Origin of the sequence: Amycolatopsis australiensis, from assembly GCF_900119165.1 — a bacterium.
GTDB classification, from domain to species: Bacteria; Actinomycetota; Actinomycetes; order Mycobacteriales; family Pseudonocardiaceae; genus Amycolatopsis; species Amycolatopsis australiensis.
Window position 1 is genome coordinate 4,222,482 of record NZ_FPJG01000006.1, and the last position, 56,770, is coordinate 4,279,251.

General features: G+C 72.1%; 50 protein-coding genes and 2 pseudogenes (2 of these 52 only partly in view). 33 read left to right on the plus strand and 19 right to left on the minus strand.

Annotation, left to right across the window (positions count from 1 at the left end):
- Positions 1–641: the end of a gamma-glutamyltransferase gene (ggt, locus tag BT341_RS21090; protein WP_072477927.1), read on the plus strand. 1,159 nt of this gene lie to the left of the window's left edge; 641 of the gene's 1,800 nt are visible here — the last part of the coding sequence; its start codon lies beyond the left edge, outside the window; it ends in the stop codon at positions 639–641.
- 354 nt (positions 642–995) lie between these two features.
- Here ggt and BT341_RS47905 read toward each other — a convergent pair.
- A pseudogene (locus tag BT341_RS47905) lies at positions 996–1,490 on the minus strand (IS110 family transposase); the annotation flags it as partial.
- Here BT341_RS47905 and fmt point away from each other — a divergent pair.
- Genes fmt through BT341_RS21110 form a run of 3 tightly spaced genes read left to right on the plus strand, consistent with a single transcriptional unit; the run spans position 1,416 to position 4,257 of the window.
- Complete coding sequence (gene fmt / locus BT341_RS21100; RefSeq protein WP_072477928.1) at positions 1,416–2,342, plus strand: methionyl-tRNA formyltransferase; 927 nt, start codon at positions 1,416–1,418, stop codon at positions 2,340–2,342. The pseudogene BT341_RS47905 and the gene fmt overlap by 75 nt on opposite strands.
- Positions 2,339–3,763, plus strand: coding sequence for an RsmB/NOP family class I SAM-dependent RNA methyltransferase (locus BT341_RS21105; protein WP_143168609.1), 1,425 nt, complete (start codon positions 2,339–2,341; stop codon positions 3,761–3,763). Before fmt ends, BT341_RS21105 begins: the two co-directional genes overlap by 4 nt.
- Entirely contained in the window at positions 3,760–4,257 is a 498-nt protein-coding gene (locus BT341_RS21110; RefSeq protein ID WP_072477929.1) for a flavoprotein, read from the plus strand. The genes BT341_RS21105 and BT341_RS21110 overlap by 4 nt, the downstream gene beginning before the upstream one ends.
- A 113-nt stretch (positions 4,258–4,370) precedes the next feature.
- On the opposite strand, the gene BT341_RS21115 is transcribed toward BT341_RS21110, so the two are convergent.
- Together BT341_RS21115 and phoA are read right to left on the minus strand one after the other, a co-directional pair.
- Positions 4,371–5,513, minus strand: coding sequence for a serine hydrolase domain-containing protein (locus tag BT341_RS21115; RefSeq protein ID WP_072477930.1), 1,143 nt, complete (start codon positions 5,511–5,513; stop codon positions 4,371–4,373).
- Positions 5,514–5,623: 110 nt separating this feature from the next.
- On the minus strand, positions 5,624–7,015 hold the full coding sequence (gene phoA / locus BT341_RS21120; RefSeq protein WP_072477931.1) for an alkaline phosphatase: 1,392 nt from the start codon (positions 7,013–7,015) through the stop codon (positions 5,624–5,626).
- Positions 7,016–7,336: 321 nt separating this feature from the next.
- On the opposite strand from phoA, the gene rpe reads away from it, so the two are divergent.
- The 5 genes from rpe to BT341_RS21145 all read left to right on the plus strand — a co-directional run bounded on the left by rpe (position 7,337) and on the right by BT341_RS21145 (position 10,998).
- Positions 7,337–8,008: a ribulose-phosphate 3-epimerase gene (gene rpe / locus BT341_RS21125; protein WP_072482095.1), complete on the plus strand. Its 672-nt coding sequence runs from the start codon at positions 7,337–7,339 to the stop codon at positions 8,006–8,008.
- Between the two features lie 92 nt (positions 8,009–8,100).
- Positions 8,101–8,730 carry a riboflavin synthase gene (locus BT341_RS21130; protein WP_072477932.1) on the plus strand — a complete coding sequence of 210 codons (630 nt, stop codon included), beginning with the start codon at positions 8,101–8,103 and terminating at the stop codon, positions 8,728–8,730.
- A complete protein-coding gene (locus BT341_RS21135) occupies positions 8,727–10,055 on the plus strand; it encodes a bifunctional 3,4-dihydroxy-2-butanone-4-phosphate synthase/GTP cyclohydrolase II (protein WP_072477933.1) in 1,329 nt (442 codons plus the stop codon). The genes BT341_RS21130 and BT341_RS21135 overlap by 4 nt, the downstream gene beginning before the upstream one ends.
- A complete protein-coding gene (gene ribH, locus BT341_RS21140; RefSeq protein WP_072477934.1) occupies positions 10,052–10,558 on the plus strand; it encodes a 6,7-dimethyl-8-ribityllumazine synthase in 507 nt (168 codons plus the stop codon). Before BT341_RS21135 ends, ribH begins: the two co-directional genes overlap by 4 nt.
- Before the next feature lie 38 nt (positions 10,559–10,596).
- On the plus strand, positions 10,597–10,998 hold the full coding sequence (locus tag BT341_RS21145; protein WP_425426490.1) for a PH domain-containing protein: 402 nt from the start codon (positions 10,597–10,599) through the stop codon (positions 10,996–10,998).
- 131 nt (positions 10,999–11,129) lie between these two features.
- Here the strand turns inward: BT341_RS21145 and BT341_RS21150 are convergent, their stop codons facing one another.
- Entirely contained in the window at positions 11,130–11,909 is a 780-nt protein-coding gene (locus BT341_RS21150; protein ID WP_072477936.1) for an exodeoxyribonuclease III, read from the minus strand.
- Between the two features lie 66 nt (positions 11,910–11,975).
- The gene (locus BT341_RS21155) at positions 11,976–12,698 is read right to left on the minus strand and encodes a S1 family peptidase (protein WP_072477937.1); all 723 of its coding nucleotides are present in this window, start codon (positions 12,696–12,698) and stop codon (positions 11,976–11,978) included.
- Between the two features lie 188 nt (positions 12,699–12,886).
- Here BT341_RS21155 and uvrC point away from each other — a divergent pair, with 188 nt between their 5' ends.
- The 5 genes from uvrC (at position 12,887) to BT341_RS21180 (ending at position 18,802) form a co-directional block, all read left to right on the plus strand.
- Positions 12,887–14,842: an excinuclease ABC subunit UvrC gene (gene uvrC / locus BT341_RS21160; protein WP_072477938.1), complete on the plus strand. Its 1,956-nt coding sequence runs from the start codon at positions 12,887–12,889 to the stop codon at positions 14,840–14,842.
- A gap of 42 nt (positions 14,843–14,884) precedes the next feature.
- Entirely contained in the window at positions 14,885–15,742 is an 858-nt protein-coding gene (rapZ, locus tag BT341_RS21165; RefSeq protein ID WP_072477939.1) for an RNase adapter RapZ, read from the plus strand.
- A gap of 1 nt (position 15,743) precedes the next feature.
- A complete protein-coding gene (locus BT341_RS21170) occupies positions 15,744–16,736 on the plus strand; it encodes a gluconeogenesis factor YvcK family protein (RefSeq protein ID WP_072477940.1) in 993 nt (330 codons plus the stop codon).
- Positions 16,736–17,728: a DNA-binding protein WhiA gene (whiA, locus tag BT341_RS21175; RefSeq protein WP_072477941.1), complete on the plus strand. Its 993-nt coding sequence runs from the start codon at positions 16,736–16,738 to the stop codon at positions 17,726–17,728. The genes BT341_RS21170 and whiA overlap by 1 nt, the downstream gene beginning before the upstream one ends.
- 114 nt (positions 17,729–17,842) lie before the next feature.
- Positions 17,843–18,802: a glucosyl-3-phosphoglycerate synthase gene (locus BT341_RS21180; RefSeq protein WP_072477942.1), complete on the plus strand. Its 960-nt coding sequence runs from the start codon at positions 17,843–17,845 to the stop codon at positions 18,800–18,802.
- Here the strand turns inward: BT341_RS21180 and BT341_RS21185 are convergent.
- Entirely contained in the window at positions 18,752–19,654 is a 903-nt protein-coding gene (locus BT341_RS21185) for a sterol desaturase family protein (protein WP_072477943.1), read from the minus strand. The genes BT341_RS21180 and BT341_RS21185 overlap by 51 nt on opposite strands.
- A gap of 70 nt (positions 19,655–19,724) precedes the next feature.
- On the opposite strand from BT341_RS21185, the gene BT341_RS21190 reads away from it, so the two are divergent.
- Both BT341_RS21190 and BT341_RS21195 read left to right on the plus strand, forming a co-directional pair.
- A complete protein-coding gene (locus BT341_RS21190) occupies positions 19,725–20,333 on the plus strand; it encodes a TetR/AcrR family transcriptional regulator (protein WP_245805046.1) in 609 nt (202 codons plus the stop codon).
- 136 nt (positions 20,334–20,469) lie between these two features.
- Positions 20,470–20,826: a hypothetical protein gene (locus BT341_RS21195; protein WP_072477945.1), complete on the plus strand. Its 357-nt coding sequence runs from the start codon at positions 20,470–20,472 to the stop codon at positions 20,824–20,826.
- Between the two features lie 47 nt (positions 20,827–20,873).
- Here the strand turns inward: BT341_RS21195 and BT341_RS21200 are convergent, their stop codons facing one another.
- From BT341_RS21200 to BT341_RS21210, 3 genes are all read right to left on the minus strand, one after another.
- Positions 20,874–23,441, minus strand: a complete 2,568-nt coding sequence (locus tag BT341_RS21200) for a PQQ-dependent sugar dehydrogenase (RefSeq protein WP_072477946.1) — start codon at positions 23,439–23,441, stop codon at positions 20,874–20,876.
- A gap of 177 nt (positions 23,442–23,618) precedes the next feature.
- On the minus strand, positions 23,619–24,560 hold the full coding sequence (gene hemF, locus BT341_RS21205) for an oxygen-dependent coproporphyrinogen oxidase (protein WP_072477947.1): 942 nt from the start codon (positions 24,558–24,560) through the stop codon (positions 23,619–23,621).
- A 40-nt stretch (positions 24,561–24,600) separates the two neighbouring features.
- Positions 24,601–25,035 (minus strand): PPOX class F420-dependent oxidoreductase, encoded by a 435-nt coding sequence (locus tag BT341_RS21210; protein WP_072477948.1) that lies wholly within the window; start codon positions 25,033–25,035, stop codon positions 24,601–24,603.
- A 62-nt stretch (positions 25,036–25,097) separates the two neighbouring features.
- On the opposite strand from BT341_RS21210, the gene BT341_RS21215 reads away from it, so the two are divergent.
- From BT341_RS21215 to BT341_RS21230, 4 genes are read left to right on the plus strand one after another with little or no spacing between them, the layout of a single operon-like run.
- A complete protein-coding gene (locus BT341_RS21215) occupies positions 25,098–26,576 on the plus strand; it encodes a hypothetical protein (protein ID WP_072477949.1) in 1,479 nt (492 codons plus the stop codon).
- The gene (locus tag BT341_RS21220; protein WP_072477950.1) at positions 26,576–27,376 is read left to right on the plus strand and encodes a hypothetical protein; all 801 of its coding nucleotides are present in this window, start codon (positions 26,576–26,578) and stop codon (positions 27,374–27,376) included. Before BT341_RS21215 ends, BT341_RS21220 begins: the two co-directional genes overlap by 1 nt.
- Before the next feature lie 11 nt (positions 27,377–27,387).
- Positions 27,388–31,857 (plus strand): coiled-coil domain-containing protein, encoded by a 4,470-nt coding sequence (locus BT341_RS21225; RefSeq protein ID WP_072477951.1) that lies wholly within the window; start codon positions 27,388–27,390, stop codon positions 31,855–31,857.
- 37 nt (positions 31,858–31,894) lie between these two features.
- Complete coding sequence (locus tag BT341_RS21230; protein WP_072477952.1) at positions 31,895–32,680, plus strand: TIGR03620 family F420-dependent LLM class oxidoreductase; 786 nt, start codon at positions 31,895–31,897, stop codon at positions 32,678–32,680.
- On the opposite strand, the gene BT341_RS21235 is transcribed toward BT341_RS21230, so the two are convergent.
- On the minus strand, positions 32,677–33,159 hold the full coding sequence (locus BT341_RS21235; RefSeq protein ID WP_072477953.1) for a YybH family protein: 483 nt from the start codon (positions 33,157–33,159) through the stop codon (positions 32,677–32,679). The genes BT341_RS21230 and BT341_RS21235 overlap by 4 nt on opposite strands.
- A gap of 39 nt (positions 33,160–33,198) precedes the next feature.
- On the opposite strand from BT341_RS21235, the gene BT341_RS21240 reads away from it, so the two are divergent.
- Positions 33,199–33,543: an ArsR/SmtB family transcription factor gene (locus BT341_RS21240; RefSeq protein ID WP_072477954.1), complete on the plus strand. Its 345-nt coding sequence runs from the start codon at positions 33,199–33,201 to the stop codon at positions 33,541–33,543.
- On the opposite strand, the gene BT341_RS21245 is transcribed toward BT341_RS21240, so the two are convergent.
- The gene (locus BT341_RS21245) at positions 33,524–34,168 is read right to left on the minus strand and encodes a LysE family translocator (RefSeq protein WP_072477955.1); all 645 of its coding nucleotides are present in this window, start codon (positions 34,166–34,168) and stop codon (positions 33,524–33,526) included. The two genes, BT341_RS21240 and BT341_RS21245, sit on opposite strands and share 20 nt — an antisense overlap.
- A gap of 72 nt (positions 34,169–34,240) precedes the next feature.
- Between BT341_RS21245 and BT341_RS21250 the strand changes: the two genes are divergently transcribed.
- The 6 genes from BT341_RS21250 (at position 34,241) to BT341_RS21275 (ending at position 39,661) form a co-directional block, all read left to right on the plus strand.
- The gene (locus BT341_RS21250) at positions 34,241–35,422 is read left to right on the plus strand and encodes a winged helix DNA-binding domain-containing protein (RefSeq protein ID WP_072477956.1); all 1,182 of its coding nucleotides are present in this window, start codon (positions 34,241–34,243) and stop codon (positions 35,420–35,422) included.
- A 421-nt stretch (positions 35,423–35,843) separates the two neighbouring features.
- Positions 35,844–36,848, plus strand: coding sequence for a type I glyceraldehyde-3-phosphate dehydrogenase (gene gap / locus BT341_RS21255; RefSeq protein ID WP_072477957.1), 1,005 nt, complete (start codon positions 35,844–35,846; stop codon positions 36,846–36,848).
- A gap of 5 nt (positions 36,849–36,853) precedes the next feature.
- Positions 36,854–38,068 carry a phosphoglycerate kinase gene (locus BT341_RS21260; RefSeq protein ID WP_072477958.1) on the plus strand — a complete coding sequence of 405 codons (1,215 nt, stop codon included), beginning with the start codon at positions 36,854–36,856 and terminating at the stop codon, positions 38,066–38,068.
- Complete coding sequence (gene tpiA / locus BT341_RS21265; protein ID WP_072477959.1) at positions 38,068–38,853, plus strand: triose-phosphate isomerase; 786 nt, start codon at positions 38,068–38,070, stop codon at positions 38,851–38,853. The genes BT341_RS21260 and tpiA overlap by 1 nt, the downstream gene beginning before the upstream one ends.
- Before the next feature lie 127 nt (positions 38,854–38,980).
- Positions 38,981–39,211, plus strand: coding sequence for a preprotein translocase subunit SecG (secG, locus tag BT341_RS21270; RefSeq protein WP_072477960.1), 231 nt, complete (start codon positions 38,981–38,983; stop codon positions 39,209–39,211).
- A gap of 105 nt (positions 39,212–39,316) precedes the next feature.
- Positions 39,317–39,661, plus strand: coding sequence for an RNA polymerase-binding protein RbpA (locus BT341_RS21275; protein ID WP_033262808.1), 345 nt, complete (start codon positions 39,317–39,319; stop codon positions 39,659–39,661).
- A 223-nt stretch (positions 39,662–39,884) separates the two neighbouring features.
- Here the strand turns inward: BT341_RS21275 and BT341_RS21280 are convergent, their stop codons facing one another.
- The 7 genes from BT341_RS21280 to tkt all read right to left on the minus strand — a co-directional run bounded on the left by BT341_RS21280 (position 39,885) and on the right by tkt (position 49,565).
- Entirely contained in the window at positions 39,885–41,084 is a 1,200-nt protein-coding gene (locus BT341_RS21280) for a sensor histidine kinase (protein WP_177328870.1), read from the minus strand.
- 275 nt (positions 41,085–41,359) lie between these two features.
- The gene (pgl, locus tag BT341_RS21285; protein WP_072477962.1) at positions 41,360–42,139 is read right to left on the minus strand and encodes a 6-phosphogluconolactonase; all 780 of its coding nucleotides are present in this window, start codon (positions 42,137–42,139) and stop codon (positions 41,360–41,362) included.
- Positions 42,136–43,188 carry a glucose-6-phosphate dehydrogenase assembly protein OpcA gene (gene opcA / locus BT341_RS21290; protein WP_072482096.1) on the minus strand — a complete coding sequence of 351 codons (1,053 nt, stop codon included), beginning with the start codon at positions 43,186–43,188 and terminating at the stop codon, positions 42,136–42,138. The genes pgl and opcA overlap by 4 nt, the downstream gene beginning before the upstream one ends.
- Complete coding sequence (zwf, locus tag BT341_RS21295; protein WP_072477963.1) at positions 43,185–44,708, minus strand: glucose-6-phosphate dehydrogenase; 1,524 nt, start codon at positions 44,706–44,708, stop codon at positions 43,185–43,187. The genes opcA and zwf overlap by 4 nt, the downstream gene beginning before the upstream one ends.
- Positions 44,705–46,327 carry a glucose-6-phosphate isomerase gene (locus BT341_RS21300; protein ID WP_072477964.1) on the minus strand — a complete coding sequence of 541 codons (1,623 nt, stop codon included), beginning with the start codon at positions 46,325–46,327 and terminating at the stop codon, positions 44,705–44,707. The genes zwf and BT341_RS21300 overlap by 4 nt, the downstream gene beginning before the upstream one ends.
- An 8-nt stretch (positions 46,328–46,335) precedes the next feature.
- Entirely contained in the window at positions 46,336–47,448 is a 1,113-nt protein-coding gene (tal, locus tag BT341_RS21305) for a transaldolase (RefSeq protein WP_072477965.1), read from the minus strand.
- A gap of 14 nt (positions 47,449–47,462) precedes the next feature.
- Positions 47,463–49,565, minus strand: a complete 2,103-nt coding sequence (gene tkt, locus BT341_RS21310; protein ID WP_072477966.1) for a transketolase — start codon at positions 49,563–49,565, stop codon at positions 47,463–47,465.
- A 295-nt stretch (positions 49,566–49,860) separates the two neighbouring features.
- Between tkt and BT341_RS21315 the strand changes: the two genes are divergently transcribed.
- From BT341_RS21315 to BT341_RS21335, 5 genes and pseudogenes are all read left to right on the plus strand, one after another.
- Positions 49,861–50,841 carry a heme o synthase gene (locus BT341_RS21315; protein WP_072477967.1) on the plus strand — a complete coding sequence of 327 codons (981 nt, stop codon included), beginning with the start codon at positions 49,861–49,863 and terminating at the stop codon, positions 50,839–50,841.
- Positions 50,842–51,035: 194 nt separating this feature from the next.
- Positions 51,036–51,434: a hypothetical protein gene (locus BT341_RS21320; protein ID WP_218177753.1), complete on the plus strand. Its 399-nt coding sequence runs from the start codon at positions 51,036–51,038 to the stop codon at positions 51,432–51,434.
- A 60-nt stretch (positions 51,435–51,494) separates the two neighbouring features.
- Positions 51,495–53,731, plus strand: a pseudogene (locus BT341_RS21325) (HelD family protein).
- Positions 53,732–53,741: 10 nt separating this feature from the next.
- A complete protein-coding gene (locus tag BT341_RS21330; RefSeq protein WP_072482098.1) occupies positions 53,742–54,308 on the plus strand; it encodes an FKBP-type peptidyl-prolyl cis-trans isomerase in 567 nt (188 codons plus the stop codon).
- A gap of 55 nt (positions 54,309–54,363) precedes the next feature.
- Positions 54,364–55,395, plus strand: a complete 1,032-nt coding sequence (locus BT341_RS21335) for a hypothetical protein (RefSeq protein ID WP_143168610.1) — start codon at positions 54,364–54,366, stop codon at positions 55,393–55,395.
- Between the two features lie 31 nt (positions 55,396–55,426).
- On the opposite strand, the gene BT341_RS21340 is transcribed toward BT341_RS21335, so the two are convergent.
- Positions 55,427–56,398 carry a quinone oxidoreductase family protein gene (locus BT341_RS21340; protein WP_072477969.1) on the minus strand — a complete coding sequence of 324 codons (972 nt, stop codon included), beginning with the start codon at positions 56,396–56,398 and terminating at the stop codon, positions 55,427–55,429.
- A 92-nt stretch (positions 56,399–56,490) separates the two neighbouring features.
- On the opposite strand from BT341_RS21340, the gene BT341_RS21345 reads away from it, so the two are divergent.
- On the plus strand, positions 56,491–56,770 hold the 5' portion of the coding sequence (locus BT341_RS21345) for a hypothetical protein (protein ID WP_084742951.1). 11 nt of this gene lie beyond the right edge of the window; only the first 280 of its 291 coding nucleotides appear in the window; its start codon is at positions 56,491–56,493; its stop codon lies off the right edge, out of view.

Here is a 56,770-nt window from a genome sequence, read left to right on the forward strand (position 1 = left end):
GCCACCCGGCGCCGTGCCAGGCGGGTGCCACCGCGGCGCCGACGCCGTACGAAGGCGAGAACACCACGCACCTCACGGTCGCCGACAAGTGGGGCAACGTCGTGGCCTACACGCTGACGATCGAGCAGGAGGGCGGCAGCGGCATCGTCGTCCCGGGCCGCGGGTTCCTGCTCAACAACGAGCTGACCGACTTCTCGTTCACGCCGGTGACGCCGGGCGTGCCGGACCCGAACCTGCCCGGCCCGGGCAAGCGGCCGCGCTCGTCAATGGCGCCGACGATCGTGCTGGACCACGGCCGCCCGTTCTTCGCGACGGGCTCCCCGGGCGGCGCGTCGATCATCACGACGGTGCTGCAGGTCCTGCTGGGCCGGCTCGACCGCGGCCTGTCGCTGGAGGACGCGATCGCGGCACCGCGGGCATCGCAGCGCAACTCGGCGCAGGCCCAGGTGGAGCAGGCGTTCCTGGACCAGCCGGAGACGGCGGAGCTGCGGGCGCGCGGCCAGGGCTTCTCGACATCGCCGGCGGAGATCGGCGCGGCGACCGGGGTGGAGCACCTGCGCGACGGCCGCTGGCTGGCGGCAGCGGAACCGGTGCGGCGCGGCCAGGGCGCGGCGCAGGTGGTGTGGCCGGTGCGCTGGTAGCGGGCGGCCCCCGCCCTCCCGGGGTTGTGAAGCCGCGGCGTGGTCGGCGTGCCGCCGGCGGAGCATGGCGTACCGGACGTCGCAGCGGCGGCGGCCCAGGCGGATGAAGGCGGCTGGCGGCTGACCTCGGGAGGGCGATGCCGGCGGGGCGGTGCCCGGGACGGTGACGGCCTGCTCGCCCGGTGCGATCGTGTTCGGCTCGGAAAGTTCTTCGCCTGGGCGCGGTGCGTGCACCTGGGCGATCGCGCTCAGTTGCGTCGCACGGCCTTGGCGGTGCCGCGATGGCGTGCTCGAGGGTGGGTGAATGCCGGTGAGACCTCCAGCTCGGCCAACGCTTCGTCGCCGACGTCGACTGGACGGCAGGGCGTGCGGCAGGGAGTGGGTGGTGTCGGCGATGACGTACGCGTCGCGGGCGTCGGTTTTGGCGCGGCCAGGGTAGAGGTCGGCGATGCGGCGCATGGCTAGACCGAGCAGATACGCCAAAGGGTGTCCGGCGGCGCGGGTGACCGCGACCGGCAGCGCCCCGACGGTGTCATGCGCGACCACAGCTCCTTGATCAGGAACTACAAAGGTAACGGGGCGTGCCCATGTCCAGCCTATCGGAACGCCGGACGAACAGCCGCGAAAACCCGCAGCTCGGGGCGGGTTGTCCACAACGCGGTCGCCCTGTGGACAGCCGGTGCCGAGCTGAGCGCGCCCGGCCGGACGGCGCCTTCTAGACTCGGCCACGATGTTCCAGCCACCTGAAACCCTGCTCCCGCCGGGGGTGGGCCGATGAAGCTCGTCTTCGCCGGCACTCCCGAGCCGGCCGTTCCCGCGCTGCGGGCTCTGCTCGAGTCCGGCCGGCACGAGGTCGTCGCCGTCGTCACCCGGCCCGATGCCCAGGCCGGGCGGGGGCGGCGGGTCCTGCGCTCGCCCGTCGGGGCCCTCGCCGACCAGCACGGCATCGAGGTCCTCACACCCGCGCGCGCCGGTGATCCCGCCTTTCTCGCGCGGCTCGCCGAGCTCGCGCCCGATGCCTGCCCCGTCGTCGCCTACGGGGCGCTGCTGCCGCAGGCCGCCCTCGACGTTCCGCGGCTCGGGTGGGTGAACCTGCACTTCTCGCTGCTGCCCGCCTGGCGCGGCGCCGCTCCCGTGCAGGCCGCCATCCGCGCCGGTGACGAAATCACCGGTGCCTCCACCTTCCGGATCGTCAAGGAGCTGGACGCCGGGCCCGTCTACGGGGTCGTCACCGAGCCCATCGGGCCCGCCGACACCGCCGGTGCCCTGCTCGGACGGCTCGCCGAGTCCGGGGCCAAGCTCCTGCTGTCCACCATGGACGGTCTGGCCGACGGCACCCTCGTCGCCCGCGAGCAGCCCGCCGAAGGCGTCAGCTACGCGCCGAAGGTGACGGTCGAGGACGCGCGGGTGTCCTTCGCCGACCCGGCCGCCGCCGTCGACCGGCAGATCCGCTCGGTCACGCCGGACCCGGGCGCGTGGGCGGAGTTCCGCGGGGAACGGCTCAAGCTCGGCCCGGTCACGGTGCTCGACGAACCCGGCCCGCCGCCGGGCGAGATCGTGGTCGAACGCAAACGGGTGCTGGTCGGCACGGCGACGAAGCCGCTGCGGCTCGGTGACGTCCAGGCACCCGGCAAGAAACGGATGGCGGCCACCGACTGGGCGCGCGGTACGAGGATCGATCAGGGAGAGCGCCTCCGGTGAACGACCACAGGGAACGACGCCCGTCACGACCGCAGCGGGGCCGCCCGGCGCCGCGCAAGGAGGGCCCGCGCCGCCCGCCGGAGATCGATCCGGCCCGCCAGGCCGCGTTCGACGTCCTCGCCGCCGTGCGGACCAAGGACGCCTACGCCAACCTCGTCCTGCCGGACCTGCTGCGCGAGCGGCGGATCACCGGCCGGGACGCCGCGCTGGCCACCGAACTCGCGTACGGTGCGTCGCGGGCACAGGGCCTCCTCGACGCGGTCATCGAGGCCTGCGCCGAGCGCCCGCTCTCGCAGACCGACCCCGCGGTGCTCGACGCGCTGCGCCTCGGCGTCTACCAGCTGCTGCGCACCCGCATCCCCGAGCACGCCGCCGTGACGTCCACTGTGGACCTCGTCCGCGCCGAAACCGGTTCGTGGGCCACGGGTTTCGCCAACGCCATCATGCGCAAAGTGTCCGAAAAGGACGAAGCGGCCTGGCTCGACGAGCTGGCGCCGGACGAGTCGGCCGACCCGATCGGCGCCTACGCGCTGCGCACCGCGCACCCGCGCTGGATCGCCCGGTCGTTCGCCGAAGCGCTGGGCGACAAGGGCGCGGGCCTCAAGGCCGCGCTGGAGGCCGACGACGCGCGCCCCGAGGTGCACCTGGTCGCGCGTCCCGGCGAGATCAGCGCCGACGAGCTGGCCGCGATCACCGGCGGCGACCCGGCGCCGTACTCGCCCTACGGCGTGCGCCTGCCCGCCGGTGCCGGTGACCCGGCCGACGCCGAACCGGTCCGTGAGCGGCTGGCCGCGGTCCAGGACGAGGGCAGCCAGCTCTGCGCGATCGCCGCGACGAAGGTGCCCCTGGCGGGTTCCGACGAGCGCTGGCTCGACCTGTGCGCCGGCCCCGGCGGCAAGGCCGCGCTGCTCGGCGCGCTCGCCGCGTTGAGCGGGGCCACTGTGGACGCCGTCGAGAAGGCGCCGCACCGCGCGAAGCTCGTCGAGAAGGCCACCGGCGGCCTGCCCGTGCGGGTCCACGTCGGCGACGGGCGCGAAAGCGGTCTCGAGCCGGGTTACGACCGGATCCTCGTCGACGCGCCGTGCAGCGGGCTCGGTGCCTTGCGGCGGCGGCCGGAGGCGCGCTGGCGCCGTCAGCCTTCGGACGTCGCGGACCTGACCAAGCTGCAGGGCGAGCTGCTCACCGCGGCCTACGCCCTGCTGCGGCCGGGCGGCGCGCTCACCTACGTCGTCTGCTCGCCGCACCTGGCCGAGACCGAAGGCGTCTTCGGCGAGACGGCGCGGCGGCTGAAGGGCGAGGTGCTGGACGCGCGCGAGTTCTTCCCGGGCGTGCCTGAGCTGGGCGACGGGCCGTACGTGCAGCTCTGGCCGCACCGCCACGGCACCGACGCGATGTTCTGCGCCGTGCTGCGCAAGCCGTGAGGGACCTCGGGCTGGTCGCCTCGTCGTGCGGCGGGCTGGACGTCCGGTTCGCCGCCGAGCTGGCGAAACCGGCCGCGGCCCGCGGCTGGCGGCCGGCGATCACGCTGACGCCGACGGCGTACCGCTGGCTCGAGCACACCGGCGGGCTCGCCGACGTCGCCGCGTGCACGGACCTGCCGGTCCGCAGCGTCTCGCGGCTGCCCGGCGAGCCGCGGCCGCACCCGGACCCGGACGTGTTCCTCTTCGCCCCGGCGTCGGCCAATTCGGTGGCGAAGCTGGCGCTGGGCATCGCGGACAACCAGGCCCTGACGGTGCTGGGCGACGTGCTCGGCGCGCCCGGCATCACGATGGTGGTGGCCTACCAGATCCAGGACACCCGGGCGCACCACCCGGCGTGGCAGCGCCACCTCGGCACCCTCGCGGACGCCGGGGTGACGCTGCACCGGCTCGATCCGGACCGCCCGTGGACCGAGGTCCTGGACCTGCTGCCCTGAGCCGGGGTCGCGGGGCGCCATTCCGGCGAGGCCCGGTGACGCACCTGCCCGGGTCAGGCGAGCGACCGGGGCGAATACCGAGCAGCCCGCGGGGGCGCCTCCCGTTTTCCACGTTACCGGCCGGTCCCGACAGTTCCGGCCGGCTTGCGGCTCAGCGCGACCGCGAACGCCGCCTCGGTGTCGTCGCGGACGGCGTCGGGCGCGGGGTCCTCGTTGACCGACACCGTCGCGCTGCGGCCGGTGTCGAGGACGCCCGCCAGGGTGGCGAAGCCGAAGATGTCGCCGCCGTGGCCCCAGTACCGCGTGCCGTCCGGCAGGGTCCGGTGGAACAGGCCCAGGCCGTAGTCCGTGCCCGGCTCGCCCGGCACCGGGACCGTCCGCTTCATCTCCGCGAGCTGCGCCGCGGGCAGCAGGCGGCCGCCCAGCAGCGCGGTGTAGAACGCGTCCAGGTCGCGGCCCGTCGACACGAGCGCGCCCGCCGTGCCGGCGATGGACGGGTCGAACTCCGTGAAGTCGGCCGGACCCGGCACGTATCCGCGCGCGTGCGGGGCGGGCAGGCGTTCGTCGCCGCGGCCCGGCAGTGACGTGCCGCGGAGGCCGAGCGGCCGGGTGATCCGGCGCGTGATCTCCGTGGCGGCGCTGTGCCCGGTCAGCTTTTCGACGAGCATCCCGGCGACGATGTAGTTCGTGTTGGAGTAGGACCATCCGCTGCCGGGCGCGAACAGCGGCGGGTGCCGCAGGGCCATCGCGACCAGCTCGCCGGGCTCGGCGCCGCGGTGGCGCACCGCCTCCGGGTCCGTGCCCAGCAGGTCTTCGGTGTAGCTGTAGAGCCCGCTGGTGTGCTGCAGGACGTGGCGCACGGTGATCTTCCGGCCGTCGTTGCCGTTGCCGGTGAGCAACCCGGGCAGGTACCGCTCGATCGGCGCGTCGAGGTCGATCTTCTCCTCGGCGGCGAGCTGCAGCACCACCGTCGCGACGAACGTCTTGGTGATGCTGCCGGCCCGGAACTTCGCGTCCCGCGGGTACGGCGTCCGGGTGGTCACGTCGCCGACGCCGCTGCGCGCCTCGGTGACACGCCCGTGGTCGGCCACGACGGCCTCGGCGCCGGGCGCCCCGCCCTGGGTGGTGACGCGGTCGAGCGCCCGCTGCAACGGGCTCGCCGTGGCCGCGAGCGCCGGTGCCGCGGTGGTCGCCGCGAGCAGCGTGACGAGCGTGCCGGCCGCGACGATCCGCTTGCCGGGCAAGGATTTCCGCATGAACAACCCCCTGGTGTCTCGGTGCTCCCACGCTAGGGAACCCGGACGCCGGTGGGCATGGGGCAGGCCGCCGGATCGCTGCGGGGGCCTGCCCCACCCGACGTTGCGGGTCAGCGCAGCTTCAGCGCCCGCTTCAGGGTGCCGAACAGGTCGGTCTGGTTGGTCAGGCCGACGACGTTGGCCGCCTGCGGGCCCATGCCCGCGATGCGGACCTGGGTACCGGTGTGCGACTGCGAGCCGCCCGGTTCCGCCGTGCCGTAGGCCAGGGTCATGTTCGCGCCCTCGTTGGTGATCAGGGTCGCGGTCAGGCCCGGGGTCGCCGTCGGCTCGACGATCTGGCTGCTGTGCCCGTGGTCGGCGGTCACCAGCACCAGCGTGTCGGGGTGGCTGCGGGCGAACGCCTCGCCCGCCGCGATGGCCGCGTCGAAGTCGACCGTCTCGCCGATCTGGCCGCACGGGTCGGCCGCGTGGTCCTGCTTGTCGATGCTCGCGCCCTCCACCTGCAGGAAGAAGCCCTTGTCGCTGTGGCGGTCGTCGAGCAGCTCCAGCGCCTTGCGGGTCTGGTCGGCCAGTTTCGGCTGCGTCGCCGGGACCTTCGGGTTCGGGGCGCAGCGGGCCGGCGCGGTGCCGCCGTGCACGGCCGCCGGGCCGGTCCAGTTGACCGGCATGTTGCCGTCGGCGAACAGGCCGAGGACCGGCTTGCCCCGCTTCGCCGCGGCCAGGTCCGCCGCCGAGCCGACGACCGCGTAGCCGGCCGCCTTCGCCTGATCCAGCACGGTCTGGCCGGCGAACTTGCCCGCCTTCACCTTCTGGTTGAAGTACTTCGCGCCGCCGCCCAGCAGGACGTCGGGGCGGGTCTGCACCAGCTGCTCGGCGATCGACCCGGCGCCGCCGTTCTCCTTGGCGTTCTTCGCGCACTTCGCGGTCGTCTCGTCCGGGCCCTTGCAGTCGCGGTTGACGACGTGGGCGCCGAGCACGGCCGGCGTGGCGTCCTGGACCTCGGCGGTCGTGACGTCGCCGGTGCGCAGGCCGTTGCGCTTCGCCAGCTCGAGGATCGTCGGCACCGGGTTGCCGTACGCGTCGACGGAGATGGCGCCGTTGTAGGTCTTGGTGCCGGTGGCCCAGCCGGTGCCGGACGCGGCCGAGTCGGTCACGTAGTCCGGCTTGGCCGGGTTGTTCTGCTCCACGGCGTACGTCGTGTAGTCGCCTGTCAGCGGCAGCTCGTCCATGGCGAGCCGCCCCGCGGCGCCGCGCTCGTAGTTGCGGGCGGCGGTGATCTCCGACTGGCCCATGCCGTCGCCGATGAACAGGATGACGTTGCGGGCGTGGCCGCCCTGGATCACGGCGCGGACGTCGGCGGTGCGGTCACCCGTACCTGCCGAGCGCGCGTCGGCGTTGCCGGAGCCGTTGGTGGCCAGTGCGACCGGAGCGGCGGCGACCAGCGCGGCGCCCAGCGCGCCCGCGACCAGCCACCGGCGGCGGCCGGCGAAGAGCGAAGCCATGTTTCTCCTCATTGGGGGATTTCGGGAGGTAAGGCCCGGATTTCGGACACGGGTCATTAGTCCTCTTGCATGTGTGCCGGGGACGGCCGCCGGATGACCGGCGGGTGGCGGCTGATCGAACTCCTGCCTTCCGGCGGGTGACCGGCACCACGTCGGTGATTGACCGGCGAGACGCCCCGGGCGTCGGCTCCGCGGGCGATGACCACGGCTTGGCTGCGGTTCGCGCTCGTCGAAGCTCGCGGGATGAGCCGGATCCTGGTCACAACCGGTTAGCGAGCGTTAGCAGCCGCCTCCTACACTCGGGACGTGGCAGACCGACCCCTGATAGCCCCCAGCATCCTGTCCGCGGACTTCGCCCGGCTCGGCGAGGAGATCGCCGCCGTGGCCGGCACCGGCGAGGCCCGCGCCGACTGGGTGCACGTCGACGTCATGGACGCGCACTTCGTGCCCAACCTGACCCTCGGCCTGCCCGTGGTCAAGGCGCTGCTCAAGAGCACCGACGTGCCGATCGACTGCCATCTGATGATCGACGACCCGGACCGCTGGGCGGTCGGCTACGCCGAGGCCGGCGCCTACAACGTCACCGTGCACGCCGAGGCCGCGAAGGACCCCGTCGCGCTGGCCAAGGACCTGCGAGCCGCGGGCGCGAAGGCCGGCCTGTCGATCAAGCCCGGCACCGCGCTCGAACCGTGGCTCGAGGCGCTCAAGCACTACGACACGCTGCTGGTCATGTCGGTCGAGCCGGGCTTCGGCGGCCAGTCGTTCATCCCGGACGTCCTGGAGAAGGTCCGCACGGCCCGGCGGCTGGTCGACACCGGCCACCTGAAGCTGGTCGTCGAGATCGACGGCGGGATCAACGCCGAGACCATCGAGCAGGCCGCCGAGGCGGGGGTCGACTGCTTCGTCGCCGGATCCGCCGTCTACGGCGCCGGCGACCCGGGCAAGGCGGTCGCCGCGCTGCGCGAGCAGGCGGCCCGCGGCCGGGCCGGCTGAACCCGGCGGCGGCACCGGAGAAGCCACCGGGCCGCGGCGGGTGTTGGATGGAAGGACCGGCTCACCGACCGGCTCACGAGGAGGCAGCGGACGTGTTCACCGGCATAGTCGAGGAGATCGGCGAGGTCACCGCGGTCGAGCAGCTGACCAATGCGGCACGGCTGCGCGTACGCGGCCCGCTGGTCACCAGCGACGCGGGACACGGCGACTCGATCGCGGTCAGCGGGGTGTGCCTCACGGTCGTCGAGGTGGCGGGCGGCGAGTTCACCGTCGACGTCGTGCACGAGACGCTGCAGCGCTCGAGCCTGGCCAAGGTCGCGGTCGGCGACCGGGTCAACCTGGAGCGCGCCACCCCGGCGGGCGGCCGGCTCGGCGGGCACATCATGCAGGGCCACGTCGACGGGACCGGCGTGTTCCTCGGCCGCGACGAAAACGGCGTCACGACGTTCGCGCTGCCGAAGCACCTGTCCCGGTACGTGGTCGAGAAGGGGTCGATCGCGGTCGACGGCGTGTCGCTGACGGTCGCGGCGATCGGCGACGAGCAGTTCTCGGTCGCCCTGATCCCGACCACCCTGGAAGCGACGACGCTGGGCCGCCGCGAGGCGGGCGACCTGGTCAACCTCGAGGTCGACGTGGTCGCGAAGTACGTGGAAAAGCTGGCCGAGGCACACATCCGCGACCAGGTGCACAATCGGGACGGCGGCACGGAGGAGCGGTCATGAGTGAGACGAGCGCGGCAGAGCCCGAGGCGGGCTGGACCCCGTGCGGCACCGGGGCGGCGTTCGACGCCGACGCCATCGAGCGGGCGATCGCGGACATCGCGGCCGGGCGACCGGTCGTCGTGGTCGACGACGAGGACCGCGAGAACGAGGGCGACCTCATCTTCGCCGCGGAGAAGGCGACGCCGGAGCTGCTGGCGTTCATGGTCCGCTACACCTCGGGCTACGTGTGCGTGGCGCTGACCGAGGCCGAGGCGGACCGGCTGGACCTGCCGCCGATGTACCACACGAACCAGGACGCGCGGGGCACCGCCTACAGCGTCACGGTCGACGCCGCGGAGGGCATCAGCACCGGCATCTCCGCCGCGGACCGCGCGCACACGATCCGGCTGCTGGCCGACCCGTCGTCGACGGCGAAGGACTTCCGGCGTCCCGGGCACGTCGTGCCGTTGCGGGCCAAGGAAGGCGGCGTGCTGCGGCGGCCGGGGCACACCGAGGCGTCGGTCGACCTGGCCCGGATGGCGGGGCTCGCCCCGGCGGGCGTGCTGTGCGAGATCGTGTCGCAGAAGGACGAAGGCGACATGGCCCGCCGCGACGAGCTCGAGGTCTTCGCGGCCGACCACGACCTCGCGATCATCACCATCGCGGACCTGATCGCCTACCGCCGCCGCACCGAGAAGCAGGTCGAGCGGGTCGCCGAAGCGCGGATCCCCCTGGCTGCGGGCACGTTCCGCGCGGTGGGATATGACTCGCTGCTGGACGGCATCGAGCACGTCGCGTTCGTCTACGGCGAAATCGGCGACGGCCAGGACATCCTGGTGCGCGTCCACTCGGAGTGCCTGACCGGCGACGTCTTCGGCTCGCTGCGCTGCGACTGCGGCCCCCAGCTGGAAGCGGCGCTGGAGGCGGTCGCGGCCGAGGGCCGTGGCGTCGTGCTCTACATCCGCGGCCACGAGGGCCGCGGCATCGGGCTGCTGCACAAGCTGCAGGCCTACCAGCTGCAGGACGACGGCGCCGACACGGTGGACGCGAACCTCGCGCTGGGCGTCCCGGCCGACGCCCGCGACTACGGCACGGGCGCGCAGATCCTCTGCGACCTCGGCGTCCGCACCATGCGGCTGCTGTCGAACAACCCGGCCAAGCGGATCGGGCTGGAGGGCTACGGCCTGCGCGTCACCGGGCGCGTGCCGCTGCCGATCTCGCCGAACCCGGAGAACCTGCGCTACCTGCGGACCAAGCGCGACCGGATGGGCCACGACCTGGCGCAGCTGGAGCACTACGACCAGGTCGGCGCCGGCCCCGAGCACGCCGATGGAGGAGCACAGTGAGCGGCGAAGGCCGTCCCGACGTTTCGCTGGACCTGTCCGACTGCAAGGCCCTCAAGCTCGGCATCGTGGCGACCCGCTGGAACGCGGACATCACCGACGTCCTGCTGGAGCGTGCGCTGGCCGCGGCCCGCGAAGCCGGGCTGGAAGAGGAGCCGACCGTCGTGCACGTCGCGGGCGCGATCGAGCTTCCGGTGGTGGCGCAGGCGCTGGCCCGCAGCCACGACGCGGTGGTCGCGCTGGGCGTGGTCATCCGCGGCGGCACCCCGCACTTCGAGTACGTGTGCGACGCGGTGACGGCGGGGCTGACCAGGGTGGCGCTGGACGAGAGCACCCCGGTCGGCAACGGCGTCCTGACGTGCGACACGCACGAGCAGGCGGTGGACCGGTCGGGCCGCCCGGGCGCCAAGGAGGACAAGGGCTACGAGGCGACGGTGGCGGCACTGGACACGGCCCACGTGCTGCGGAGCCTGCGCCAGCCGTGGACCGAGCGGGGTTTCGTGTGAGCGTGGCTACGACGGTGGTGATCCGCCCGCGCCGGGCGATGATCATGTGCAGCGTGCTGGCGGTGGCGCTGCTGGCGGTGTTCGTGGTGGTGGCGGTGCTGCTGCGCAACGGCAACACGGGCGTCCACTTCCAGCGGTCCGACCAGGCGGCGATGGTCGGCATCGGGATCCTGCTGGCGGCGGGCGTGATGCTGTTCGCGATCGCCCGCGTGCGGGCCGACGCGGAGGGCATCGAGGTCCGGAACGTGCTGGTGACCCGCCGCTTCGCGTGGCACGAGGTGCTGTCGGTGAGCTTCCCGGACGGCGCGTCGTGGGCCCGGCTGGAACTGCCGGACGACGAGTACCACGCGGTGATGGCGATCCAGGCGGTGGACCGCGGCCGCGCGGTGGAAGCGGTGCGGGCACTGCGAAAACTGCACCGCGCGGCAACGGGCGGCTGACCCGGTTCTCAAGCGCCCCAAGGGGCCCTTGGGTGCGTGAGACGCACCCAAGGGGCCCTTGGATGCGTCTCACGCAACCAAGGCCGCATTGGGGCGCTGTCCCTGCCCCGCCGCCGCCGTGACCGGCGTTGTCAGAGGTCCAGGTCCACCACGATCGGCGCGTGGTCCGACGGTCCCTTGCCCTTCCGGGCCTCGCGGTCCACATAGGAATCCTTGACCGCGCCGGTGAACGCCGCGTTCCCGTACACCAGATCGATCCGCATGCCCTTGTTGTTCGGGAAGTTCCCGGCCCGGTAGTCCCAGTACGTGAACGGGTGGTCGTACTTCAGCGGCCGCGGGAACACGTCCGACAACCCGAGATCGCGCAGCCGGGCCAGCGCCTCCCGCTCCGGCTTCGTCACGTGCGTCGACTCCGCGAACAGCGTGATGTCCCAGACGTCCGCGTCCGTCGGCGCCACGTTGAAGTCGCCCAGCACCGCGAACGGCCGATCGGCCGCGACCTCCGAAGCGACCAGCGACCGCAACGCCTCCAGCCACTCCAGCTTGTACTGGTAGTGCGGGTTGGCCGGCTCACGTCCGTTGGGCACGTACACCGACCACACCCGGACCCCGCCGCAGGTCGCCCCGATCGCGCGGGCTTCGGCGGCGCCGTCGAACTGCGGCTCGCCCGGCAGCCCGCGCACGACCTCGGACAGCCCCACCCGCGACACGATGCCCACGCCGTTCCAGCGCCCCAGCCCGTACGCCGCGACCTCGTAGCCCAGCGCCTCGATCTCCGCCGCCGGGAACGCCTCGGTCGTGTTCTTCAGCTCCTGCAGGCACAGCACGTCCGGCGCCGTCTTCTCCAGCCAGTCGAGCACGCGGGGCAGGCGGGGGACGATGGAGTTCACGTTCCAGGTGGCGATCCGCATGCCGCGAGCATCCCACACCGCACCGACAAAACCGGGGCGGCGCCGAAGCGCCGCCCCGGGATCGCCTCAGACGCCCGCGGTCGTCCGGATCCACGACCGGCTGGCGGCCACGCTCGCGTAGTTGTTCGTGCCGCGCGTGTTCGTCCCGCTCTGGTTCTGGACCGTCGACGCGACGCCCACCTGCACCCCGCCGGACACCTGCGGCCCGCCCGAGTCGCCCTTCCACGCCGAGCCGTCGATGCCGACGCTCTGGATCGCGCGGCCGCCGTAGGCGTCCGTCGACCGGCCGGTGACCTGGACGTTCGCCGTCTTCAGCGACGTCGCCGGCGGGCCGGTCGGGGTGGTGCGGCCCCAGCCGTAGATCTGGTTGGTGCTGCCGGTGGCCGGGTCGGAGCTGCCGAGCGCGATCGGCGCCGCGCTGGTCGCGGACGCCAGGTGCAGCAGCGCGATGTCGCCGTTCGGGGACTCGTGCTCGCCGTCGACGGCGATCTTCGTGCCCGACAGCAGCGTGTTGCTGCCGACCCGGACGTACATGCCCGAGCCGTCCTGGTCGAGGCAGTGCACCGCCGTCATGACCCAGCGCGCGGCGACGACCGTGCCCGAGCAGTTGAAGCCCTGGTAGTCGCGCCCGGGCGTGTTCACGTACACCTGCGCGCCCCACGAGACGGCGGGGGCGGTGCCGCCGCCGACGATGTCCGGCTGGACGCCGGCGGAAGCGACGGCGCCGCCCGCGAGGGTCAGCGCGACGGCGGCCGCGGACGCGGCGCCGAGGAGACGGAGAGAGCTCACGGTGGTGATCCTTTCGGAGGGGGACCGGACCGGCCGGTCGGAAAGTAACCACCGCGTCACGCAGGGGGACACCCACCAAAGTCGGATCCGGACCAAAGCCCTACTTCCGGCGGGGACGCGGGTCACGACCGGCCGCGGCAGACCGGGGGGCGGCGGGGACTGTCGGTGGTGGCCCATAAGCTGGGGGCGTGGCTGACCCGACCACCTACCGACCCGCTCCGGGAAGCATCCCGGAGGCCCCTGGCGTGTACAAGTTCCGCGACGCGTCGAAGCGGGTCATCTACGTCGGCAAGGCGAAAAGCCTGCGCAGCAGGCTGAACTCCTACTTCGCCGACCTCTCCGGCCTGCACCCGCGCACCCGCCAGATGGTGACGACGGCGGCGAGCGTCGAATGGACCGTCGTCACCACCGAGGTCGAGGCGCTCCAGCTCGAGTACAACTGGATCAAGGAGTTCGACCCGCGGTTCAACGTCCGCTACCGCGACGACAAGAGCTACCCGGTGCTCGCGGTGACGCTGAACGAGGAGTTCCCGCGCCTGCACGTCTACCGCGGCGCCCGCAAGAAGGGCGTCCGCTACTTCGGGCCGTACTCGCACGCGTGGGCCATCCGCGAGACGCTCGACCTGCTGCTGCGCGTGTTCCCGGCCCGCACCTGCTCGGCCGGGGTGTTCCGGCGGCACGGCCAGATCGGCCGTCCCTGCCTGCTCGGCTACATCGACAAGTGCTCGGCGCCGTGCGTGGGCCGCGTTTCGGCCGAGGAGCACCGGGACATCGTCGAGGACTTCTGCGACTTCCTCGCGGGCAAGACCGACGTCATGATCAAGCGCCTGGAAGCGGAGATGGCGGCCGCTTCCGAGGACCTCGAGTTCGAGCGCGCCGCCCGGCTGCGTGACGACCTCGGCGCGCTGCGGCGGGCCATGGAGAAGCAGGCCGTGGTGTTCGGCGACGGCACCGACGCCGACGTCGTGGCGTTCGCGCACGACGAACTGGAGGCGGCCGTCCAGGTCTTCCACGTGCGCGGCGGCCGGGTCCGCGGCCAGCGCGGCTGGGTGATCGACAAGGCCGAGGAGATGGACGTCAAGGCGCTGGTCGACCACTTCATCACCCAGTTCTACGGCGAGCAGGCCGAGCTGGACGCCCGTGACGACGTCGACTCCGGTCCGGTCGTGCCGCGTGAGGTGCTGGTGCCCGAGCTGCCCGCGGACGCGGACGCGCTCGCCGAGTGGCTGTCCGGGCTGCGTGGCTCGAAGGTCCAGCTGCGGGTGCCGCAGCGCGGCGACAAGAAGGCGCTGGCCGAGACCGTCGAGCGCAACGCGGGGGAGGCGTTCACCCAGCACAAGCTGCGCCGCGCCGGCGACCTGACGGCCCGCTCGGCGGCGCTGACCGAGCTGCAGGAGTTCCTGGCCCTCGACACCGCGCCGCTGCGCATCGAGTGCATCGACATCAGCCACATCCAGGGCAGCGACGTCGTGGCGTCGCTCGTGGTGTTCGAGGACGGGCTCGCGCGCAAGTCCGAGTACCGCCGGTTCGCGTTGCGCGAGGCGGCCACCGAGGGCGACGTCGCCTCGATCGCCGAGGTCGTGCGGCGCCGGTTCTACCGCTACCTCAAGGAAACCGCGGAGGACACGGACAAGCCCGGCCTCGACCCGGAGACCGGACGGCCGAAGAAGTTCGCCTACCCGCCGAACCTGCTGGTCGTCGACGGCGCGGGCCCGCAGGCCACCGCGGCCGCGGACGTGCTGGCCGAGCTGGGGATCACCGACATCGCCGTCGTCGGGCTGGCGAAGCGGCTGGAAGAGGTGTGGCTGCCCGCCGACCCCGATCCGGTGATCCTGCCCCGGACGTCGGAGGCGCTGTACCTGCTGCAGCGCCTGCGTGACGAGGCCCACCGCTTCGCCATCACCTACCACCGCGAGAAGCGCTCCAAGCGGATGCAGACGTCCGAATTGGACAGTGTGCCCGGGCTGGGGCAGGCTCGCCGCACCGCGCTGATCAAGCACTTCGGCTCGGTGAAGAAGCTCAAGCAGGCCAGGATCGAGGAGATCGAGGCGGTGCCCGGCTTCGGCAGGCGCACCGCGGAGGCCGTGGTCGCCGCGCTGGCCGGGGAGTCCGGCGCCGGCAGCGGCACAGAAGCAGGGGAGTAGGGAAACACAGTGAGTGCGCAAGAGGAGATCCGCGGCTCCGGTATGGAGGTCGCGGTCGTGTCCGGGCTGTCCGGGGCGGGCCGCAGCACGGCGGCCAAATGCCTGGAGGACCTGGGCTGGTTCGTCGTCGACAACCTGCCCCCGGAGCTGATCGCCACCATGGTCGAGCTGGGCGCGCAGGCGCGCGGCGCGATCACGAAGGTCGCGGTGGTGATGGACGTGCGCTCGCGCGCGTTCACCGACGACCTGGCCTCGGTGATCAAGGACCTCGACGCCCGCGGCTACAAGCCGCGCGTGCTGTTCCTGGAGGCGACCGACGCCGTGCTGGTCCGGCGCTTCGAGGCCGTCCGCCGCGGCCACCCGATGCAGGGCGACGGCCGCCTCGCCGACGGCATCACCGCCGAGCGGGCGCTGCTGGAGCCGCTGCGCGAAGAGGCCGACCTGGTGCTCGACACGTCTTCGCTGTCGGTGCACGACCTGCGCGCCAAGATCGAGGACGCCTTCGGCTCGGAGGCGAGCACCCAGACCCGGGTCACCGTGCTGTCGTTCGGTTACAAGTACGGCCTGCCGATGGACGCCGACCTGGTCATGGACGTCCGGTTCCTGCCCAACCCGTTCTGGATCCCGGAGCTGCGCGAACACACGGGCCTCGACGGCGAGGTCCGCAACTACGTCCTCTCGCAGGAGGGCGCCGAGGAGTTCCTCGACCGCTACCACCAGCTGCTGCGCCTGATCGGCGCCGGCTACAAGCGCGAGGGCAAGCGGTACCTGACGCTCGCCGTCGGCTGCACCGGCGGCAAGCACCGCAGCGTGGCGCTGTCCGAGGAGCTCGCCCAGCGCCTGTCCAATGAGGACGGTATGGCCGTGAAGGTGGTGCACCGCGACCTTGGTCGTGAATAACGTGCGCGCGGTCGCCCTCGGGGGCGGCCACGGGCTGCACGCCACGTTGTCCGCGGTGCGGCGGGTGACCCCCGACGTCACCGCGGTCGTCACCGTGGCCGACGACGGCGGCTCGTCCGGGCGGCTGCGGCGCGAGCTCGGGCTGCTGCCGCCGGGCGACCTCCGGCAGGCCTTCGCCGCCTTCGCGGCCGAGGACGGCGGCACGCTGTGGGCGGAAGTCTTCCAGCACCGCTTCGGCGGCGACGGCGCGCTGGCCGGGCACGCGGTGGGGAACCTGCTGCTGGCCGGGCTCTTCGAGGTGCTCGGCGACCCGGTCGCCGCGCTCGACGAGGCCTGCCGCCTGATGGGCGTCTCGGGCCGCGTGCTGCCGATGTCGCCGGAGCCGCTGGAGATCGAGGGCCTGGTCAGCGGCCTCGACAGCGAGGATCCGGCGGCCCTGCGCACGATCCGCGGCCAGGTCGCGGTGGCGACGACGCCCGGGCAGGTGCGGCGCGTCAGCCTGCGCTCGAGCGGCCGCCCCGGCCGTCCGCCGCTGGCGTGCGACGAAGCGGTCGAGGCCGTGCTGAACGCCGACGTGGTGTTCCTCGGGCCCGGCTCGTGGTTCACCAGCGTCCTGCCGCACCTGCTCGTGCCGGGCCTCCGCGACGCGCTCGTGCGCACGACCGCGACGAAGGTCCTCGTGCTCAACCTTGTCCCCCAGCCGGGGGAAACCGCGGGATTCTCCCCGGAGCGGCATCTGGACGTACTCTTCGAGCACGCGCCCGATCTGCGGGTCGACGCGGTGATCGCGGACCGCGATTCCGTGCCCGACCCGGCGAATCTCCGGCGCGCGGCGGAACGGCTCGGCGGGCGCGCGCACCTGGGGGCGGTCGCCGACCCGGTAGTGGCGGGACGGCATGATCCTGATGCGCTCGCGCGGACGATGCGGGAGGCTCTCGGTCTCGGCAGGGACGGGGAGCACGGGGGAGGAGCGGAAGGCAGGGAGGGGCAGTAATGGCGATGACCGCCGCGGTGAAGGACGAGCTGAGCCGGCTGGAGATCACGAAGATCGGGCCGCGCCGGGCGGAGGTCGCGTCGCTGCTTCGCTTCGCCGGCGGGCTGCACATCGTGGCCGGCCGGGTGGTCGTGGAGGCGGAGCTGGACACGGGCTCGGTCGCGCGACGGCTGCGCAAGGAGATCCACGAGCTGTACGGCCACCATTCGGACGTCCACGTCATCACCGCCAGCGGCGGGCTGCGCAAGGGCACCCGGTACGTCGTGCGCGTGGTCAAGGACGGTGAGGGCCTGGCCCGGCAGACCGGGCTGATCGACCAGCGCGGCCGCCCGGTGCGCGGGCTGCCCGCGGCCGTGGTGTCCGGCGGAGTGGCCGACGCGGAAGCGGCGTGGCGGGGCGCGTTCCTCGCGCACGGGTCGCTGACCGAGCCGGGCCGCTCGTCGTCGCTCGAGGTGACCTGCCCGGGCCCGGAAGCGGCGCTGGCCCTGGTGGGCGCGGCCCGCCGGATGGGCATCCAGGCGAAGTCCCGCGAAGTCCGCGGCGCCGACCGCGTGGTGGTCCGCGACGGCGACGCGATCGGCGCGCTGCTGACGCGGCTGGGCGCGCACGCGAGCGTCCTGCAGTGGGAAGAGCGGCGGATGCGCCGCGAGGTCCGCGCGACGGCGAACCGGCTGGCGAACTTCGACGACGCGAACCTGCGCCGCTCGGCCCGCGCCGCGGTGGCGGCGGCGGCCCGCGTGGAGCGCGCGCTGGAGATCCTGGGCGACACGGCCCCGGACCACCTCCTGGCGGCGGGCAAGCTGCGGCTGTCGAACCGCCAGGCGTCGCTGGAGGAGCTGGGCCAGCTGTCGGACCCCCAGATGACGAAGGACGCGGTGGCGGGCCGCATCCGCCGCCTGCTGGCGATGGCGGACAAGCGGGCGAAGGACCTGGGGATCCCGGACACGGAGTCCGCGGTCACGCCGGAGATGCTCGAGGAAGAAGACGCCTGAGCGCGCCCGCCGTTAACGGGAGCCGTCATCTCGTAACACCGCGGTAGCGCCCGGGACCGGCCGCCGAAACGCGGGACCCCGAACCTCGGAAGCGAACGAGGGAAGGGGAAGCGCATGCTGCAGGTTTCGCCGGAGATCGGCACCTGGCTCACCCGGCGCAGTGGCAAGGCCGGTGACTGGACCACCCGGGAGCTGGTCGCGGCCAAGCGCGGCACCACGGTGTCCGTCGTCATCCCGGCCCGGAACGAGGAGGCCACCGTCGGCGCGATCGTCGCCGCCATCCGCGACGATCTCCTGGGCACGCTGGTCGACGAGATCCTCGTCGTCGACAGCCACTCGACCGACGCCACCGCCGAGGTCGCCGCGGCGGCGGGAGCGGCCGTCGTCGCCCAGGACTCGGTCTTCCCCATGCTGGAGGGCCTGCCGGGCAAGGGCGAAGCGCTGTGGAAGGGCGTGGCCGCGACCAGCGGTGATCTCGTCGTCTTCGTCGACGGCGACCTGTACGACTTCACCACCGACTACGTCACGGGGCTGCTCGGCCCGCTGCTGACCGACCCATCGGTCGCCTACGTCAAGGGCTTCTACCACCGCCCGCTCGGCACCGAGGCGGACGGCGGCGGCCGGGTCACCGAACTCGTCGCGCGGCCGCTGCTCAACATGTTCTGGCCGGAGCTGGCCGGCTTCGTGCAACCGCTCGCCGGCGAGTACGCCGGCCGCCGGGACGTGCTGGAGAGCATCCCGTTCGTCGCCAACTACGGCGTCGAGATCGGGCACCTCATCGACTTGCTGGAGCTGCGCGGCCTGGACGCGCTCGCCCAGGTCGACCTCGGCCACCGCGCGCACCGCCACCAGAGCACGCAGGCGCTGGGCCGGATGTCCGGCCAGATCATGCAGACGCTCTTCGACCGCCTGGAACGCTACGGCAGGCTGGTCACCGCGGTCCCGCCGTCGACGCTGCTCGCGCAGTTCCGGCGCGGGACGTCGCCGGGCGTCGACCGCGAGATCGTGCTCACCGACCTGACCTCACCGCAGCGCCCGCCCCTGAACAGCCTCGCCCTGCGGGACATCGCGTAGGCCGGGACCGGGCTGCCAGCCGGGCGGCCCGAACACGTATCCCGCGCGCTCGCGCCAGGTGCGCGCCCGCCGCAGGTCGCGCAGGATCGAGCCGTACTCGTGGAAGCCCACCGCGAGCAGGTTGTACGTGCCGATGTTCTTCGTCAGCCCGTAGGTCGGCCGCTTGCCTTCGGGCACGAAGCTGCCGAACAGGCGGTCCCAGATGATCAGGATGCCGCCGTAGTTGGCGTCCAGGTATTCGGCGTCGCTGCCGTGGTGGACGCGGTGGTGGGACGGGGTGTTGAAGACGTACTCGAACCAGCGCGGCAGCTTGCCGACTTTCTCGGTGTGCACGAAGAACTGGTAGACGAGGCCGATCGACAGCCCGGTCAGGATCATCCACGGCGGGATGCCGCACAGCGCCAGCACCGACCAGAACGGCAGCTGGAAGTAGGGCGTCCACTTCTGGCGCAACGCCGTCGAGAAGTTGTAGTGCTCGCTGGAGTGGTGCACCTGGTGACCGGCCCACAGCAGCCGCACGCGGTGGCTCGCGCGGTGGTAGGCGTAGAACACCAGCTCCTGGCCGAGCAGCATGAGCGCCCACGTCCACCAGTCGTGCGGGTCGAGGCGCACCGGCGCCAGCTCGAAGAGCGCGGCGAACACGACCAGCATCACCAGCCGGAACAGCGCGTTGACCCCGACCGCGACGGTGCCCATCAGCAGGCTCGTCCGCGTGTCGGCGACGCTGTAGCCGACGACGTTGTCGTCGTGGCCGAGGACATGCACGGCCACGATTTCGATCGCCACGAACAGCAGGAACACCGGAATCGCGAACAGCACGGGGTCGCGCAGGTGCGCCAGGAACTCGGCCACGCCGCCTCCTCTGATCTGACCTGACGGTAACTTACCCTAGAGTCACTTTACGCACGGTAGGCTCTGCGGCGTGACGGAGTCAAGGGCGGTCGGGACCAAGGGGATGCCGCGCGAAGAGCGCGAGGCCCAGCTCATCGTGGCCGGCACCGAGGAGTTCGGCCGGGCGGGCTATGCGGGCGCGTCGATGGTCGAGATCGCGCGCCGGGTCGGGGTCACGAAACCGTTGCTGTACCAGTACTTCGGCTCGAAGGACGGGCTCTACCTGGCGTGCCTGCACCGCGCGGGCGACCGGCTCACCGAGGGCGTCGCGACGACCATGGCGGCCGGCGGCGAACCCGACCAGATGCCGCTGAAGGTGCTCTCGGCGATCTTCACGACGTTCGACCACGACCGCTACGCGTGGCGCCTGCTGCGCGACCCGACGGTCCCGGCCACGGGCGACATCGCCGCCGCGGCGGCCGACTACCGGCGCCGGCTGGACGCGTTCGCCCTGCTGGGCGCGACCCAGCTGATGACTTCGCGCGGCCTGGCCGACCCGGTCGACATCGAGGCGATCGCGCAGGTCTGGACGGGCGTGGTCGACTCGCTGATCAGCTGGTGGATCGACCGGCCGGACGAGGACGCGGCCGCGATGACGGCACGCTGCGGGCGGATCATGGCGGGCCTGTTCGGCTGGTGACGGCCGGTCCACTGTGGACCGCGCGGCGCCGCCACCCGGAGTTCGCCGCCGCCCGGCGATCGGTCCCGCGAACGGCGTAGCGAAACCGCCGTCGTTCGCGATTAATCAGGGAAGCCGTCCCGTCGAGAGGTGCCGAATGCCCGAAACACCTGAAACCGCCCTGCTGGCGCAGCGGTTCACGGAGGACCTGCTCGACGGCTGCCGGGTGCTGGCCAGGGACTACGGCTACCGGCCCGCCCAGTTCGAGCGCATGGTCCGGGAGCACGGCGGCGTCGAAGCGGCCCGCCTGCTGCTGCGGGGCGCCGGGACCGCGGGCGGGTTCACGGTGCTGTGGGAGAAGAACCAGCTCGGCCGCAGCTCCGAGGCGACGATGCTGCGCGAGGAGTACGCCGAGCTGTTCACCCCGGACGAGCTGCTGCTCGCCCGGCGGCGGCTGGAGGAGCACGGCTTCGACGTCGACGCGCACCTGCGCCGGACGAACGAGCCGGGCTAGGGCGGCAGGGGTGACCGGCGCCGCTCCGGTCACCCCTGCCGCGGCTTCTAGCCGGCCGCCGCGCTGGACTTGCCGTGCAGCACGACGTTCGCCGTCGCGGCGCCCTTGATCGCCGTCTCGATCTGGGCCATCGTCGAAGACGAGGTCAGGCCCGGAACCGTCGAGGTGCCGAGGGCGTAGAGGGTGAACGTGTACGGGTGGCTCGACCCGCCGGGGCAGGGGCCGAAGAACTTCTGCGCGTTCGCCCCGCTGCCCATGGCTTTCTGCTTCGCGCCACCCTGGCCCGGCACGGTGTAGCCCGCGCCGAGGCCCTCCGGCAGCGACTTCGTGGCCGCCGGGACGTCCCAGATCGCCCAGTGCAGCTTGTTGCCGCCGTTGGCCACGTCGGCGAACACGATCGCGTACGCCTTCGCGCCGGCAGCGGCACCCCACGCGAGCGGCGGCGACGGGTCCTGGCCCGCCGTGCCGTCACCGGCGCAGGTGTACTTGTCCGGGATCGTCGCGTTGTCGGCGAACGCGGAGCTGGTCAGCTTGAAGCCGCCCGGCGCGGAGCCGCCCGGGAACTTCAGCCGCACGATCACGTTGTCCAGGACCGTCGGCGTGCCGCCGTTCTTGTCGTTGTTCGTCGAGGTCAGCCACAGCCCGCCGTCCGGGGTCTTCGTCACCGAGCGCAGGCGGCCCCAGCGGCCGGAGAACACCGTCGACACCGTGCCGACCCCGGTCCCCGCCGCGTTGATCTGCGTGGCGAACAGCTGCTCGCCGGTGACGCCGGCGATGTAGATCCAGTCGTTGACGATCTCGACCCCGGACGGGCCCGCCTGCGACGTCGGCCAGGTCTTCTTCGGGGCGATGAAGCCGCTGCAGCTGCCGATCGTGCCTTCGCAGCTCGGCCAGCCGTAGTTGCCGCCCTTCTGGATGAGGTTGAGCTCGTCCTGGCTGCTCTCGCCGAACTCCGCCGCCCACAGCTGCCCGCGGGAGTCCCAGGCCAGGCCCTGCGGGTTGCGGTGGCCGTAGCTCCAGACGTACCGCGCGTTGCCGCCGGTGGCGTAGAACGGGTTGTCGGACGGCGCCGAGCCGTCGGGGTTGAGCCGCAGGATCTTCCCGTTGAGCGAGCTCTTGTTCTGCGCGTTGTCGCTGTTCTTCGCGTCGCCCACGGTGGCGTACAGCTTGCCGTCCGGGCCGAACTTGATGCGGCCGCCGTTGTGGTAGCGGTTCTTCGCGATCCCCGTCAGCACCGGCGTCGACGTCGACGACAGCGTCGTGCCGTCGTAGGTCATCTTCACGATCCGGTTGTCGCCGGAAGCGGTGTGGTACAGGTAGATCGCGTGGTCGGACGTCCAGTTCGGCGAGATCGCGAGGCCGAGCAGGCCGCCTTCGCCGTTCGTCGTCACCGCGCCCGGCACCTTGCCCAGCGTGGTCTTCTGGCCCGACGGCGTCACCAGCAGGATCTCGAACCGGTCCCGCTCGGTCACCAGCGCGTTGCCGTTCGGCAGGAAGTCCACCGCCCAGGCGAGGTCGACCTTCGCGATGTCCCGGTCGTACTCCGGGATGCCCCCTGCGCCGCCCGGAGCGCTCGTCTTGACGGTGACCGCGTTGCTCGCCGCGGAGCTGTTGCCGTCGGGGTCGCGGGCCTTGACCGTGAACGTGTACGAGGTGCTCGGGTTCAGGTCGGTGACCGTCGTCCCGAGCGACGTCGTGGTCGCCACCTTGGCCGAGCCCTGGTAGACGTCGTAGCCCGCGATCGTGCCGCTGTTGTCCGTGGACGCGTTCCACGCCAGGGAGACGCTGTTGGCGGTCACGCCGGTGGAGCGCAGGTTGCCCGGCACGGTCGGCGGGGTGGTGTCGTCACTCGGCGGGGTGGTGAAGGTGACGACGTTGCTCTGCTGCGACGGGTTGCCCGCGGCGTCGAACGCGCCGACCGAGATGTCGTAGGCGGTGTTCGGCGTCAGGTTGTCGACGGTCGCCGTGGTGGTGTTCCCGTCGACGGTCTTGAGGATGTTGCCGCCGCGGTTGATCTCGTAGCGCACGACGCCGACGTTGTCGGTGGCGGCGGTCCAGGTGAAGGTGGCCGCGGTCGGCAGGATGTTGCTCGCCTTGAGGTTCGACGGCGGGGTCGGCGGCTCGGTGTCGGTGGGCGCGGTGAACGTGTCGGTGAGCTTGTCCGCGTTCGGCCCGCCGTCGGCGGTGGTCGCCGTGGTGCGGATCTTGTTGACCCCCGCGGTCAGCGACACCTTCGCGGTGACGGTCTTCCACGTCGTCCACGAGCCGGTGCCGGGGAAGTCGACGGTGCCCTTGTCGCCGCCGTCCACGGTGAGCTTCACCGGCCGGTTGGCGGTGGTCCCGTTGGCGTAGCGGAAGGTCAGCGTGTGCGTGCCCGCTTGGGCGGCGTTCACGGAGTATTCGACGTAGCTGCCGGCGACGTTGTCGAAGTTGACGAACCCGGTGCCGGAGTAGCCGGCGTGGTTCGATTCGACGGCGCCCTGGGAGATCACGGCGTTCTCGGACTCGTAGTCGGTATCCGCCGCGAAAGCGCTTACCGGAGTGAGCGCGGTGAGGCCGAGCGCCGCGACGGCGGTACCGGCCAGTACCACACGCCACGGTGGACGGGGTGCCACTGGGAGCCTCCTGCGTGGGTCGGGGGACAGGGGGTGACCGGGGCGGACGGGTCGGCGGACCACCGGACGCAATAGTTAGGAAAGTTTCCTATCTATGGGACAGATCTCACACCCTCCGAGCGGGCCGTGTCAATACTGGACAGGTGCGCTCACCCTTGGTGAAGAAGGGTTTCCCGCTCAGCGGGCCACCCGCGGGTCCGGCACGGCGGCGGGTTCGCCCGCCCAGTCACGGGGGACGAGGAACGACGCCAGTTCGGCTTCCGGGCTTCCTGGCTCCGGCGTGAACTCGAACTCCCACCGGGCCAGCGGCGGCAGCGCCATGAGGATCGCCTCGGTGTAGCCGCCGGTCTGCAGCCCGAACCGCGTGCCGCGGTCGTGGACGAGGTTGAATTCGACGTACCTGCCGCGCCGGTACAGCTGCCACTGCCGTTCGCGCTCGCCGTACGCCAGTTCACGGCGGCGCCGGACGATCGGCAGGTACGCCGGGGCGATCGTCGCGATGCCCGCCGCCGCGAAGCCCGCCGCGCGGCGCCAGCCGTCCGGGCCCGGAGGGCACAGGTGGTCGAAGAAGATGCCACCGATCCCGCGGTTTTCGCCGCGGTGCGGCAGCCGGAAGTACTCGTCGCAGGCCCGCTTCGCCTGCGCGTGGAACGCGGGGTCGAAGGTGCCGCAGTAGTCGCGGAGCACCCGGTGGAAGCCGACCGCGTCCTCGGCGAAGCCGTAGCACGGCGTCAGGTCCGCGCCGCCGCCGAACCACCACGTGCTGCCCGACTCGAAGTACCGGAAGTTCGCGTGGAACGCCGGCACGTACGGGTTGCGCGGGTGGATCACCACCGACAGCCCGGTCGCGAAGAAGCCGCTCTCCGGGTCCAGGCCGTGCTGCGCGGCGACCGTCGCCGGGACGCGCTCGCCGTGCACGGCCGAGTGGTTCACACCGGCGCGCTCGAAGACGTCCCCGTTCTCCAGCAGCCTCGCCTGCCCGCCGCCACCGCCGGGCCGGTGCCACTCCGACCGGCCGAAGCGGGCCCCGCCGTCGAGCCGTTCCAGTTCCGCGACCAGCTCGCGCTGGCCGGAGCTCATGATCGCCCGGACGGCGTCGCGTCTCTCGCCTGAAGGCATGTCCCCCACCCCCACCGGGCAGGGTACCGCGAAACCGGGGTCAGCCGGCGATGTCGGCCCGCGCGACGACCTTGGTGATCTTCGCCCGGACGAGGGACTCCTCGGGCACGGCGTTGCGCTTGCCGTACTCCTCGGCGCGGTCGGCGCCCATGTACCGGCCGCCGATCCGGGTGGCCCAGTCGAGCAGGTCGTCGTCGTGGGTGAGGCGGGCTTCGGCGGTGAACTGGACGTACGAGTACGGCGGCCGCTGGTCGTCGACGGCCAGGCAGACGCGTCCGTCGCGGGCGATCGTGCGGCCCTTGAGCGAGTCGGTGACCGTGGTGAAGATCAGCTCGTCGCCGTCCGGGCCCTCGTTGAGCAGGAACCAGACCGGCGTGACCACCGGGGCGCCGTTCTTGCGGACCAGGGCCAGCATGCCGGTCCGGGTGCCTTCCGAGGCGAACTTCCACCACTCGTCGCGGCTCATCTCACGCATGTGAGCGACGTTAGCCCCTCACCCGGGCGTGCGCAGAGGGTGGCCGACTAGCCTGGCCTGCTGTGCGAGACGACGAGACCGGGACGACGGGCCTGGCCGACGAGGGGCTGACCCGCCGCCTCAAGGCGCTGGCCTGCACCGCGCCGCTGCACGACCTGGACGCGCGCAAGGCGAAGCTCGACTGGGCCGACTGCACGGTCTACCAGATGGCCGAGATCGCGCTGCACACGATCGACCAGGTCACCATCGCCATGGACTTCGACACCGGCGCCGGCCACGACGAGGTCATCGACCGGCTGCTGCCGTTCATCGCCCAGCAGGCGCCGTCGCGGATGCCCGAGGAACACGTGCGCGTGGCCAAGTGGGTGCTCGACAACCTGATCAACGTCGGCACCACCGACCGCGGCTTCCGGCGCGTCTACGGCTCGCTCGGGCCGGGCGGCTACCAGCGGCGTCAGTTCGACTTCAAGCTGCTCGTCGAGCTGGCCGCGCCGGACGGCGAGGTCTACCTGCGGGCCACCGACGAGGCCATCAACGTCCTCGTCGGCGCCCTCGACACCGACGTCGAGTCCGCGCAGATCGCCGCCGAGGTCAAGCTCGAGAACCTGATCAACCGCGGCCGGCTGGCCGACGCCAAGCTCGCCGCCGAGCAGGCCCGCTACCGGACTGTCCAGTACGGCGAGACGCTGCGCGCGAAGCTCGACGCGACCCGCCGCGATGTCCGCTCGGTCGACTGGGAACGCGAGGTCCCGGAACTGCTGGACAGCGCGCTCAGCCACATCGAAGCCCGGTTCCGCGCCGAGAACGCCATCCTCAAGAACATCACGACCGCCCGCGACGAGACCGAGGACCTCGACCGCAAGCGCCGCGCCGCCGAGCTGGTCGACATCGTCGGCGACTGCATCCGCCGGCACACCCGGCTGCAGTCGCGGCTCGCCGACGCGGGTGCGATCTTCCGCGCCGAGCAGGACCGCCAGCAGTTCTCGGGCCCGCCGCAGCGCGCGACCCTGGACCTCTTCGGCCAGCTCCTGGTGCCGACGCTCGGGCTGCCGCTGGCCGACGCGGTCGCGCCCGCCGAGCGCTTCTTCCACGCCGCCGCGGGCATCGCCGCGCCCGTCGTGCCGTCGCTGTCTTCGCTGGTCTCGCTGCTCCTGCGGCCCGCGCCCGAACGCGACCAGCTGGTGGGGGAGGTCCCCGAGCCGGAGCTGATGCCGGCCGAGGTCACCGACCGCTTCGGCGACGACGTCTGGCGCGCCGCCGACGAGCTGCTCGACCTGCCCGAGGTGCCGCGGCGGCTGTCCGGGTTGCTCGAGGAAGCGCGCCGTAGCCGCCAGCCCGGTCTCGCCGCCCTGGTCGCGCTGCGCGCCGTCCACGCCTACAGTCCCGGGGTCGGCGCGGCCCGCCGCCAGGGTGACCGGCAGGTCCTGCTCGCCGTCGACGACGGCACGCTCCTGGACGACCCGGAGTTCGGCGGCGCCGACCTGCTCCTGTCCACCGCCGCCGTAGAGCGTGCCGACGAAGAAGAAGAGGAAGTCGCGTAATGGCGCTGTCCCACAGCAGCGTGGACGCCGAGGCCGCGGCCCGGCTGGTGGCCTTCGGCATGCGGCCGAAGCAGCTCCCGGCCCGCGACGTCGTGTACGGCGACCTCGTGCGCCGCTACGGCGAGGACAACGCGTTCAAGGCGCTCACCCACGCCGTCGCCGCCGGGCTCGGGCTGATGGTCCTCGAGGTCAACCAGCAGGCCGGGGCGGTCCTCGCGGCCACGGACGAGTCCGTGTTCGAGATCAAGATGGACTCCTACGCGCGCCAGGCCAAGATCCGCGAGCGCCGCGAGACCGAGAAGGTCCTGCACGGGCTCATCCACCTCGCGACCGCCGCGCTCGGCTACCCGCGCCCCGACGACCTGGCCAACGACACCTACATCGGCCGCGTCAGCGTCGAGCAGGTCGACGCGATGGTCCGCGAAGCCGCCCGGATGCTCGACGAGCGCGCCGCGCAGGCCGAGGCCAACAACGACCCGCTGGCCGACGCGCCCGAGCTGGAACAGGCCTGGCGCGCCTACGCCCGCCGTCCCGCGGCCGCGGCCACCAAGGACGGCCGCCTGGCCGCCGACACCACCCGCGGGATGGTCTCCCGCGCCCTGCGCTTCCTCGCCGACCAGGGCTTCCTGGTCCCGGTGAGCGACGAGCAGGGCGGCACCTACCGGACCACGCCGCGCTACCAGATCCAGGTCCGCGAGCTGGCCGCGGACGCCGCCTTCGACGACCTGCTCGCGCTCGACGTCGTCGCGGTCGCGAACGCCGGGGGCACGCTGCGCGCGGCGGCGTCCGACACGCTGTAAGAGGGGAACCGATGTACGAGCTTTCGCGGGTCCGCCTGCACTCGGTGGGCCCGGCCGGTGCCCGCTACCAGGACGTCGTGCTGGACTTCAGCGGCGTCGGCGCCAAGATCACCGCGCCGAAGCAGGACGCGCTGTTCAGCGCGGGCATCCACGCGACCGGACCGGCCGAGCTGCGCCGCCCGTCGCCGGCGAGCGTGCTGTTCCTCGAGAACGGCGGCGGCAAGTCCGTGCTCATCAAGCTGATCTTCTCGGTCATGCTGCCCGGCCGGCGCCAGGTCGTCGGCACCACCAGCACGAAGGTCCTCGAGAAGTTCGTCGCCGCGAAGGACGTCTCGCACGTCGTGCTGGAGTGGCTGCACGTCGAGAGCGGGCACCGGATCATCACCGGCAAGGTCTCCGAGTGGCGCGGGCACGTCGTGTCCGCCGACTCCGAGAACCTCGTCGACTCCTGGTACTGCTTCCGCCCGACCGCCGCGCTGGGCCTCGACTCGCTGCCGATGACGCAGGACGGCCGGCTGCTCACCATGTCCGGCTTCCACGACAAGCTCACCGCGGCCCAGCTGGCCGAGCCCGAGCTGGAGCTGTTCTGGACCCGCCGCCACCACGAGTGGACCGGCCGCCTGGACGGGCTGGGCCTCGACACCGAGCTGTTCCGGTACCAGCGGGCGATGAACGCGGGCGAAGGGGAGGCGGCGGACGCGTTCGCGTTCGGCACCGACGACGCGTTCGTCGAGTTCCTGCTGCGCGCGGTCATCTCCGAAGACGAGCCGAAGGACCTCGCCGAGGTCGTCGCGACCTACGCGCACAACCTGGCTCAGCGCGGGGATCTCCTCTCCGAACGCGACTTCGTCGCGGGTGCCCTGGAGCTGCTGGGCCCGCTGGCCGCCGAAGAGGGCGTCGCCGCGGAGTCGCGGAAGATCGCCGAAGCCGCGAAGGCCGACATGGCCGCCCTAGCGGCGCGGGTCGTCGCGCGCAACGAACTGGAGAACGCGCGGCTGTCCGGGCTCGAGGAGCACGTCGCCGAGGTCAAGACCGCGGAGAAGCTCGCGGAAGGCGACCACCGGCGGCTCGCCGCGGCCGTCACGGAACTGCGCCGCCTGGTCGCGGTCCTGCGCCTCGACGAAGCCCAGGAGGCCCGCAAGCGTGTCGACGCCGAACTGGCCGCGGCGAAGACCGAGGCCGAGGCGTGGCGCGAGACGGCGACGGTCCTCAACCAGCTGAACGCGGCCCGCAAGGCGAAGGACCTGCGCGAACTCGTCGGCAGCCGCGAGGAGAAAGCCCGTCCCGCCCTGACAGCCCGCAACGACGCTGCTTCGGCGCTCGCTCGCGGGTTGCACGCCCTGGCGCAGGACGCCCAGCGTCAGGCCGACAAGGCCGAAGCGCACGCGGGCGCGTTGCGCGCCGAAGCCGAGAAGGCGCAGACGGAACGCGACGAAGCCGCCAACCTCGCGGCCGCCCGGCGCGCCGAAGCGCGTGGCCTGACCGCGCGGATCACAGAACTGCGCGAAGAGGTCCAGGCCGCCGTGCGCGCGGGGTTGCTGCCGTCGGGCGCCGACGTCGCCGAAGCGTCGCGGGCCGCACGCGCCGCGGCGGAGCAGGCCGTGGCCGAGCTGGCCCGGCGCGAGCAGGAACTCGACCGCGTCGCGGCGGATCTGCAAGCGGCGCAACGGGCCGTGAACGAGGCCCACCAGCTCGCGGGCACCACCCAGGACCGGTTCGAGCGCGCGACCGAGGACCTCGACCGCGCCCACCGCCGGACCGACGCGCTCGCCGCCGAGGGACGCCTGGTCGAGCTGCTCGGCGCCGACGACGTCAACCTCGAAAGCGACCTCCCGGTGCTGCTGGAACGGCTGCGCGAAGCGAGCGCGGCCGTCGAGAAGGAGCAGACCGCGCTGCGGATGGAGGAGTCCGCGGACGAGCGGGCACTGGCCGCGCTGGGGTCCGGCGGGCTGCTGCCGCCGCCGGAGGACGTCCAGGCCGCCCTCGACGCGCTCGAAGAGGCCGGGATCACCGCGTGGTCCGGCTGGCGGTACCTGTCCAAACTGGACGCTTCGCGCCGGGCCGAGGTGCTGGACAGCCTGCCGCAGCTGGTGTCGGGCGTCCTGCTGAACGACGCCGCGCACGCCGGCCGCGCCCGCGAGGTGCTGACGAAGCGGCGGCTGCTGCCGAGCGCGATCATCGCCGTCGGCACCACCGACGCGCTGCAGGCCGACGTGCCCGCCGCGCCGGGTGTCGAGTTCCTCGTGCCGCCGAACCCCGCGATGTACGACGAAGAAGCGGCCGACGCCGAGCGAGAAGCCGTGGCGCGGCGGCACACCGAGCGGCAGCGGCGGCTGGAAGCGTTGTCCGCCAAGCTTTCGGCCGACGGCGCGCTGACCTGGAAGCTCACCACCTGGCGCGAGGACTACCCGCCCGGCGCCATCGCGACGCTGGCCGAACAGGCCCAGGCGGCCCGCACCGCGCGCGAGACCGCGCGCACCGCGCTGGAGCAGGCCGAGGCGGAATTCACGCGATTGAGCGAAAAAGCCGCGTCCCTGCGTGAGCGCGTCCCCGAGCTGCGGGCGGCGGCGGCCGAAGCCGAGGAGAAGGCCCGGCGGCTCGGTGAGCTGGGTGCGCGCAGCGCGCGGATCGCCGAGTGGACCGAAGAGGTCGAACGCGCCACCGAAATCGCCGAGCGGGCCGATCTCCAGGCGGCCGACGCGGCCGGCAAGGCCGCGCGCCTGCGCGAACAAGCGGGGGAGGAGCAGCGCACCGCCGACGGCCACCGCCGCACCGCGACCACCGCGCGCGCCGAGCTGGCCGAAGTGCCCGGCGCGGCCGACGCCGGCGACGGACCGGCGCCCGCCGAGCCGGTCGACGCGCTGCGCCGGACCTACGCCTCGGCGTCCGAGGCGTACGCGAAGGTCGAGGTCGGCAGCGACCTGCGGGCCGAGCTGGAACAGGCCGAAGCCGCCGAAGCGTCGGCGGGGTCGGCGCTCGAAGCCCTCGACGAAGCCGTCCGGGTCCGGGCGGCCGAACTCCTGGAGACCCCCGACGGCTCCGACGCCTCGGCCAGGGCGGCCGCCCTGGCTCGGGCCCGCCGCGTCGTCGACGGCCTGGAGGACGAGCGCACCGAGGCGATCGGGCTCGTCTCGACGCGGCGCGCCGAGCTGGACGCGCTGCCGCTGCAGAACGGCGTGACGGGCGAGAAGCCCCGCGACATCGAGCACGGCCTGGAGCTGATCGACGCGGCCGGGCTGGAAGCGTCCGCGGCCGCGCGCAAGTGGGAAGAGCTGCAGGAACGCCGGGCGGCGGCGGAGGCGACGCTGGAGTCGGCGCGTGCGTCGGCTTCGGGTTTCGCGCTGCTCGCCGAGTCGATGGCGCACCTGGTCACCGACTCCGGGAAGGACACAGCGGCCGCCTACGACGGCGACGTCGAGACCGCGCGCGCCCAGCACACCCGCCTGAACGCGACGCTGAGCGAAGCGCAGGAAGCCGCCGACGCGGGCGACCGGCGGGTGCGCGCGGCCGCCGACCAGCTCGCGCAGTACGCGACAGAGAAGCGGTTCGAGAAGCTGAGCACGCCGGTGCGGCAGCAGATCATCTCGGTCAAGCGCGACCAGCTGCCCGCGCACGCCGCCGAGTGGGCGGAGGCCCTGCGGCCGCGGCTGCGCTCGCTCACCGACGACCTCGCCCAGATCGACCGGCACCGCGGCGGCATCATCACGCGGCTGCAGGGCATGGTCGACGGCGCGCTGCGGACGTTGCGCTCGGCCCAGCGCGTCTCGCGGCTGCCGGACGGCCTCGGCGACTGGTCCGGGCAGGAGTTCCTCCGCATCCGCTTCACCGAGCTGGAGGACATCGCGCTCGCCGAGAAGCTGGGCGAGGTCGTCGACGAGGCCGCGGCCGGCAAGACCGCCGACGGCCGCGACGTCAAGCGGGACGGGCTTTCGCTGGTGCTGCGCGGGGTCCGGGCCGCGGCGCCCAAGGGGTTCCGCGTCGACATGCTCAAGCCGGACTCGGTGCTGCGGACCGAACGCCAGCGCGTCTCCGAGATCCGCGACGTCTTTTCGGGCGGCCAGCAGCTGACCGCGGCGATCATCCTGTACTGCACGCTGGCGGCGCTGCGGGCCAACAACCGCGGCAAGGCCCGCAACCGGCACTCGGGCGTGCTGTTCCTGGACAACCCGATCGGCCGCGCGTCGGCGGGCTACCTGCTGGAGCTGCAGCGGGCGGTGGCCGAGGCGCTGGGCGTGCAGCTGATCTACACGACGGGCCTGTTCGACGCGGGCGCGCTGGCGGAGTTCCCGCTGATCGTCCGGCTGCGCAACGACGCCGACCTGCGGGCGGGCCGCAAGTACCTGTCCGTCGACTCGACCATCCGCAACTCGCTGGAGGACCTGGGCGAACCCGACGGCGTCGCGCGGCTGTCGGCGACGCGGATGTTCACGCGGCCGGCCGACGACTCCGCGGATTCCGCCGTGGACGAACAACCGGCGTGACGGGAACAACCCGGCGGGCTGCGCGGTTGCCGGGCGCATGACGAAACTGGGGCCACTCGGGGCCACCCACACCGCATTGGACACCGATCCGGCCGTGGCCGCCGAGCTGGAAGAGCTGGGCTACGCCACGCTGTGGCTGGCCGGTGGCCAGGGCAACAACCTGCCGCAGATCGCCGACGTCGTCCGGGCGACCTCGCGGATCCAGGTGGCGAGCGGAATCCTCTCGGTCGACCGGGTTCCGGCGGCTTCGGTGATCGAGGCGTATGCGGACCTGCCCGCGGGCCGGTTCGTCGTCGGGCTCGGCGGGGCGCACGGCCCGCGTCCGCTGGCGGCGCTCGGCGACTACCTCGACGAGATCGAGGAGGCCGTGCCGCGGTCCGCGCGGATCCTGTCGGCGCTGGGACCGCGGATGCTGGAACTGGCGCGCGACCGCGCGTCGGGCGCGTACCCGTACCTGGTGACGACCGACTACGTCGCGTCCGCGCGCGAGATCCTCGGCGCCGACCGGCAGCTCGCGGTGCTGCTGAGCGTGGTGCCGGAGACCGACGTGGCCCGCGTGCGCGAGCACGTGCGGGGCGGCTCGCTGCCGTTCCTGGCCGGGATGCCGGGCTACGCGGCCAACTTCCGGCGCATGGGCTTCACCGACGCGGACCTCGCGGACCTGTCGGACCGGCTGGTCGACGCCCTGACGGTGTGGGGCGACTTCGACACGGTCGCCGCACGGCTGCGCGAATACCGGGCCGCGGGCGCCGACCAGGTGGTGGTGCCGCTCGACGGCGTGCCGCGCGAGTGGTGGCCGGAACTGGTGAAGGCGCTGGCCTAGCCGCGGATCGCCGCCTGGTACGCGGCGAGGGCTTCGGCGTCGTCGATGCTGCCGTGGTGGTGGACCTGCACCCAGCGGCCGTCTTCGTAGGCGAAGAACCGCGTCGTGCGGATGGCCAGCGGAACGGTCTCGGTCACGCGGTACTCGCCGGTCTCGCGGCCGGCGAACACCGCGTGACCGTCACCGGAGTACTCGACGATGTCGCCGAAGGTCACCGTGACGCGGGCCGGGCCGTGGAAGACGCGCTCGTACAGCGCCGTGATCGCCTCGCCGCCGCGGAGGATGCCGCCGAGCGGGTTGTTCAGCTGGGCCAGCGGATCGCCCGACCAGACCCGGCGGAACGCGTCGAGGTCGCGCTGGTTGAAGGCGTAGTAGAAGGACTCGAGCGCGGCCAGGGCGCCTTCGCAGCCGGGCTGTCCGGCCTGGTCCAGCCGGTTGCGCGCGTCGGGGCCGAAGCGGTCGTCGAGGTGTCGGGGCACGGCTGCTCCTCGGTAGAGTGTTCGACGGAGGTCGACCAGATGAGTGTACGACAGTCATCGAACACCGCGCGAGCGCGCGGGCTCACGCACGTGCTCCCCGCCGACGTTTCGCTCCAGGACGCCCTCGCCGCGGTCGCCGACCCGGTGCGCCGCAGCATCCTGCGCGAGCTGGCGGCGGTCCCGGAGTGGACGAAGGCGTGCGGCACGTTCGACCTGCCGGTGAGCAAGGCGACCCGCAGCCACCACTTCGCCGTGCTGCGCGCGGCCGGGCTCATCGAACAGCGCGACGAGGGCCCGCGGCGGCTGAACCGCTTGCGCCGTCCCGAATTCGACGCGGCCTTCCCGGGGTTGCTCGACCTGGTGCTCAGTCACTCCGGCCGGTGAACGCCAGCGTCGTGCCGAGGCCGATCATGACGAGGCCGCCGGTGCCGCCGACCAGTTCCAGGCGCCGCGGCGAGCGGGCGAACCACGCGCGGGCGGTGCCCGCCACGAGCGCCCACGCGCTGTCGGTGGCCAGTGCGATCGCCGGCAGGCACAGGCCGAGCAGCAGCATCTGCGCCGGCACCGGCCCGGCGGCCGGATCGGCGAACTGCGGCAGCAGCGCCGCCAGGAACACGATCGACTTGGGGTTCGCGAAGCCGACGACGAACCCGTCCCGCAGCACGGTCAGCACGCGGCCCGGCGTCGCCGGCACCTTCGCGGCCATGGCGTCGGTCAGCTTCCGGCGGTGCCGGACCGCCTGGACACCCAGGTACACCAGGTAGAGCGCGCCGGCGATCTTGACGGCGGTGAACACGGCGGCGGAGGTCGTCACGAGCGCGCCGAGCCCGAACGCCACCGCGACGACCTGCGTGTACACGCCCGCGGAGTTGCCGGCGACGGTGAGGAGCGCGTCGCGCCGCCCGACCGTGAGCGCGCGGCTGATGGTGAACAGCACGCTCGGCCCGGGGACGACGACCATGAGGAACGTCAGCGCGGCGAAGGCCGCGAAGTGGGCACCGGAGACCATCCGGCGAGACTATCGCCTGGTCACGCCGGCCGGCCAGGCGTTTTTGTCGGTGCCGGGTGGTAGGAAAAGCGGGTGCCTCCGAAGATCAGCACCGAGCAGCGCCGGGCCCGCCTCGCCGTCCGGCACCACCTGGCCGCGCCGGCGGCCACGGTGACCGGCGCCGTGGCCGGGGTCGTCGCCCTGCACGCGACCGACCCGGCGACGGTCCACCTGTCGGCGTCCGCGCGGCTGGCGTCCCCAGCCGTTTCGCTGGTGGAGCGGGCGTTGTACGAAGACCGCACGCTGCTGCGGCTGCTCGGCATGCGCCGCACGGTGTTCGTCACGGACGTGGCGACGGCGGCACTCGTGCAGGCGGGGTGCTCGGCGGACATCGCCGTCAAGCAGCGGAAGCTCCTGGAACAGCACCTGGGCACCCAGGGGCACCCGGAGAACGTGCCGGAGCCGGCGAAGTGGCTGGCGGAAGTGGAAGCGTCCGCCGAAGCGGCACTGCGGGCCCGCGGCTCGGCGACGGCGCAGCAGCTGAGCGAGGACGAGCCACGGCTGCGTCAGCAGCTGCTGATGGCGGCGGGCAAGCCGTACGAGGCGATCGGCAACGTGACGAGCCGGGTGCTGTTCCTCCTGGCGGCGGACGGCCGGATCGTGCGCGGGCGGCCGCGGGGCAGCTGGCTGAGCACCCAGTACGTGTGGCACCCGCTGGACGAGTGGGTCCCGGGCGGCCTGCGCGGCTGGGACGCGGAGCAGGCGCGGGTGGAGCTGGCCAGGCGCTGGCTGCGCGCGTACGGCCCGGCGCCGGTCGCGGACCTGCGCTGGTGGACGGGCTGGACGGCGGGCCAGACGAAGAAAGCGCTGGCCGCGCTGGCCCCGGCGGAAGTGGACCTCGACGGCGTGCCGGGCGTGGCACTGGCGGAAGACCTCGAGCCGGTACCGCCGCCACCGCCGTGGGTGGCGTTCCTCCCGGCGCTGGACCCGACACCGATGGGCTGGCAGGACCGCGACTGGTTCCTCGGGCCGCATCGCGCGCCGTTGTTCGACCGCAGCGGCAACATCGGGCCGACCGTGTGGCTTTCGGGGCGGGTCGTCGGGGGATGGGCTCAGCGCGCGTCGGGAGAGATCGTGTTCCGGCTGCTGGAGGACGTGGGTGCCGAGGCGCGGGCGATGGTCGAGGCCGAGGCGCAGCGGTGTGCCGGGTGGTTCGGTGCTGCGCGCGTGACGCCTCGGTTCCGGACGCCGCTGGAGCGGGAGCTGGCTGGGTGACGGGTTCCCGGGGCCGGGGGGCCTCGACTGGCTGATCTCGGCCGCTGGATCGGTCGAGTCATCGACCTCACGCCCGTCCTTCGAACCCGCGCCCCGGCTGCCGCGACCCGGGCACGTCCGCCGTCTCCGCTGAATCGATCGAGCCGTCCCGTCGTACCGCTGTTGCCCCCGCAGCCGCCCCCGGCGCCAGCTGCCGGAACCGGCCCCGAAAGGCCCGTCGCCCGCCCGCGCCGGTCCGCCGTGGGGTGCCCCGGAATCCCGGGCGGGCACGCGCCGCTTCTTAATCGATTCTTGACCCGTTCGCCAAGTGGTGGAAGTCTCGTCAGGGCAGTCAGGGTCGCGCGTGCCCGCACGCTAGGGTGGCCGCGAGCCCGCAAGTCACGGCCGGGGGTCCCGGCCGATCCTCAGAGGAGTGGCAGCAGTGACCGTTCGCGTAGGTGTCAACGGCTTCGGCCGCATCGGCCGCAACTTCTTCCGCGCCGTGCAGGCCAGCGGCCACGACATCGAGGTCGTCGCGTTCAACGACCTCGGCGACGTCGCGACCATGGCCCACCTGCTGAAGTACGACTCCATCCTGGGCCGGTTCCCGGGTGAGGTCAGCGTCAGCGACGAGGGCATCGTCGTCGACGGCAAGACCATCAAGGCCCTCGCCGAGCGCGACCCGGCCAACCTGCCCTGGGGCGACCTGGGCGTCGACGTCGTGCTCGAGTCGACCGGCTTCTTCACCAACGCCGACGCCGCCAAGGCGCACATCGCCGGCGGGGCCAAGAAGGTCATCATCTCCGCGCCCGCCAAGGGCGAGGACCTGACCGTCGTCCTCGGCGTCAACGACGACAAGTACGACGGCTCGCAGGTCATCATCTCCAACGCCTCCTGCACCACCAACTGCCTCGGCCCGCTGGCCAAGGTCCTCAACGACGCCTTCGGCATCGAGCAGGGCCTGATGACCACGGTCCACGCCTACACGCAGGACCAGAACCTGCAGGACGCCCCGCACAAGGACCTGCGCCGCGCCCGCGCCGCCGCCCTGAGCGTCGTCCCGACCTCCACCGGTGCCGCCAAGGCCATCGGCCTCGTCCTGCCGGAGCTGCAGGGCAAGCTGGACGGCTACGCGCTGCGCGTCCCGGTCCCGACCGGCTCGGCCACCGACCTCACCGTGACGCTGTCCAAGAGCGCCACCGTCGAGGAGATCAACGCCGCCTACAAGGCCGCCGCCGAGGGTCCCCTCGCGGGCATCCTGCGCTACAACGAGGACCCGATCGTCTCGGCCGACATCGTCACCGACCCGGCGTCCTGCATCTACGACGCGCCGCTGACCAAGGTCATCGGCAACCAGGTCAAGGTCGTCGGCTGGTACGACAACGAGTGGGGCTACTCCAACCGCCTCGCCGACCTGGTCAAGCTCGTCGGTTCGAAGCTCGCCTGAACCCGATGAGCGTCAAGAACCTCGACGACCTGCTGGGCGAGGGCGTTCAGGGCCGGTACGTGCTGGTGCGTTCCGACCTGAACGTCCCGCTCGACGGGGACCGCATCACCGACGACGGCCGGGTCCGCGCGGCGCTGCCGACGATCAAGAAGCTCGCCGACGCGGGCGCGAAGGTCGTCGTCACCGCGCACCTCGGCCGCCCGAAGGGCGAGCCGGACCCGAAGTACACCCTCGCGCCGGTCGCGAAGCGGCTGTCCGAGCTGCTCGGCGCCGAGGTCGCGCTGGCCGGTGACCTGGTCGGCGAGTCCGCGAAGGCGCTCACCGCCGGCCTGGCCGACGGCAGCGTCGTCCTGCTGGAGAACGTGCGCTTCGACGCGCGCGAGACCAGCAAGGACGCCGTGGACCGCTCCGAGCTGGCCGCCGAGCTGGGCGCCCTCGTCCCGGGCGGCGCGTTCGTCTCCGACGGCTTCGGCGTCGTGCACCGCAAGCAGGCCTCGGTCTACGAGGTCGCCTCGGTGCTCCCGGCGTACGCGGGCGGCCTGGTGCTGGCCGAGCTGGACGTGCTGAAGAAGCTGACCGACGACGTCCAGCGGCCCTACGTGGTCGTGCTCGGCGGCGCGAAGGTGTCCGACAAGCTCGGCGTCATCGCGAACCTGCTGACGAAGGTCGACCGGCTGCTGATCGGCGGCGGCATGGCGTACACGTTCCTCAAGGCCCAGGGCCACGAGGTCGGCCAGTCGCTGCTGCAGGAGGACCAGCTCGACCAGGTCAAGGGCTTCCTCGCCGAGGCCGAGAAGCGCGGTGTCGAGCTGGTGCTGCCGGTCGACGTGCTGGCCGCGACGGAGTTCTCGGCCGACGCCGAGCACGAGGTCGTCGACGCCACCGCCATCCCGGCCGACCGCCAGGGCCTCGACATCGGCCCGCGCAGCCGCGAGCTGTTCGCGGGCAAGCTGGCCGACGCGCGGACGGTGTTCTGGAACGGCCCGATGGGCGTGTTCGAGTTCGAGGCGTTCTCCGGCGGCACCCGTGCCGTGGCCGAGGCGCTGGTGAAGAGCGACGCGTTCACCGTGGTCGGCGGCGGCGACTCGGCCGCCGCGGTGCGGCAGCTGGGCCTGCCCGAGGACGGCTTCTCGCACATCTCCACCGGCGGCGGCGCCTCCCTGGAGTACCTCGAGGGCAAGGAACTGCCGGGCGTGGCGGCACTGGAGGGGTCGAACTAGTGGCACGCAAGCCGTTCATCGCCGGCAACTGGAAGATGAACCAGAACCACCTCGAGGCGATCGCGCTCGTCCAGAAGATCGCCTTCGCGCTGCCGGAGAAGTACTACGCGAAGGTGGACGTGGCGGTGCTGCCGCCGTTCACCGACATCCGCAGCGTGCAGACCCTGGTCGACGGCGACAAGCTGTCGCTCACCTACGGCGCGCAGGACCTCTCGCCGCACGACTCCGGTGCCTACACCGGGGACATCTCGGGCGCGATGCTGGCGAAGCTGGGCTGCAGCTACGTCACCGTCGGGCACTCGGAGCGGCGCGAGTACCACGCCGAGACCGACGAGCTGGTCAACAAGAAGGTCAAGGCCGCGCTCAAGCACGGCATCACGCCGATCCTCTGCATCGGGGAGAAGCTCGAGGTCCGCGAGGCCGGCGAGCACATCCACCACACCACGACGCAGCTGATCGAGGGCCTGAAGGGCCTCAAGGCCGACCAGGTCAAGAGCGTGGTCGTCGCGTACGAGCCGGTCTGGGCGATCGGCACCGGCAAGGTCGCGTCGTCCTCCGACGCCGAAGAGGTCTGCAAGGCCATCCGGGCCACGCTCCAGGAGAAGTACGGCGACGAGGTCGCTTCGTCCGTCCGGGTGCTCTACGGCGGGTCGGTGAAGTCGGGCAACATCAGCGAGCTGGTCGCCTGCGAGAACATCGACGGTGCCCTGGTCGGCGGAGCCAGCCTCGACGGCGAGGAGTTCACGAAACTCTGCGCACTCGCTGCGGGCGGGCCGCTGCCCTGATCGAGGCCACGACCGGGTAGCCTGTGTATCCGGTCCGTCACACAGCAGTGGACGAGTCCAGGGGTACGGTGGTGGTCGGAAACGACCATGCCGTACCCCTGCATTCTCCTAGAGCCCAGAGGATGACATGAAGCTGTTCCTGCAAATCCTGTTGATCGTCTCCAGCGTCCTGCTGGTGGTCGCCGTGCTGCTGCACCGCGGCCGGGGCGGTGGCCTGTCGTCGCTGTTCGGCGGCGGGATGCAGTCGAGCCTGGCCGGGTCGAGCGTGGCCGAGAAGAACCTCGACCGGATCACCCTGGGGCTCGGCGCCGTCTGGCTGATCAGCATCGTGGGCCTGGGTCTGCTGCTCAAGGTGTGACGTCCGGCGTGCCGTCGATGGCCGCGACCGGGTCACGGCGGCAGGGCATAGCGATTCGGCGTGCCTATTGGGGGGCGCGCCGCCGATTCCTAGGTGTGAGGATTCATGGTTGGCGGTAACGCGATTCGGGGCACCCGGGTGGGTGCCGGTCCTACGGGCGAATCGGAACGGGGGGAATCGGCGCCGCGGCGCCGCATCTCCTACTGGTGTGCCAACGGGCACGAGGCCCGGCCGTCGTTCGCGCTCGACGCGGAGATCCCGGACGAGTGGGACTGCCCCCGCTGCGGGCTCCCGGGCGGCCAGGACGAGAAGAACCCGCCGGCCGCGCCGCGGACCGAGCCGTACAAGACGCACCTCGCGTACGTGAAGGAGCGTCGCAGCGACGCCGACGGCGAGGCCATCCTGGCCGAAGCCCTCGACCGGCTGCGCAAGCGCCGCGAGATCATCTGAGTTTCGCCGCCGAGAGCCACCCCGGGACCCCTCGGGGTGGCCTTCGTGCGCTCGGGCGTTTGGGGCCCCCGTCTTTCACATTACCGGCTGAGACCGACAGTTTCGGTGCCGGCGAACCCGTGAACGGCGGATTCCGGACGCACGGGACCGATATCCGCCGTTCACGGCTTTCCCCGCCCGAATCGTCGGTCCCCGCCGCTAGGCCGGGCTCAGGGGCCGGAGGTCAGCGGTCCAGCGGATACCGGGCCCGCACCCGGAAGCCGCCGTCCTCGGTTCCCGACGTCTCGAAACTTCCGCCCAGCAGACGCGCCCGCTCGGCCAGGCCCGTCAGGCCGTGGCCGCCCGACGGCAGGGACTCCGCCGGGCGGCGGGCTCGCTCGTTGCGGACCTCGATCTTCAACGCTCCGTGCTCGCCCTGGATGCGGATCGTCGCCGTCGCGCCCGGGGCGTGCTTGTGGACGTTCGTCAAGCACTCCTGCACCGTCCGGTACGCCGCCGCCGACACCTGGTTCGGCAGGGCCTCCGGCAGGTGCTCCACCGACAGGTGCACCGGGACCTCCGACGTCCGGATCAGCCGGTCGAGGTCGTTGATGCCCGGGCGGGGACCGTCGTCGTCCGGGCCCGCGCGCAGCACGCTCAACAGCGACCGCAGCTCCTCCAGGGTCCGCTTCGACAGCGTCCGGATGACCTGCGCCGTCTCCTGCGCCCGGTCGTCGGCCGTCTGGGCCTGCAGCGCGCCTGCCTGCATCGCGATCAGCGTGATCTGGTGCGAGACGACGTCGTGCATCTCGCGGGCCAGCCGGGCACGCTCCTCCGCGCGCACGGCGTCGGCGTGGAAGCGGCGCTCGCGGTCGCGGCTCGTGGCCAGCTCGGCGAGCTTGTTCGCCACCTCGGCCCGCGCTCCGATGAGCAGGCCGATCGCGATCGGCATGCCGGCGACGAGGACGCCGTAGATGCCGTCGAGGATGTGCTCGCGCCAGCTGAGCTGGGCGAAGTCCTCCAGCGGCCACTGGACGAACCGGCAGGTCCACACCAGCGCCGCGCCGACCCACGTCTGCCAGTGCAGCTGACGCCGCGTGGCGAGCATGCCCAGGGTGATCATCGACGCCAGCTGCGCCCAGCCGGCCAGGAAGCCGGGAACCGCAACCAGCACGGCGAGGAACGGGAACTTCCGCCGGAACACGACCGCGAGGCAGGCGGCGGCGGACAGGTAGATGGAGTACGGCTGGGCCTTCTCCGGAATCACCAGCCAGACGTCGAGCACGGCCAGGATGACCGCCGCCGCCTCGATGGCGAACGTGACCACAGCCGGGCGGGGCACCGAGCCGAACAAGCTCAGCCCGCGCTTTCGGACCCGCTCGGCGGCCGACGGCCCCGAGCCGGCGATCGAGATGCCTGGAATCGAGAGTCCCTCTGTACTCATCGCTGGCGACCCCATTCGTCTTGTGGACTTGTAGGTGAGAGGCGCCAAAGGGCCGATCGGGACGCGCGGCCGCCGACAAATGTGCGGATGCTAACGAGGTCGGGTGGGAAGACGGTAAGTTTCACCCGCCGTCCGGGTGCCGACGTCCGGATTCCGCACGAAGTTGCTCCGTTCGGGCGTACCGGAGGAGGGTCGCGCTACCGAAAGGAGCGTCTCGGTCCCGGAAAACAGTGAAGGCCACCTTGCCCGCAAGGTGGCCTTCACGAAAAGGGAAACTACGCCGTGGGCGGCTGGTACACCTTCGTCAGCTTGCCCGCCGCCGCGCGGTCGAGCAGCCACAGCGTCCGGCGGTGCCCGCGGGCCCCCGCCACCGGGAGCTGGACTTCGCCCGCCCCGGCCAGTGCCAGCGCCACCGCGTCGGCCTTGCCTTCGCCCGCCGTCATCAGCCAGACGTCACGGGCCCGGCGGATCGCCGGCAGCGTCAGCGAGATCCGCGTCGGTGGCGGCTTCGGGCAGTTGCGCACCGCCACCACCGTCCGCTCGGTCTCGTAGACCGCCGGCGACTCCGGGAACACCGACGCCGTGTGCCCCTCGCCGCCCAGGCCGAGCAGCATGATGTCGAACGACGGGACGTCGCCGTGGTCCTCCGGGGTCGCGTTGTCCGCCAGCACGCGCGCGTAGGCCGCGGCCGCCGCGTCGACGTCGTCGCCGAACTCGCCGTCCGACGGCGCCATCGCGTGCACCCGCTTCGGGTCGAGCGGCACGTGGTCGAGCAGCGCCTCGCGGGCCTGCTTCTCGTTCCGCTCGTCCGAATCGGCCGGGACGAACCGCTCGTCACCCCAGTAGACGTCCAGGCGCGACCAGTCGATCGCGTCCCGGGCCGCCGACGCCCGCAGCTGCGACAGCACCGCGATGCCGGTGCCGCCGCCGGTGAGCACCAGCGACGCCGAGCCCTTGGCCGCCTGGACGTCGACCAGCCGGGTGACCAGCCGGGCGGCCGCGGCGGCCGCCAGCAGGTCCTGGTTCGCGTAGACGACGACTTCCGTCTTGCTCATTTCTTGCCCTTGCCCGAACGCGAACCCGAACCCGAACCCGAGCCCGCGGCCGGAGCCGGTGCCGCGGCGGCCGCCGCGGCGGCGGGTGAGGTGACGTCGGCCTTCGGCGGCGCCCCGGTCTTGCCGTTGGTGCCGGACGTGATCTTCGAGAGGCCGTGCAGCGACGTCTCGTACACCTCGTCGGGGTCCAGCCGCCGCAGCTCCTCGATCAGGCAGTCCTGGTTGTCGCGCCGCTGCAGGGCGATCCGCCGGGTCGGCTGGCCCGGCTGGGTCAGCGTGCCGACGCGCCCGTCCGGCCGGTGCAGCTCCACCGGGCCCGAGCGGCGGTCCAGCCGCACCGAGATGATCCCGGCCGCGCCGGTGCTCTTGACCCGCTTCACCGGCACCTTGAGGTACTCGGCCAGCCAGCCGGCCAGCAGCTCGGTGGACGGCGAGTCGGCCTCGCCGGTCACCGTCGCGCCGGTGACCTTCTCGTACGGCGGCAGGTCCAGCGCCGACACCAGCTGTGCCCGCCAGCGGGTGAGCCGGGTCCACGCCAGGTCCGTGTCGCCCGCGGTGTAGGCCTTCGCGCGGGTCGTCAGGGCCCGCACGGGGTTCTTCTCCGCGGCCGAGTCGGTGATCCGGCGCTGGGCGAGCTCGCCGAGCGGGTCCTTCGCCGGGTCCTTCGGGCCGGCACCCGGCCACCAGGTGACGATCGGCGCGTCCGGCAGCAGCAGCGGCACCACCGCGCTCTGGCCCTGGGACACCAGCGGGCCGTAGAGCCGCAGCACGATGACCTCGCTCGCGCCGGCGTCGCCGCCGACCCGGATCTGGCCGTCGATGCGGGGCGCGGCGGTGCGCGCGCCCTTGGCCACCACGATCACCCGCGACGGGTGCTCGCGGCTCGCGCCGTTGGCGGCCTCGATGGCGTCTTCGAGCTTGGCGTCGTCGTCGGCCACGATCACCAGCGTCAGGACCCGCCCGAGCGCGACTTGGCCGCCCTGTTCGCGGATCTCCACCAGCTTCTTGTTGAGCGCCGAAGTCGTGGTGGACGGCAGGTCGATGATCACGGGCGCCTCCATTTCCGGCCGGTGCGCTCCAGCATTTCGTCGGCGGACGGCGGGCCCCACGTGCCCGGCGCGTACTGCTCCGGCGCGCCTTCCTTGGCCCAGTGCTCGAGGATCGGGTCGAGGATCTTCCAGGACAGCTCGACCTCTTCGTTGACCGGGAACAGCGACGGCTCGCCGAGCAGGACGTCGAGGATCAGGCGCTCGTAGGCTTCCGGCGAGGACTCGGTGAACGCGTGCCCGTAGCCGAAGTCCATCGTGACGTCGCGGACCTCCATCGTGGTCCCCGGCACCTTCGAGCCGAACCGCAGCGTGATGCCCTCGTCCGGCTGCACCCGGATGACCAGGGCGTTCTGCCCCAGCTCTTCGGTCGACGTCGAGTCGAACGGCAGGTGCGGCGCCCGTTTGAACACGACGGCGATCTCGGTGACGCGGCGGCCGAGCCGCTTGCCGGTGCGCAGGTAGAACGGCACCCCGGCCCAGCGGCGGTTCTGCACCTCCAGCGTCACCGCGGCGTAGGTCTCGGTCTTCGAGTCCTTCGCGAAGCCCTCTTCCTGCAGCAGGCCCGGCACCTTCGTGCCGCCCTGCCAGCCGCCCGCGTACTGGCCGCGGGCGGTGGTCGCGCTCAGCGGGCCGAGCGGCTTGGTGCCCGAAAGCACCTTGATCTTCTCCGCGCGCAGGGCCCGCGGCTCGAACGACAGCGGCTCCTCCATCGCGGTGAAGGCCAGCAGCTGCAGCAGGTGGTTCTGGATGACGTCGCGGGCCGCGCCGATGCCGTCGTAGTAGCCCGCGCGGCCGCCGAGGCCGATGTCCTCGGCCATGGTGATCTGCACGTGGTCGACGAAGTTGGCGTTCCAGATCGGCTCGAACAGCTGGTTCGCGAAGCGCAGCGCCAGGATGTTCTGCACCGTCTCCTTGCCGAGGTAGTGGTCGATGCGGAACACCGACTCCTCGGGGAAGACGTCGTTGACGATCGCGTTCAGCTCTTCGGCGCTCTTGAGGTCGTGGCCGAAGGGCTTCTCGATGACGACGCGCCGCCACGTGTTCTCGTCGGCGTTCGCCAGCCCCGAGCGGGCCAGCTGCTTGGTCACCACCGGGAACGCGCTGGGCGGGATCGACAGGTAGAACGCCGTGTTGCCGCCGGTGCCGCGTTCCTGGTCGAGGTCCTTGACGACCTGGGCGAGCCGGTCGAAGGCGTTGTCGTCGTCGAAGGTGCCCTGGACGAACCGGATGCCTTCGGCGAGCCGGTTCCAGACCGACTCCTTGAACGGCGTCCGCGCGTGCTCCTTGACCGAGTCGTGCACGAGCTCGCCGAAGTCCTGGTGCTCCCAGTCGCGGCGGGCGAACCCGACGAGCGAGAAGCCGGCGGGCAGCAGCCCGCGGTTGGCCAGGTCGTAGATGGCGGGCATCAGCTTCTTGCGGGCCAGGTCGCCGGTGACGCCGAAGATCACCAGGCTGGACGGCCCGGCGATCCGCGGGAGCCGCTTGTCCCGCGGATCGCGCAGCGGGTTCTTCCACGTCATGCGCCGACCTCCTGTACCGCGCGGACGACCGCCGCGAGGCCGGCGGCCCGGTCGGTCAGGTGCAGGCGCAGCACCGGGCGGCCGTGCTCGGCGAGCACCTGCCCGTCGCCGAGGGCCTGCGCGTGCTGCAGCTGCCCCAGCGTGTACGGCCGGTCCGGCACGTCGAGGTCCTGCTCGACCGCACCGGTCAGCTGCAGGAACACGCCGTTCTGGTGCCCGCCCTTGTGGTACTGGCCGGTGGAGTGCAGGAACCGCGGGCCCCAGCCGAACGTCGTCTGCTTCCCGGTGCGCTTGGCGATCTCGCCCCGCAGCAGCGCCGTCGAGGCGTCGTCGAGCCGGTCGAGGTAGGCCTGCACGGCGATGTAGCCCGCGTCCGGCGCCGAAGCGAAGAACGCGCGCAGCACGTCGGTCAGGCTGCCGCCGGTCGCAACGCCGTCGCTGCCGAAGATCTCGACCGCGCCGTCCACGTTGGACGCCGTCTCGCCGCCCTTGAGCTTCTCCGGGTCGTCCAGCAGCGCGCGGGCCGCCTTCTTCGCCGCTTCGACGTCGGGCTGGTCGAACGGGTTGATCCCGATCAGCCTGCCGGCCAGCGCCGTGGCGAACTCCCAGAGCAGGAACTGCGCGCCGAGCGAGCCGGTGACGGCGATCTTCGCCGCGCCCTGCGGGCTGCCGACCGCGGTCGGCGTGGCGTCGTCCTTCGCGTCGGCGAAACCGGCCGCCTCCGGGCCCTCGACCGCGACCGGCAGCAGGCCGGTGCCCTGCTTGCCGGTGGACTCCGCGATCAGCTGCTCCGCCCAGTCGGGGAAGCCCTTGATCCCCGAGCCGGTGTCGGCCAGCACGACCTTCTCGGCACCGGCCTCGTGCGCGGCGGCCCACGCGGCGGCCAGCTTGACCGCCGGGTTGGCCGCGTCGTCCGCGGCGAGCTCGTCGGCCACCGAGGCGGCCTGGTCGAGCAGCCGGGCGACGTCCGCGCCGGCGAGACCGGCCGGGACGAGCCCGAACGCGGTCAGCGCCGAGTAGCGGCCGCCGACGTGCGGGTCGGCGAGGAAGGTCTTGCGGTAACCCTCCTTTTCGGACAGTTCCTGCAGCGGCGAGCCCGGGTCGGTGACGACCACGATCCGCCGCGCCGCGTCGATCCCGGCGTCGGCGAACGCCTTCGCGAAGATCCGCCGGTGGCTGTCGGTCTCGACCGTGCCGCCGGACTTCGACGACACCACGATCACGGTGCGCTCCAGGTCGCCGGCGAGCGCGTCGGCGACCTGGCCGGGGTCGGTCGTGTCGAGCACGGTCAGCGGGACGCCGTCGGTCGCGGTGATCACCTCCGGCGCGAGCGACGAGCCGCCCATGCCGGCCAGCACGACGCGGTCGACGCCCTCGCTCCGCAGCTCGGTCCGCAGCGCCTCGATCTCGCCGATCAGCGGCCGCGACGACTTGTGCAGCGTCGTCCACGACAGCCGGATCGACGCCTCGGGCTCGGCGTCCGGCCCCCAGAGCGTCGCGTCCTGCGCCGCCAGCTTCGACGCGGCCCGGTCGGCGACCAGCCGCTCGGCCAGGGGCGCAGCCCGCTCCGCCAGTGCGGCGTCCACGATCTCGACGCCGGTCTTTTCCCCTGTCGTCATGTCGTGCTTCAGCCCTTCACGTTGTCGAGCTGGCCCTTGACGGTGTCGAGCAGCTCGGTCCAGGACTTCTCGAACTTCTCGACGCCCTCGTTCTCCAGCGTGAGGAACACGTCGCGGATGTCGATGCCGACGGCCTCCAGCTTGTCGAAGACCTCCTGCGCCTCGGCGCCGCGGCCGGTGACCTGGTCACCGGTGATCTCGGCGTGCTCGGCGACCGCGTCGAGGGTCTTCTCCGGCATCGTGTTGACGGTGTCCTTCACGACGAGCTGGTCGACGTAGAGGGTGGGGGAGTAGTCCGGGTTCTTCACGCCGGTGGAGGCCCACAGCGGCCGCTGGGCGTTCGCGCCCTGCTCCGCGAGCTTCTTCCAGCGGTCGGTCGAGAACAGCTCCTCGAAGGCCGCGTAGGCCAGGCGCGCGTTGGCGACGGCCGCCTTGCCGCGCAGGGCCTTGGCCTCGTCGGTGCCGATCGCGTCCAGGCGCTTGTCGACCTCGGTGTCCACGCGGGACACGAAGAACGACGCGACCGAGTGGATGCCCTTGAGGTCGTGGCCGTTGGCCTTCGCCTGCTCCAGGCCCGCGAAGAAGGCCTCGATGACCTTCTTGTAGCGCTCGACGGAGAAGATCAGCGTGACGTTGACGCTGATGCCCTCGGCGAGCGTGCGGGTGATCGCCGGCAGGCCCTCCTCGGTGGCCGGGATCTTGATCAGCACATTCGGCCGGTCGACGGTCTTCCACAGGTCCTGCGCCTCGGCCACCGTCTTCTCGGTGTCCTTGGCCAGGCGCGGGTCGACCTCGATGGAGACGCGGCCGTCGACGCCGTTCGTGGCGCTGTAGACGTCGCGGAACAGGTCGGCGGCGTTGCGCACGTCGGTCGTCGTCAGCTCCCGGATGGTCGCCTCGACGTCGGCGCCGCGCGCGGCCAGCTCCTTCGTCTGCTCGTCGTAGGCCTCGCCCTTCGACATCGCGTTCGCGAAGATCGTCGGGTTGGTCGTCACGCCCACGACGTGCTTGTCGCGGATCAGGCCGGCCAGGTTGCCGGTGTTCAGGCGTTCACGCGAGAGGTCGTCCAGCCAGATCGATACGCCGGCCTCGGACAGAGCCGCGAGCTTGTCGTTGCTCATTGCAGTCATCCCCTTCAGGAATTCTTGGTGTTCTGGATCGAGCGACGGGCGGCCTCGACGACGGCTTCCGCGGTGAACCCGAACTCACGGAACAGTGTGGCCGCGTCGGCCGACGCACCGAAGTGCTCGATCGAAACGTTCACCCCGGCGTCACCGGTGAAGCGGTGCCACGACTGGGCGATGCCCGCCTCGACGGACACGCGGGCCTTCACACCGGCCGGGATGACGGACTCGCGGTAGGCCGCGTCCTGCGCGTCGAACCACTCGACGCACGGCATGGACACGACACGCGCCTTGACGCCGTCGGCGTCCAGGGTCTTCTTCGCCTCCACCGCGAGCTGGACCTCCGACCCGGTGGCGATGAGCACCACGTCCGGCGTCCCGTCGGAGTCGGCCAGGACGTACCCGCCCTTCGCGACGCCTTCGGCGCTGGTGCCGTCGAGCACCGGCACGTTCTGGCGGGTCAGCGCCAGCCCGGACGGGTGCTCGGTGTCCTCCAGGACGGCCTTCCAGGCGTACGCGGTCTCGTTGGCGTCCGCCGGGCGGACGACGTTGAGGCCCGGGATCGCGCGCAGCGCGGAAAGCTGCTCGATCGGCTGGTGCGTCGGCCCGTCCTCGCCGAGGCCGATCGAGTCGTGCGTCCACACGTAGATGACCGGCGCCTTCATCAGCGCGGCCAGCCGGACCGGCGGGCGCATGTAGTCGGAGAAGATGAGGAACGTCGCGCCGTACGGGCGGGTGCCGCCGTGCAGCGCGATCCCGTTGAGGATCGAGCCCATGGCGTGCTCGCGGACGCCGAAGTGCAGCGTCCGGCCGTACGGGGTGGCCTGCCACATCTCGGTGGCGGCCTTCTCGGGACCGAACGAGTCGGCGCCCTTCATCGTCGTGTTGTTGCTCTCGGCCAGGTCGGCCGAGCCGCCCCACAGCTCCGGCAGCGGGTCGGCGAGGGCGTTGAGGACCTCGCCGGAGGCCTTGCGGGTCGCGATGCCCTTGGCGTCCGGCTCCCACTTCGGCAGGTTGTCGGCGAAGCCCTCCGGCAGCGTGCGGGTCGAGAGCCGGTCCGCGAGCTTCTTGCGCTCCGGGTTGGCCTTCGCCCACGCCTCGAACTTCTCGGTCCACTCGGCGTGCGCGGCCTTGCCCCGCTCCACCGCCTGGCGCGTGTGCTTGAGCACGTCGTCCTCGACCACGAAGGACTGCTCCGGGTCGAAGCCGAGGATCTTCTTGACCGCGGCGACCTCTTCGGCGCCCAGCGCGGCCCCGTGCGCCTTGCCGGTGCCCATCTTCTTCGGCGCCGGGTAACCGATGACCGTCCGCAGCGCGATGAACGACGGCCGCTGCGTCTCGGCCTTGGCGGCCTTGATCGCCTCCTCGATCGCGACGACGTCCTCGCCGCCCTCGACGACCTGGGTGTGCCACCCGTAGGCCTCGTAGCGCTTCACGGTGTCCTCGGACAGCGCGATGTTCGTGTCGTCCTCGATCGAGATCTTGTTGTCGTCGTAGAAGACGATCAGGTTGCCCAGCTCCTGGCGGCCCGCGATGGACGAGGCCTCGGAGGTGACGCCCTCTTCGATGTCGCCGTCGGAGGCGATCACGTAGATGTGGTGGTCGAAGATGCTCTCGCCGGGCGCGGCGTCCGGGTCCAGCAGGCCGCGCTCGCGGCGGGCGGCCATCGCCATGCCCACCGCGTTCGCCAGGCCCTGCCCGAGCGGGCCGGTGGTCGTCTCGACGCCGTCGGTGTGACGGTACTCGGGGTGGCCGGGGGTCTTGGAGCCCCACTTGCGCAGCTGCTTGAGGTCCTCGAGCTCGAGGCCGTAGCCGGCGAGGAACAGCTGGATGTAGAGAGTCAGGCTCGAGTGCCCGGCCGAGAGCACGAACCGGTCGCGGCCCGGCCAGTGCTGGTCGGTCGGGTCGTGACGCAGCGTGCGCTGGAACAGCGTGTAGGCCAGCGGCGCCAGGCTCATCGCCGTGCCGGGGTGGCCACTGCCACAGTTCTCCACCGCGTCGGCCGCGAGCACCCGGACGGTGTCCACGGCGCGGGTGTCGGTGTCGGTCCAGTCGGCGGGCGTGTTGCGCCGGAGGAGTGGGTTGTTCTCGCTGGTAGTGGCGGTTTCGGACACTGAACTCCAACTCCCGGTCATGATGGTTGCGGCTGGTCTTCCTCGTTCCGGTTACCCGTGCGCGCGGCTACTTATCTCAATCGATCCCGAAGGGACGATATTCCTGCTCGCGGCCATGCGCAGGGGCAATCGCGGCCCGTCGCGGTCAGCCTAGTGCTTGGGCCGGTCGAGGACCCGCGATCACCCACGGGATTCACCACGTCTAACATCGTTCGAGGGTTCAGTTCGGCAGGTTTGCGCGGCACCACCACTGCCTACCCGGACTTGCCCGCCCGAACCTGACGCAGGGAGTGAAATGTCGCCGGTGAACGCTGCGCACGGACGCAGTGAAGACACCAGCGCCGTGCACCCGACCGGTGAACGACCGCACGGTGACCGGCGAAGCCTCCGCCGGGTCGTCGGCGCGTACGCCGCCTTGGCGAAGCCGCGGGTCATCGAGCTGCTCCTGGTGACCACCATCCCGGCGATGTTCCTCGCCGGCCGTCAGATCCCCTCCCCGTGGCTGGTACTGGCCACGCTGGTCGGCGGGACGATGGCCGCGGGCAGCGCGAACGCGCTCAACTGCGTGATCGACGCGGACATCGACAAGGTGATGAACCGCACCAAGCGCCGCCCGCTGGTGAAGGACTCGGTGCCCCGCCGCGGCGCGCTGATCTTCGGCCTCGTGCTGGGCGTCGCCTCGTTCGCCGTGCTCTATTTCACGGTGAACCTGCTCTCGGCGATCCTCGCGATCGCGACGATCCTCTTCTACATCTTCGTCTACACGCTCGGCCTCAAGCGGCGCACGTCACAGAACGTGGTCTGGGGCGGCGCGGCGGGCTGCATGCCGGTGGTCATCGGCTGGGCCGCCGTCACCGGCACGGTGCAGTGGCCGGCGTTCGTGATGTTCGGCGTCATCTTCTTCTGGACGCCGCCGCACACGTGGGCGCTGGGCATGAAGTACCGCGACGACTACGAGCGCGCGGGCGTCCCGATGCTTCCGGTGGTCGCCACGGCCCAGCACGTCGCCCGCCAGATCGTCATCTACTCGTGGGTGATGGTGGCGTGGACGCTGCTGCTGCTCCCGGTGACGTCGTGGCTGTACGGCACGTTCGCCATCCTGGCCGGCGGCTGGTTCCTCTTCTACGCGCACAGCCTTCAGGCGGCGGTCCGGCGCGGCGAGGAGACCAAGCCGATGGCGCTGTTCCACCGCTCGAACACGTACCTGATGATCGTGTTCGTCGCGCTGGCCGTCGACTCGGCGATCGGCCTGCCCACCCTCGGCCTGCCGTTCTGAGACGGATCGGGACCGCGCTGGTCGCGGTCGTCGTTTTCGGGCTGCTGGTCCTCCTCGGCCGCGGGAAGCTCCCGCTCGACCAGAACCGGCTGCTCGGCACCGGCTGCGCCATCCCGGCCCGGATCACGGCGGTCCCCGGCCCGGCCCCGGACGGCGGCGGGGTCCGCGTCGCCGAGCAGGGCCCGGGCGCCGCTGTGCTCGAGAACACCAGCGCCCTCGCCGCCTACCGGATCCCCGTGACGTCCGGCGCGCGGACCGTCGAGGTGCCGGTGCTCCTGCCGGGCCAGCGGATCGGCGTCGTGCTGGACCGGCCCGCGCCCGGCCCGGCGATCTGGCTCGCGCCCGAGTCACTCGGCGGCTTCACGCCCGTGACCGCGACCGTCGTGCCCGGCGGGGTCCGCTACCGCTCCGGGAACTGCCGCGCGCTGACCAGCCGGGGCGCCGCGGTGCTGTTCCGTGCCCCGGACGGGCGCATCACCGGCGGTGAACAGCTGCCGCCGGCCGGCGTGTCGTGTGCGCCGGGGGAGCGGGTGCTGCCCGCGGCCGGGCGGCCCGGCGAGGTCTACCCGTACTGCGACCTGCGGACGGAATGATCGCGCGGCCACCGCCGTTACACTTCGTTGGCTCTTTTCCTTGAGGCGAAAGCAGGATCCTTGTCTTCGGACGACTTTTCCGCCGAGCTCGCCCGCGAGCAGGCGTACGTCACCACCCTCTACGCGAAGCTCGACGCCGAGCGCCTCGACGCCCAGCGGCGCCTCGACGAGACCCTGCGCCAGGCCGGCGGCACCCCGCAGGCGCGCACCGAGCGCGACGTGGCCACGACTCTTTACACCGACCGGCTCGCCCAGCTCGGCTCCGTCGAGCAGGGGCTGGCCTTCGGACGGCTCGACTTCGTCCCGGAGAGCGCCGAAGAGACCACCTACATCGGCCGGCTCGGGCTGTTCGACGAAGACGACGACTACCGGCCGCTGCTCGTCGACTGGCGGGCGCCGGTCGCGCGGCCGTTCTACCTCGCCACCGCCGCGTCACCCGACGGGGTGCGCCGGCGGCGGCACCTGCGGTCGCTGAGCCGCAAGGTCACCGGATTCGACGACGAGATCCTCGACCTCACCGCCGCCGACCAGGGCCAGGACCTCGGGCTGGCCGGGGAGGCCGCGCTGCTGGCCGCGCTCGAGAAGCGGCGCACCGGTGAGATGAGTGACATCGTCGCCACCATCCAGGCCGAGCAGGACCGCATCATCCGCGCGCCGCTCGGCGGCGTCATGGTCGTGCAGGGCGGGCCGGGCACCGGCAAGACCGCCGTCGCGCTGCACCGCGCCGCCTACCTGCTCTACACGCACCGCCAGCAGCTCACGACGCGCGGCGTGCTCGTCGTCGGCCCGAACAGCACGTTCCTGCGCTACATCGGCCAGGTGCTGCCCTCGCTCGGCGAGACCGGCGTGCTGCTGGCCACCATCGGGCAGCTCTACCCCGGCCTGGACGCCGACGGCACCGAGCCGCGCGAGGCCGCCGAGGTCAAGGGCCGCCTGGTGATGGCGGAAGTGCTGGCCAACGCGGTCCGCGACCGCCAGCGCGTGCCCGAACCCGTGATGGAGATCGAGTACGAGCACGACGTCCTCAAGCTGGACCGCAAGACCTGCGCCGAGGCCCGCACCCGCGCCCGCCGGTCGCGTCGCCCGCACAACCCCGCCCGGCGCCTGTTCGTCTCCGACGTCCTCGACGCGCTGACCCGCCAGGCCGCGCGGAAGCTGGGTGAGGACCTGCTCGACGGCCAGGACCTGCAGGACATCCGGGCGGAGCTGGCCGCGGACGAAAACGTCGCCGCGGCCCTCGACGAGCTGTGGCCGGTGCTGACCCCGAGGGTGTCCTCGACGACCTGTTCGCCGACCGCGAACGGCTCGACAGCGCGGCCCGGGAGCTGCTGCCGGCGTCGGACCGGGACCTGCTGGAAAGCGGCCGCGACGCGCGCTGGACGCCGGCGGACGTGCCGCTGCTCGACGAGCTGGCCGAGCTGATCGGCGTCGACGACACCGAGGCCCGCGTCGAGCGCAAACGCCGTGAGCGCGAGGAACGCGCGTACGCCGAGGGCGTGCTCGACATCCTCGAACAGGACGAAGAGATCATCGACGAGGAGCTGCTGCGCGTCTCCGACGTCCTCGACGCCGAGCTGTTCGCCGAGCGCCAGCAGGCGCGCAGCGAGCTGACCGCCGCCCAGCGCGCCGCGCAGGACCGGACCTGGACGTTCGGGCACGTGATCGTCGACGAGGCGCAGGAGCTCTCGGCGATGGACTGGCGGCTGCTCATGCGGCGCTCGCCGAACCGGTCGATGACGCTGGTCGGGGACGTGGCGCAGACCGGCGCCGCGGGCGGCGCGCGGTCGTGGGGCGAAATGCTCTCGCCGTACGTCGAGGACCGGTGGCGGGTGGAAGAGCTGACCGTGAACTACCGCACGCCCGCCGAGATCATGACGGTCGCCGCGCGGGTACTGGCCGAGATCTCGCCGGAGCTGTCCGCGCCGGCGTCGGTGCGGGAGACCGGTGTCCCGCCGTGGTCGGCGCGGCCGGCCTCCCTGACAGCGGAGCTGCCGGGGCTGGTGGCGCGCGAGCTGTCCGAAGTGGACGGTGGCACCGTCGCGGTGCTGGTGCCCGCGGGCCGCTTCGACGAGGTCTCGGGCCTGCTCGGGGCGGCCGACGAGCGGCTGAGCGTCCTGACCGTGGAACGCGCGAAAGGCCTGGAGTTCGATTCGGTGGTGCTGGTCGCGCCGGACGAGGTCGTCGCGGCCTCGCCACGCGGGCTCAACGACCTGTACGTGGCGTTGACGCGGGCTACCCGGCGGCTCGGCGTGGTCACCACCGGTGACGACGTCCCGGCACTCTCCGTGCTTGGCTAGGGTGCCCGACATGCAGAAGATCGGGATGATCGTGGTCGCCGCCGCGGCGGCGCTGTCGCTGGCCGCGTGCGGCCAGGACGCCAAGACCGAGACGGCGGCCCCGGCGGGGCCCGCCGTCCCGTCGGCCGGCGCCGCCCAGGCGACCCAGAGCAAGGGCCGCGAGTGCACCGCGGACGACGTCAAGACGACGGGGAAGTTCGGCGAGGTGCCGACGATCACCATTCCCGACGACTGCGACCCGCCGAAGAAGCTGATCACGAAGGACCTGTCCGAGGGCACCGGCACCGGCGCGAAGGCCGGCCAGCAGCTGAAGATGAACTACCTGCTGGTGACGTGGTCGGACAAGAAGAAGCTGGACAGCTCCTTCGACCGCGGCGAGACGTTCGACCTCAACCTCGGCGCGGGCGAGGTCATCCCGGGCTGGGACAAGGGCCTCGAAGGCATCAAGCAGGGCGGCCGCCGCCTGCTCATCATCCCGCCGGACCTGGCCTACGGCGAGGGCGGCCGCGGCATCAAGCCGAACGAGACGCTGGTCTTCGTCACGGACGCGGTCTCGGTCCCGGGCGACAAGGGCTGAGTTGCTCTCACCGACTGACCAGGGACACTTCCGGAAGTACCTGACCACCCTCGGTGTGGCGATCGTGGTCGCGTCCCTCGGGGTCGGTGGCTACCTCCTGCAGACCCAGAGTGATCTGCTCATCGAGCAGGACAAGCTGGCGAAGCTGACCCCCGCCGCGCGTGCCGCCATTGAGCGGAAGCAGCAGATTGTGCTCGTTGCGACGCACTGGGCCCCTTGGGCGCTCGGTGCGCTCGCGGCGCTCGGGTTCGGGCTCGCGGTGTGGGGGCTGGTCGGCTGGCGGAGGAAACAGCAGGAACTCGACGCCAAGGACCGTGTCGAGCTGGGTAAGCTCGAACTCGAGCGGGACAAGGTGCACGCCGAGCTGGCCGAGATGCAGCTGAGCGCCGCCGAAAAAGCGGACGAGATTGCAGAACAGGCCGAAGAGCTTGTCCAAGACGAGGTCCTCGAGGTACTGGCCCAGCGGGCTGACCGTCGAGAGTCTTCAGGTCGCCGAGATCCCGACCTGCCCGCATTCCCCCGGCCCGGCCAAGAACCAACATCTGTTGCCGAGGGTCACGGCGATGCGGCTATCGGCGCTGGCGCGAGCTGGTCTTCGCGACGGTCCGAACTGCGCGAGCGAATCGGAGCCGTGGAGGAGACCCTCGCGGACCGTCTCGCGGGCGCCTACCCGACCAGTGCCCTTACCCGCGATGTCCGTCCCGGACCTCGCTCTGTCAACGCGCTGCTCGACGATCCGGACAGAAGGGTATTTTCCCTCGTCGACATCAAACTCACCGATCCGAAGAACTTTCTCAATCGCCTGCAGGATTCGTTGCTGGCCCTCTCGGCGGCCACGGAGATACTCGAATCGCGGTACCCGGACAAGACGATCAGGTCTGCGGCTATCTTTCTGTTCCGCGAAGGCACCAAGTTACCGTCCGACCCGGAGCGGAGCGTCCGCGAGTACCGCGCCGGACTCCGCCATCGACCGGCGGTCCTGATCTACCCCGAAGCGAAGTGGCAGGAGATGACCCCCGAGCGTTTGCGCATCGACCTCGAGGAACGGTGGCGACGGGCTTCGGTGACCGGCGGCCTGGCGGTGTGAGGGCCGCCGCGGGAGCGGCCCTCACGGGCTTTCACGGGATGAGCAGGAGCTTGCCGGTGGTGCGGCGGCCCTGCAGGTCCTCGTGGGCGCGGCGCGCCTCGGCGAGCGGGTACTTGCCGCCGATCCGGACGTTCAGCTCGCCCGCCTGGATGGCGTCGAACAGCTCCTTCGACCGCCAGTCGATCTCTTCGCGGGTGCGCGTGTAGTGCGCCGACGTCGGGCGCGTCAGGTACAGCGAGCCGCCCGAGTTGAGGCGTTGCGGGTCCAGCGGGGGCACCGGGCCGCTCGACGCGCCGAACAGCGCCAGCAGGCCGCGGATCTTCAGGCTGGCCAGGCTGCCGTCGATGGTGTCCTTGCCCACGCCGTCGTAGACGACGTCCACGCCCTCGCCGCCGGTCAGCTCGCGGGTGATCTTCGCGAAGTCCTCGCGGTCGTAGCGGATCACCTCGTCCGCGCCGGCTTCGCGGGCGAGCTTCGCCTTCTCCTCCGTCGACACCGTGCCGATGACGCGGGCGCCGCGGGCCTTCGCCAGCTGGACCAGCAGCAGGCCGACGCCGCCGGCGGCCGCGTGCACCAGCACGTCGTGGCCCGGCTTGACCTCGAACGTCGACGCCACCAGGTAGTGCGCGGTCATGCCCTGCAGCATCGTCGCGGCCGCCGTTTCCAGCGAGACGCCTTCGGGCACCTTCACCGCCACCGCCGCGGGGAGGACCTTGCGCGTCGCGTAGCTGTCGGGCGAACCCTGCCAGGCGACGCGGTCACCGACCGCGAACCCTTCGACGTCCGGGCCGACCTCGGCGACCGTGCCCGCGCCTTCGAGGCCGAGCACGAACGGCAGCTCCATCTGGTAGATGCCCTGGCGCTGGTAGGTGTCGATGTAGTTGACGCCGGCCGCGGCGACGTCGACCAGCAGCTCTCCGGCCCGCGGACCCGCGACGTCCACTTCGGCCGCTTCGAGCACTTCCGGGCCGCCGGTCTTCGTCACCTGCACTGCGGTGGGCATGCGTCCTCCTCGGGTCGATTTCTCCCAGGCACAACTATGGCCGACGCCACGCTGTTCCGCGTTCCGGCCGCACTTTGGTTATCGTTCGGGACGTGGAAGAGACAGTTTCGCCGACCGGCGCCCAGCTCGGCGCGGCCCGCAAGTTCGTGAAGGCGCACGGCAAGCCGTCCCGCGCGGTCGTGGAGAACATCGGCCGGGCCGGCGCCCGGGTCGTGCTCGTCGGGGCGGACGGCGCCCTCGGGGACGTCGTGGTGCCTTCCGTGGCGACCGGCGAGGCGCTGGTCGAAGCCGTCGAGGACCTGGAACCGGCCGAGTGGGACGCGGAGACGGTGAAGCAGGTCAAGATCGGCCCGGAGCACCGCCGCAAGATGG

Excerpts from the sequence above, each read along its gene's own strand:
- fmt (WP_072477928.1), top strand. The coding sequence starts at position 1,416 with ATGAAGCTCGTCTTCGCCGGCACTCCCGAGCCGGCCGTTCCCGCGCTG.
- BT341_RS21115 (WP_072477930.1), bottom strand. The coding sequence starts at position 5,513 with ATGCGGAAATCCTTGCCCGGCAAGCGGATCGTCGCGGCCGGCACGCTC.
- phoA (WP_072477931.1), bottom strand. The coding sequence starts at position 7,015 with ATGGCTTCGCTCTTCGCCGGCCGCCGCCGGTGGCTGGTCGCGGGCGCG.
- BT341_RS21135 (WP_072477933.1), top strand. The coding sequence starts at position 8,727 with ATGAGTGAGACGAGCGCGGCAGAGCCCGAGGCGGGCTGGACCCCGTGC.
- BT341_RS21145 (WP_425426490.1), top strand. The coding sequence starts at position 10,597 with ATGATCATGTGCAGCGTGCTGGCGGTGGCGCTGCTGGCGGTGTTCGTG.
- BT341_RS21150 (WP_072477936.1), bottom strand. The coding sequence starts at position 11,909 with ATGCGGATCGCCACCTGGAACGTGAACTCCATCGTCCCCCGCCTGCCC.
- rapZ (WP_072477939.1), top strand. The coding sequence starts at position 14,885 with ATGGAGGTCGCGGTCGTGTCCGGGCTGTCCGGGGCGGGCCGCAGCACG.
- whiA (WP_072477941.1), top strand. The coding sequence starts at position 16,736 with ATGGCGATGACCGCCGCGGTGAAGGACGAGCTGAGCCGGCTGGAGATC.
- BT341_RS21180 (WP_072477942.1), top strand. The coding sequence starts at position 17,843 with ATGCTGCAGGTTTCGCCGGAGATCGGCACCTGGCTCACCCGGCGCAGT.
- BT341_RS21195 (WP_072477945.1), top strand. The coding sequence starts at position 20,470 with ATGCCCGAAACACCTGAAACCGCCCTGCTGGCGCAGCGGTTCACGGAG.
- hemF (WP_072477947.1), bottom strand. The coding sequence starts at position 24,560 with ATGCCTTCAGGCGAGAGACGCGACGCCGTCCGGGCGATCATGAGCTCC.
- BT341_RS21210 (WP_072477948.1), bottom strand. The coding sequence starts at position 25,035 with ATGCGTGAGATGAGCCGCGACGAGTGGTGGAAGTTCGCCTCGGAAGGC.
- BT341_RS21220 (WP_072477950.1), top strand. The coding sequence starts at position 26,576 with ATGGCGCTGTCCCACAGCAGCGTGGACGCCGAGGCCGCGGCCCGGCTG.
- BT341_RS21225 (WP_072477951.1), top strand. The coding sequence starts at position 27,388 with ATGTACGAGCTTTCGCGGGTCCGCCTGCACTCGGTGGGCCCGGCCGGT.
- BT341_RS21230 (WP_072477952.1), top strand. The coding sequence starts at position 31,895 with ATGACGAAACTGGGGCCACTCGGGGCCACCCACACCGCATTGGACACC.
- BT341_RS21240 (WP_072477954.1), top strand. The coding sequence starts at position 33,199 with ATGAGTGTACGACAGTCATCGAACACCGCGCGAGCGCGCGGGCTCACG.
- BT341_RS21245 (WP_072477955.1), bottom strand. The coding sequence starts at position 34,168 with ATGGTCTCCGGTGCCCACTTCGCGGCCTTCGCCGCGCTGACGTTCCTC.
- BT341_RS21260 (WP_072477958.1), top strand. The coding sequence starts at position 36,854 with ATGAGCGTCAAGAACCTCGACGACCTGCTGGGCGAGGGCGTTCAGGGC.
- secG (WP_072477960.1), top strand. The coding sequence starts at position 38,981 with ATGAAGCTGTTCCTGCAAATCCTGTTGATCGTCTCCAGCGTCCTGCTG.
- BT341_RS21275 (WP_033262808.1), top strand. The coding sequence starts at position 39,317 with ATGGTTGGCGGTAACGCGATTCGGGGCACCCGGGTGGGTGCCGGTCCT.
- BT341_RS21280 (WP_177328870.1), bottom strand. The coding sequence starts at position 41,084 with ATGAGTACAGAGGGACTCTCGATTCCAGGCATCTCGATCGCCGGCTCG.
- pgl (WP_072477962.1), bottom strand. The coding sequence starts at position 42,139 with ATGAGCAAGACGGAAGTCGTCGTCTACGCGAACCAGGACCTGCTGGCG.
- zwf (WP_072477963.1), bottom strand. The coding sequence starts at position 44,708 with ATGACGTGGAAGAACCCGCTGCGCGATCCGCGGGACAAGCGGCTCCCG.
- BT341_RS21300 (WP_072477964.1), bottom strand. The coding sequence starts at position 46,327 with ATGACGACAGGGGAAAAGACCGGCGTCGAGATCGTGGACGCCGCACTG.
- tal (WP_072477965.1), bottom strand. The coding sequence starts at position 47,448 with ATGAGCAACGACAAGCTCGCGGCTCTGTCCGAGGCCGGCGTATCGATC.
- BT341_RS21315 (WP_072477967.1), top strand. The coding sequence starts at position 49,861 with ATGTCGCCGGTGAACGCTGCGCACGGACGCAGTGAAGACACCAGCGCC.
- BT341_RS21330 (WP_072482098.1), top strand. The coding sequence starts at position 53,742 with ATGCAGAAGATCGGGATGATCGTGGTCGCCGCCGCGGCGGCGCTGTCG.
- BT341_RS21340 (WP_072477969.1), bottom strand. The coding sequence starts at position 56,398 with ATGCCCACCGCAGTGCAGGTGACGAAGACCGGCGGCCCGGAAGTGCTC.